Source organism: Rathayibacter sp. Leaf299 (assembly GCF_001423055.1).
GTDB classification, from domain to species: Bacteria; Actinomycetota; Actinomycetes; order Actinomycetales; family Microbacteriaceae; genus Rathayibacter; species Rathayibacter caricis.
Genome location: NZ_LMNT01000001.1, coordinates 1461850 through 1518120, shown reverse-complemented (window position 1 = coordinate 1518120; position 56271 = coordinate 1461850). Strand labels below are relative to the sequence as shown.

Genomic DNA, 56271 nt, shown 5'->3' with positions numbered 1-56271 from the left:
CCCCGCGAAGGCGACGACCAGCAGCACCACGAGCACGATCCCGACCGCGGGCGACTCGAACCACCACTGCCCCCACCAGGCGCCACCCTGGAACCAGGAGGTGAACGGGAGCAGCTCCTGATAGCCGATGTAGGACGAGCGCCAGGCCAGCTCGGTGTCGGTGTACGCGGTCACCGAGCCGGTGACGGCCCAGGCCGCGGCCGGCCAGAGGAAGCCGACGACGAGCCCCCACACGGTCAGCGCCACGGTCGGGAGCCACTCCGCGCGCTCGAAGGGCTCACGGGAGCGGCGGAGGAGGCGGACGAGGACGTAGAGGCCCATCGCCGCCGCGAACGCGAGACCGCTGGGCCGGGTGAGGCCGAGCAGCAGGACGACGGGGAACACGAGCGCGAAGCGGCGGCGGACGAGCAGGAGGAGCACGATCGCGGTCAGCATCATGGCCGCCGACTCGGCGTACGCCAGCTGCAGCAGGGGCGACGTCGGCGCCACGCAGAAGAGCAGCACGGCGATGAGCGACTGGCTCTCGCTCAGCGAGTGGCGCAGGAGGCGGTACAGGACCAGGCACGCGACCGCTCCGCAGATCACCGAGACGGTGACCGCGGCACTCCCCCAGCCCAGGCCCGTCACCAGCATGAGCAGTCGCACCACGGCCGGGTAGAGCGGCATGAACGCCCAGGCGTTCTCTCCGATCTCGCCCTCCGCGGTGACGGGGAGCACGGAGGGGTAGCCGGCCGTCGCGATGATCTCGTACCAGCGGCCGTCCCAGAGGCTGGCGAAGGCGGAGTAGGAGGGCGACGGGCCGGTCCAGGCGTTCGCGGCCTGGTTCGCGGCGAACTGCAGGAGGATCGTCGTGGTCACGACTCGGGTCAGCACGAAGACGCCCAGCACCCGCGCCCACCAGGGCACGAGTCGGAGGCGGGCCCGGCGGCGGGTGCTCAGCACCGGGGCGACGGCGCTCACGCGGGGGTGCTCAACCAGCGGCGGAGGCCCTCGGCGCACGCCGTGATCTCGTGCACGGCGACGCGCTCGTCGTCGGCGTGCGCCTTCAGCGGGTCGCCCGGTCCGTAGTTCACCGCGGGGACGCCGAGCGCCGAGAAGCGCGCGACGTCCGTCCAGCCGTACTTCGGCTTGGCCTCGGCGTCGACCGCGGCGAGGAAGGCCTGCGCGAGCGGAGCGTCGAGGCCGGGACGCGCCCCCTCCGCCAGGTCGACGACCTCGACCTCGAAGCCGTCGAAGAGCTCGCGGAGGTGCTGGACGGCCTCCGCCCCGGTGCGGCTCGGGGCGAACCGGTAGTTGACGTGCACCGTGCAGAGGTCGGGGATCACGTTGCCGGCGACGCCTCCGGAGATCCGGACCGCGTTGACGCCCTCGCGGTAGAGAAGGCCGTCGACCTCGACGACGCGCGGTTCGTAGGCGGCGAGGCGCTCGAGGATCGGCGCGGCGGCGTGGATCGCGTTCTCGCCGACCCAGCTGCGCGCCGAGTGCGCCCGCCGCCCTCGCGTGACGACGTCGACGCGGAGCGTGCCGTTGCAGCCTCCCTCGACCTCGCTGCTCGTGGGCTCGCCGAGGACGGCGAAGTCGGCGGTGAAGAGATCCGGGCGGTTCCGGGAGAGGCGGCCGAGCCCGTTGAGGTCGGACGCGACCTCCTCGTTGTCGTACCACATCCAGGTGATGTCGACAGCGGGCTCGGTCAGCTCGGCCGCGAGCACGAGCTGGACCGCGACTCCGGCCTTCATGTCGACGGTTCCGCGGCCGACGAGGTGGTCGACTCCGCCGATCGTCTCGTCGACGACGGGCAGGTTGTCGTTGATCGGGACGGTGTCGAGGTGGCCGGCGATGACGACCCGCTGAGCACGCCCGAGAAGGGTCCGTGCGACCACCGTGTCGCCGTCGCGCACGACCTCGAGGTGCGGGAAGCCGGACAGGGCGGACTCGATGGCGTCGGCCAGTGCCGACTCCGACCCGGAGACCGACGGGATGTCGCACAGCACCCGGGTCAGCGCGATCGGATCGGAGCGCAGATCCACGGGCGCGACGGGCGGAGCGGCGGGGGTCGGAGCGGCCATGGCACCCAGGGTAGCGGCCGGATGCCGCGCGCTACCCTGGGTGCCATGACCCCCGAGCACTCCTCAGACTCCTCCGCGCCCGCCTCCGCCTGGGGCTACGGGCTCGCCACCATCGCCTCGGACGGCACCGTCCTCGACACCTGGTTCCCGGAGCCGCGCCTGGGCACGATCCCCGCCGGACGGGACCCGTGGATCGTCCCCGCGGAGTTCGAGGCGCTCGCGGGCGAGGACGCGCGGCGCGAGGTCCGGATCGACGTGGTCACGCTGCAGATCGACCTGCAGGCGCCCCCGGCCTCGACGTCGGACGCCTACCTCCGCCTGCACCTGCTGTCGCACCTGCTGGTGCAGCCCAACACGATCAACCTCGACGGGATCTTCGCCCACCTGGCGAACGTCGTCTGGACGAACGCGGGCCCGGTCTCTCCGGACGCGTTCACCCGGCTCCGTCCCTCGCTCCGCCGCCACGGGATCCAGGCGGCCGGCATCGACAAGTTCCCGCGGCTGACCGACTACGTCACTCCGGCGAAGGTCCGGATCGCCGACACGTCCCGCGTGCGCCTGGGTGCGCACCTCGCTCCCGGGACGACGGTCATGCACGAGGGCTTCGTGAACTTCAACGCGGGAACACTCGGCAGCTCGATGGTCGAGGGGCGCATCTCGCAGGGCGTCGTCGTCGGCGACGGCTCGGACATCGGCGGCGGCGCCTCGATCATGGGCACGCTCTCGGGCGGAGGGACGCAGCGCGTGTCGATCGGGGCGCGCGCACTGCTCGGTGCGAACTCGGGAATCGGGATCTCGATCGGCGACGACTCGGTCGTCGAGGCGGGGCTCTACGTCACCGCGGGGACGAAGGTCGTCGTCGTGGGCGGGGCGCCGCGCGCCGACGGCCGCCCGCAGACGGTGAAGGCCGTCGAGCTGTCGGGGGTGCCGAATCTGCTGTTCCGCCGCAACTCGCTGACGGGAGCGGTGGAGGTGCTCGCCCGCACCGGTGCGGGGATCGAGCTGAACACGGCGCTGCACGCCTGAGAGCGGGCTGCGGGGGGTCTCGATACGCCCGCGAGCGGGCTACTCGACCAGCAGGCGGGAGACGGACGATGCCGCCTCCGCGAGGGGGAGACGGACGATGCCGCCTCCGCGGGTGCGGAGGCGGCATCGGGGCGGCGGGTCAGCTGCCGGTGGGCCAGTGGCGTTCGGGAGCGCCCATGTAGAGCTGCTGGGGGCGGCCGATCTTGGTCTGCTTGTCGATATTCATCTCGCGCCAGTGGGCGATCCAGCCGGGCAGGCGTCCGATCGCGAAGAGCACGGTGAACATCCGCGTCGGGAAGCCCATCGCCTTGTAGATGACGCCGGTGTAGAAGTCGACGTTCGGGTAGAGGCGGCGCTCCTTGAAGTAGTCGTCCTCGAGCGCGAGGGCCTCGAGCTCCATCGCGATGTCGAGCAGCGGATCCTTCACTCCGAGCGCCTGCAGCACCTCGGAGGCGCTCTCCTTGACGAGCTTGGCGCGCGGGTCGTAGTTCTTGTACACCCGGTGGCCGAAGCCCATCAGGCGCACGCCCTCCTCCTTGTTCTTCACCCGCTCGACGAAGGTCTGGACGCTCTCGCCCGATTCGCGGATGCGGCCGAGCATCGTCAGGACCGCCTCGTTCGCGCCGCCGTGCAGCGGGCCGAAGAGCGCGTTGATGCCGGCGGAGACGGAGGCGTAGAGGTTGGCCTCGGTCGAGCCGACCAGGCGCACCGTCGACGTGGAGGCGTTCTGCTCGTGGTCCTCGTGCAGGATCAGCAGGCGGTCGAGGGCCTTGGAGAGCACAGGGTCGACGTCGTACTTCTCGGCCATGGTGCCGAAGTTGAGGCGGAGGAAGTTGTCGACGAAGCTCAGCGAGTTGTCGGGGTAGAGGAAGGCCTGCCCGATGCTCTTCTTGTGCGCGTAGGCCGCCATGACGGGCAGCTTCGCGAGCAGACGGATCGTGGTGAGCTCGACCGCCTCCGGATCCTTCGGGTTCGAGCTGTCCTCGTAGTAGGTCGAGAGCGCCGAGACTCCGGCCGAGAGCACCGACATGGGGTGGGCGCTGTGCGGGAGCGCGTCGAAGAAGCGCTTGAGATCCTCGTGGAGCAGCGTGTGACGGCGGATGCGCTCGTCGAAGCCGGCGAGCTCGTCGGCGGTGGGCAGCTCGCCGTAGATGAGGAGCCACGCGACCTCGAGGTATGTCGCGTTCGTCGCGACCTCCTCGATCGGATACCCGCGGTAGCGCAGGACGCCCTTGTCGCCGTCGATGTAGGTGATCTGCGACTTGGTCGCCGCGGTGTTCACGAAGCCGTAGTCGAGCGACATGAAGCCGGTCTGCTTCGTCAGGGTCGAGAAGTCGATGCTCGAGGCGCCGTCGACGCTGCGGAGGATCGGGAACTCGGCGGTGCGATCGCCGAAGGTGAGCGTGACCTTCTGGGGCTCGGCCTCGGCCGCAGCCGGCGCGCTCTCCGTGGCGGGCTCCGGTGCCTCCACCGTCGCGGTTCCGTCGCTCTGCGTGCCGGATTCGGTCACAACGCCTCCCAGGTCGTCACGGTCGCTCCCGGCAGCGCGCTCGCACGGAGCGGGCGGCGCCGGGTGTGTGGGCGGTGCAGCCGGCGCCGTTGTGTGGCGACATCGACCGAACCTCCTACAGCCTAAGCGCACAGCAGGGGACCTGCTGCACCGGCCAGTGGTCCCCGGCGCGGGTTGTGGGACTGCGACAGAAGCGGCCGACGGCCGTCGCTAGGAGAGGCCTGCGGACAGCCGGGACGCGGCCGCGTCGATCCGCTCGTCGGTCGCCGTCAGCGACAGGCGCACGTGCTCGGTGAAGTGGTCGCCGTAGAAGACGCCGGGTCCGGCGAGCACGCCGATCCGCGCGAGCCGCTCGATCGACTCCCACGCGGGCCGCCCCTCGGTGGCCCAGAGGTAGAGGCCCGCCTCGCTGCGGTCGATGCGGAAGCCGGCGGACTCGAGGGCGGGACGCAGCCGGTCGCGGCGCGCTCGGTAGCGCTCCTTCTGCTCCGCCACGTGCGCGTCGTCGCCCAGGGCGGTGATCATCGCCTCCTGGAGCGGGCCCGGCACGATCATGCCGGCGTGCTTGCGGACGGTCACGAGGCGCGCGATGAGCGACGGGTCGCCCGCGACGAACGCGGCACGGTAGCCGGCGAGGTTCGACTGCTTGCTGAGCGAGTAGACGCCCAGGACTCCCTCGCGGCTCGCTCCGACCACCCGGGGGTCGAGGATGCTCGGGATCGGCTCGTCGGCCCAGCGGCCCTCCCAGCCGAGCTCGGCGTAGCACTCGTCTCCGGCGATGACGGCGCCCAGCTCGCGAGCCCGCTCCACCGCGCGCGTCAGTGCCGGCACGTCGAGCACCGCGCCGTCGGGGTTTCCCGGCGAGTTCAGCCAGACGAGGCGGGTGGAGTCGGGCCACTCGGCCGGATCGTCCGAGGCGAGCACGGAGGCGCCGGCGATCGCCGCGCCCATCGCGTAGGTCGGGTAGGCGGCGCGGGGGTGGACCACCACGTCGCCCTCGCCGAGGCCGAGCAGGAAGGGGAGCCAGGCGACGAGCTCCTTCGAGCCGATGGTGGGCAGGACCTCGTCGACGCCGATGCCCGGGACTCCGCGACGGCGGGCGAACCAGGCGGCGATCGCCTCGCGCAGGGCGGGCGTGCCGACCGTCGTCGGGTAGGAGTGCGCGTCCGTCGCCCGCGCGAGCGCCTCGCGGATGAGGGCGGGCGTGGGATCGACGGGCGAGCCGATCGAGAGATCGACGATGCCGTCGGGATGCGAGGACGCGAGCGCCGTCGCGGGACCCATCAGGTCCCAGGGGTAGTCGGGCAGGGCTCCGAGCGCCACCGGAGGGCCGCTCAGTGGCCCTGGGGCGGCAGCACCGCGATGACCGGGTGGTCCTTCGCGATCACGCCGATCTTGGCGGCTCCGCCCGGGGAGCCGATCTCGTCGAAGAACTCGACGTTCGCCTTGTAGTAGTCGGACCACTCCTCGGGGAGGTCGTCCTCGTAGTAGATCGCCTCGACGGGGCAGACCGGCTCGCAGGCACCGCAGTCGACGCACTCGTCGGGGTGGATGTAGAGCGAGCGCTCGCCTTCGTAGATGCAGTCGACCGGGCATTCGTCGATGCAGGCGCGGTCTTTGACATCGACGCACGGAAGTGCGATCACGTAGGTCACGGTCGTGGCGTCCCTTCGAACAGAGGCTTCTATCGTACGCGGAGCGACGGGGCGTCGAGTCCCGCAGGCTCCGTCGCGCGTGCGGGGACCGGCGGGGGCGTCGGGCGCAGGCGCGGCCAGGCGATCGCGACCAGCGCGATCAGGCCGGGGGCGAAGGTCCACACGACGCCGAGGCCGTTCGCGGGGACCAGCACCGACCCTCCCGCACTGCGCAGCGCCAGGAGGCCGATGACCCCGAGGAGCCCCATCGCCGCGCAGAACGCGACGAAGCGGTCGATCATCACGAGGCGGAGCCCCAGGAGGAGGAGGAGCACCGCGGCGAGCGACGCCACCAGCCCGAGCGGCAGGACCGCGTCGCCGACGACGACGGTGCTCTGGTGGGCGATGGTGGTGATCGCTCCGACGACGGCGCCGACGAGCACCGAGAGCACGCCCGAGACGACGCGGAAGCGGAGGTCGGGCCGTTCCTCCGGAACGGGCGCGTCCGGCGACGCGGCGAGAGCGGGCGCCGGACGGAAGCGCTCCACGCGGCCGACGGGGAAGGCCGGGCCGCTGGAGAGCCGGGCCGACTCGCCCTCCACCAGGATCTGTGTGGCGTGCGCCTGCAGTGCGGCGCGCTTGCGGGCGTAGTCCTCGTCGCCGAGCTCGATGACGACGTCGCCGTCCTCGGGAGGCGTCCCCTCGGGCAGGACCGCGAGGTAGCGGATCCCGAGCAGCTCGGCGGCTCGGCGCGCGACGCTCGCCGCACGCACGTGATCGGGGTGGCCGTAGCCGCCCCCCGCGTCGTAGGACAGCACGACGCCCGCGCGGGTCTGCTGGAGGACGGCGACGAGATCGGCGATCTCCTCCTCCTCCGGAGCGGCCGTGAAGGCTGCGGGATGCACGGGCTCGAGCGGGACCGGCACGCGGCCGGAGCCCCACTGCATGCCGGAGTCGCGGTAGACGCGCGGTGCGGCGCCGCGCGCGCGGGCGTTCTCGGCCCCGAGGAAGCGGTGATCCGCGACTCCGAGGGCCGTCAGCGCCACGACGAGCTCGGTCGTGCGGTGCGAGGCGAGCTCGTCGGAGCCCTCGAGCGCCGCGAGGTCCTCGGGGATCACCTCTCCGCACTCGCCGCGCGTGGCGGTGACGACGGTGACCGCCGCTCCCTGCGCGACGAGGCGGGCGAGGGTGCCGCCCATGGTGAGGGTCTCGTCGTCGGGGTGCGCGTGGACCGCGACGACCCTCTCGTGCACTCCAGCTGGGCTCGCGTCCACACTCCACCTTCCGTCCGGCACGCGGATGCGCACCCGGCGCGCTTCTGGACAGGCGCTCGGGCGGCGCACTACAGTCGACTCCGGTAAGGCAAGGCTTACCGAAGGATGAGGCCCGGGGCGGGGGTCGTCCCGCCCCTCCCGCGATCGACCGAGAGAACACGCGTGCTCGCAAATTACCTCATCGGCCTCCGCGAAGGCCTCGAAGCCGGCCTCGTGGTCGGCATCCTCGTCGCGTACCTGACGAAGCTCGGGCGCCGCGACGTGCTGCCACGCCTGTGGACCGGCATCGCCGCGGCCGTCGCGATCTCGCTCGTGACCGGGGCGATCCTCACCTGGGGTCCGTACGGGCTGTCGTTCCAGGCGCAGGAGCTGCTCGGCGGCGGGCTGTCGATCCTGGCCGTCGGCCTCGTCACCTGGATGATCTTCTGGATGGGGGCGAACGCCCGGAGCCTCAAGGGCGAGCTGGAGTCGCGGCTCGACGCCGCCGTCGGCGGATCCGCCCTCGGGATCGTCGTGCTCGGCTTCGTGAGCGTCGGCCGCGAGGGGATCGAGACCGCCCTGTTCGTCTGGGCCAGCGTCTCCTCGAGCAGCGCCTCCTCCGGGGCGGAGGCCTGGACCGGCACGATCGGCGCCCTCCTGGGCATACTCTCGGCGGTCGTCATCGCGTACCTGATCTTCCGCGGCTTCGTCCGGATCGATCTCGGCCGGTTCTTCACCTGGACGGGCGGCTTCCTGATCGTGGTCGCGGCGGGCGTGCTCTCGTACGGCGTCGGAGACCTGCAGGAGGCGTCGCTCCTGCCCGGCTGGGGCGCCCCGCTGTTCAGCCTCGGTGCGGTGCTGCCGGCACCGATCTCCGCGATCCTCGGTGGGCTCTTCAACTACACGCCGGAGCCGACCGCGCTGCAGTTCACCGCCTGGCTCGCGTACCTCGTCGTCGTCGGCGCCCTCTTCGTCCGCCAGGTCCGGCTCCGCCGGCCGCGTCGGGGCAGCGCGGCCCCGGTCGCGACTCCCGCTCACACCTCCGTCTGATCCCGGCACCGCCGGTTCCACCCCCTACTCCAGGAGAACCATGCCCTCGCGCGCAGTCCCCCGCCGTTCCCCGCTCCCCCGCCTCGTCTCCGGCCTCGCCGGTGCCGGCGTCCTCGCGTTCGCGCTCTCCGGCTGCGTGCCGAACTCGGCCGCCTCCTCCTCGGCGGCGCTCGACGTCGCCATCAGCGACGAGGCCTGCGACGTCTCGGCCGCGACCGCCTCGGCCGGAGCGGTGACCTTCTCGCTCGCGAACGAGGGCACGGACGTCAACGAGTTCGAGATCCTCGCGGACGACAAGCTGCGGATCGTCGGCGAGAAGGAGAACGTGACGCCCGGGCAGACCGTGTCCTACGTCGCCCAGCTCGAGCCCGGCACGTACTACACGGCCTGCAAGTTCCAGCAGGTCGGCGCTCCCATCGGCCTGTCCGAGTTCACCGTCACCGGTGAGGCCACCGAGCAGTCCGCGGACGAGAAGGCGGCGACGGAGGCGGCCGTGACCAACTACGTCGCCTACGTGAAGTCGCAGGCTGGCGAGCTCCTCCCCGCTGTGCAGGCTTTCAGCGACGCCTACGTGGCCGGCGACGACGAGACGGCGCGCGGCCTCTTCGCGTCGACACGCGTCTTCTACGAGCGCATCGAGCCCACCGCGGAGGCGTTCGGCGACCTCGACCCGAAGATCGACTACCGCGAGGTCGACGCCGTCGCCGAGGGCCTGGACTGGACCGGCTTCCACCGCATCGAGAAGGACCTCTGGGTCCCGGCGCAGGACGCGCTCAACTCCGACGGCACGAGCGCCTACCTCGACTGGGCGCCGTCGACCCCGGAGCAGCGCGCCGAGTTCGGCCAGGGGCTCGTGGACGACGTGCAGAGCCTCTACGACCTCGTGAACGCCGACGACTTCACCGTCTCGGTCGGTGACATCTCGAACGGCGCCATCGGCCTGCTCGACGAGGTCGCCGCGGGCAAGATCACCGGCGAGGAGGACTGGTGGTCGGGAACCGACCTGATGGACTTCGCCGCCAACGTCCAGGGTGCGGAGGTCGCCTTCGGCAACGTCGAGCCGATCGCGACAGCCTCGGGCGACGAGGGCGCCGCCCTGACCGCCGACATCACGGAGCAGTTCACCGCTCTGGACGCGCTGCTCGCGCAGTACGGCTCGATCGACGCGGGCTTCGCGCCCTACTCCTCGGTGACCGATGAGCAGAAGAAGGAGCTCTCGGACCAGGTGAACGCCCTCTCGGAGCCGCTGTCGCAGCTCACCCACACGGTGCTCGGCGTCGAGGAGCCCGCGGAGTAGATGGACGACGACCAGCAGGACACCGCGGCGGACGTCTCCCCCGACTCCGCCGCCCCCGTCGAGCAGCCCCGCCGCCTCTCGCGGCGCGGGCTGCTCGGCCTCGTCTCGGCCGGAACCGCGGGGATCGCCGCGGGCGTCGGCGGGACCGTCGCGGTCGCCTCCGCGACGACCGCGAACGCCTCCGGCGCCTCGAACACGGTGCCGTTCTTCGGCGCGAACCAGGCCGGGATCACGACCGCGGCGCAGGACCGGCTGCACTTCGCCTCCTTCGATCTCGCGTCGGGCACCACGCGCGAGGACCTGATCGAGCTGCTGCAGGACTGGACGCTCGCCGCGTCGCGACTGACGCGCGGACTCGACGTCAGCGAGGAGGGCGCGGTCGGCGGACCCGACACCGCGCCTCCGGACGACACGGGCGAGGCGCTCGGGCTCGACGCCGCGGCGCTGACGATCACCTTCGGCTTCGGCCCCGGCGTGTTCACCGACGCGGACGGTGCCGACCGCTTCGGGCTCGCGGCCCGTCGTCCGCCCGCACTCGAGACGCTCCCCCGCTTCCGCGGCGACGCCCTCGTGCCGGCGGCGAGCGGAGGCGACCTGTGCATCCAGGCCTGCGCGAACGACCCGCAGGTCGCGGTGCACGCGATCCGCAACCTCAGCCGCATCGCCTTCGGCCGGGCGTCGCTCCGCTGGTCCCAGCTCGGCTTCGGGCGGACGTCGTCGACGTCGACGGCGCAGGCCACTCCGCGCAACCTCTTCGGCTTCAAGGACGGCACGGCCAACGTGAAGTCGGAGGAGACGGACGCGGTCCAGGAGCACGTCTGGGTGCAGGAGTCGGACGGTCCCGACTGGCTCGTGGGCGGCAGCTACCTCGTGGCCCGCAAGGTCCGCATGATCATCGAGACCTGGGACCGGAGCCAGCTCGGCGAGCAGGAGCGGGTGATCGGGCGGAGCAAGGGCTCGGGCGCGCCGCTCTCGGGCGGGGACGAGTTCGCCGAGCCGGACTTCACGGCGACCGGAGCGACCGGGGCGCCGCTCGTCGACCGGGCGTCGCACGTGCGGCTCGCGCATCCGTCGGTCAACAACGGCGCGCGGCTGCTGCGCCGCGGATACAACTTCGTCGACGGGAACGACGAGCTCGGGCGCCTGAACGCGGGGCTGTTCTTCCTGTCGTTCCAGCGGTCGCCGGAGCAGTTCATCACGGTGCAGCGCTCGCTCGCGGACGATGCGCTGAACGAGTACATCAAGCACGTGGGGTCGGCGCTGTTCGCGGTGCCGCCCGGGGTGCGTGGCGAGGGCGACTTCGTGGGGTCGGGGCTGTTCGGCTGAGCTGAGGGGGCGCCCCTCCCTGCTGATCGAGTAGGCCGCGAAACGGCCGTATCGAGATCCGGGGCTCCTGGAGCACGTGGGTCTCGATACGCCGCGAAGCGGCTACTCGACCAGCAGGAGAGTCGCCTGCGTGTCGATCGAGTAGGGCGCGGAGCGGCCGCATCGAGATCCGCCGCGCTGGGCGAGGTGGGTCTCGATACGCCGCGAAGCGGCTACTCGACCAGCAGGAGGGAAAAGCAGAAGACCGGCCGGAGGCGACCTCCGACCGGTCTCGAGCCGAGCGGGCGCGCGGGGCGCCCGGCGGGATCAGCCCTGCTTCTTCAGACGGCTGGTCTGGCGGGCGCGCGCGTTCGCGTCGAGCTCGACCTTGCGGATGCGGACGATCTCGGGGGTGACCTCGACGCACTCGTCCTCGCGGGCGAACTCGAGGCACTCCTCGAGCGTCAGCTGGCGCGAGGGCGTCATCGACTCGAACGTGTCGGAGGTGGACTGACGCATGTTGGTCAGCTTCTTCTCCTTGGTGATGTTCACGTCCATGTCGTCGTTGCGCGAGTTCTCGCCGATGACCATGCCCTCGTAGACCTCCTCCGTGGGGTTCACGAAGAAGGTCATGCGCTCCTGGAGCGCGATGATCGCGAACGGAGTGACGACACCGGTGCGGTCGGCGACGATCGAGCCGTTGTTGCGGGTGACGATGGCGCCCGCCCACGGCTCGTAGCCGTGCAGGATGGCGTTCGCGATGCCGGTGCCGCGCGTGGTGGTGAGGAACTCGGTGCGGAAGCCGATCAGACCGCGCGAGGGGACGATGAACTCCATGCGGACCCAGCCGGTGCCGTGGTTCGCCATGTTCTCCATGCGGCCCTTGCGCGCGGCGAGGAGCTGCGTGATCGCGCCGAGGTACTCCTCCGGAGCGTCGATGGTCAGGTGCTCGAACGGCTCGTGCGTCTTGCCGTCGACCTGGCGGGTGACCACCTGGGGCTTGCCGACGGTGAGCTCGAAGCCCTCGCGGCGCATCTGCTCGACGAGGATCGCCAGCGCGAGCTCGCCTCGGCCCTGGACCTCCCACGAGTCGGGGCGGCCGATGTCGAGGACCTTGAGCGACACGTTTCCGATGAGCTCGCGGTCGAGGCGGTCCTTGACCATGCGCGCGGTGAGCTTGTGGCCCTTGACCTTGCCGACGAGCGGCGAGGTGTTGGTGCCGATGGTCATCGAGATCGCCGGGTCGTCGACCGTGATGGCCGGCAGCGGGCGGATGTCCTCCGGGTCGGCGATCGTCTCGCCGATGGTGATCTCGGGGAAGCCCGCGATTGCGACGATGTCGCCGGGGCCGGCGGACTCGGCCGGGTAGCGGTCGAGCGCCTTCGTGATCAGGAGCTCGGTGATGCGGGCGTTGGTGTGCGTGCCGTCGTGGTGCACCCAGGCGACGGTCTGGCCCTTCTTGATGTTGCCGTTGAAGACGCGCAGCAGCGCGAGGCGGCCGAGGAACGGCGAGGCGTCGAGGTTCGTGACGTGAGCCTGGAGGGGCGCCTCGTCGTCGAAGGTCGGCGCGGGGATGTGCTTGAGGATCGCCTCGAAGAGCGGCTCGAGATCCTCGGCGTCGGGCAGCGTGCCGTTCTCGGGCTTGTTGGAGGACGCGCGGCCCGCCTTGCCGGAGGCGTAGACGACGGGCACGTCGAGGATCGCGTCGAGGTCGAGGTCGGGGACGTCGTCCGCCATGTCGGAGGCGAGGCCGAGGAGGAGGTCCTGGCTCTCGGCGACGACCTCGTCGATGCGCGCATCCGGACGGTCGGTCTTGTTGACCAGGAGGATCACGGGCAGCTTGGCCTCGAGCGCCTTGCGGAGCACGAAGCGGGTCTGCGGGAGGGGGCCCTCGGACGCGTCGACGAGGAGGCACACGCCGTCCACCATCGAGAGGCCGCGCTCGACCTCGCCACCGAAGTCGGCGTGGCCCGGGGTGTCGATCACGTTGATCGTGATGGGGCCCTCGGTCGCGTGCTTGCCGCGGTACGAGACCGCGGTGTTCTTCGCGAGGATCGTGATGCCCTTCTCGCGCTCGAGCTCGTTCGAGTCCATCGCGCGCTCGTCCACGTGGGCGTGCGCATCGAAGGAGTTCGTCTGCTTGAGCATGGCGTCGACCAGAGTGGTCTTGCCATGGTCGACGTGGGCGACGATCGCGACGTTGCGCAGGTCGGAGCGGGTGGCACTTGCCATGTGAACGGACTCGTCTCGTGTTCTCGTGCAGTAAGGGGGACCCTCCATCGTACCGCAGGCGCGCTCCGGAACGACGGAGGGCCCCGATCCGGCCCGATCGCCCCGCGGGAAGCGGGATTCTCGGGCGTGGAACGGGGCCCTCGCGGCGGTGGATCAGACCGCGAACTCGATCCCGGCGCCGGGGATCGCCTCGAGCAGCTCGCGGGTGTACTGCTGCTTCGGCGAGTCGAACACCGTGTCGGTCGGCGCGTGCTCGACGATGCGGCCCTTCTGCATCACGCAGACGTCGTCCGCGATGACGCGGACCACGGCGAGGTCGTGCGTGATGAACAGGTAGGTCAGCCCGAGCTCGGCCTGCAGATCGGCGAGCAGGCGGAGGATCTGCGCCTGCACGAGCACGTCGAGCGCCGAGACGGCCTCGTCGAGCACGACGATCTCGGGCTTGAGCGCCAGCGCCCGCGCGATGGCGACGCGCTGGCGCTGCCCGCCGGAGAGCTCGTTCGGGTAGCGGCCAGCGATGACGCGCGGGAGCGACACCTGGTCGAGCAGCTCGAAGACGCGCTCGCGCTGCGAGGCGCGATCGCCGACCTTGTGCACCCGGAGGGGCTCCGAGATCGTGTTGCCGATGTTGTGCAGCGGGTCGAGCGAGCCGTACGGATCCTGGAACACCGGCTGCATCGAGCGGCGCAGCGCGAGCATCTCCTTGCCGCGGAGCTTCTCGGTGCGGCGACCGTCGATCGAGATGGCCCCCTTGGTGGCCGTCTCGAGGCCGAGCACGAGGCGCGCGATCGTCGACTTGCCCGAGCCCGACTCCCCGACGAGGGCGGTGGTGGTGCCCTTCGGGATCGAGAACGAGACGTCGTCGACGGCCGTGAAGTCCTCGGCCTTCAGCCCGCCGCGGCGGATCTTGAACACCTTGGTGAGGTTCTCGATCTCGATCATCGGCTTCGTCGTCGTGGGGGCTCCCGCGTGGGTGCCCGCCGCGCGGACGAGGTCGACCTCGGCGACGGCGGCGGACTCGCCGGGCACCGACTCCTTCGCGGCTCCGGCCGTCGACTGGATGCGGCGCGACGCGAGGCTCGGAGCCGCGGCGATCAGGCGCTGCGTGTAGGGGTGCTGCGGGTTCTGCAGCACCTCCACCGAGGCGCCGGACTCGACGATGCGGCCCTTGTACATCACGATGAGCTTCTCGGCGCGCTCGGCGGCGAGGCCCAGGTCGTGCGTGATGAAGAGCAGCGCGGTTCCGTCGGTCTTCGTCAGCGTCTCGAGGTGGTCGAGGATCCGGCGCTGCACCGTCACGTCGAGGGCCGAGGTCGGCTCGTCGGCGATGAGGAGCTGCGGGGCCGCGGCCAGGCCGATGCCGATCAGCACGCGCTGGCGCATGCCTCCGGAGAACTGGTGCGGGAACTGCTTCAGGCGCTTCTCGGCGTCGGCGAGGCCGGCGTTCTGCAGCACCTCGATCGCCTTGGCGCGCACCTCCTTGCGGCCGGTCGCGAGACCGTTCGCGCGGATGGTCTCCTCGACCTGGAAGCCGACCGACCAGACCGGGTTCAGGTTCGACATCGGATCCTGCGGGACGTAGCCGATGCGGCGGCCGCGGATGTCCTCGAGCTCGGGCCGGGTCGCCTTCGCGAGGTCCTTCCCGTCGAAGAGCACGGAGCCGCCGGTCACCTTGCCGGAGCCGGGGAGCAGGCCGATGATCGCCGCGGCGGTCGTCGACTTGCCCGAGCCCGACTCCCCCACGATGGCGACGGTCTGGCCGTGCTCGATCGTGAGGCTGACGCCGCGCAGGGCGGGCACCAGGCCGCTGCCGGTCTGGAAGCCGACCTCGAGGTCGGTGACCTGGAGCAGGGGCCCCTTCGGAGTGGTCGAGTCGGTCATCGGAGGGCCCTCGCCTTCGGGTCGAGCGCGTCGCGCAGGGCCTCGCCCATGAGGATGAAGCTCAGCACGGTGATGGTCAGCGCGGCGGACGGGTAGATCAGCGTCTGCGGGTTGGTCCGCAGGTCGCGCTGGGCCTGGCTGATGTCGTTGCCCCACGACATCACGGAGCCGGGGAGGCCGACGCCGAGGAACGACAGGGTCGCCTCCGCGGTGATGGCCGCACCGAGCGAGATCGTCGTGACGACGATGACGGGGGCGATGGAGTTGGGCATGACGTGACGGAACAGGATCGCCATGCGGGACAGGCCCGTGGCGGTCGCGGCCCCGACGAAGTCCGACTGCTTCACCCGCAGCACCTCGGAGCGGAGGACGCGAGCCGTGGTCGGCCACGCGAACGCGCCGATCGCCAGGGCGATGACGAACACGTTCCGGTGCGCCGAGAAGACCGACATGATCACGACGGCGGCGAGGATGTAGGGGATCGAGAAGAAGATGTCGCCCGCGCGCATGATGACGGTGTCGACCCAGCCGCCGAAGAAGCCGGCGAGGGCTCCTCCGATGACACCCGTGATCGTGGTGATCAGGATGACGATGAGGCCCACCGTGAGCGAGGTCGACGTGCCGTGGATGATCCGGGCGTAGACGTCGCAGCCCTGCTTCGTGAAGCCCAGGACGCTGCCGTCGCCGGGGCCCTGGTTGCTGAAGCCGAGGTCGCACGCCCGCGGGTCGACGGAGGTGAAGAGGGTGGGGAGCAGCGCGACCGCGACGATCAGCACGATCATCGCGCCCGAGATCCAGAACATCGGTCGGCGGCGCAGGTCCTGCCAGGCGTCGGTCCACAGGTTGCTGGGCTTCTCGTCGAGCGAGACGGCGTCGACCGAGGCGATCGGCGTCTCCTCGAGCGGTGCCACGAAGTGATCGATGCGACGGGGGGCGTCGCGGTTCATCTCATTTGGCATAGCGGATCCTCGGGTCGAGTACGGCGTAGAGCAGGTCGACGAGGATGTTCACCACGAGGTAGAACAGCACCATGACCGTGACGAAGGAGACGACGGTCGGCCGCTCCCCTCGGATGATCGCCTGGTAGAGCGTGTTCCCGACTCCGGGAACGTTGAAGATGCCCTCGGTGACCGTCGCGCCGACGATCAGCAGGCCGAAGTCGGCGCCGAACTGGGTCGTCACCGGGATCAGCGAGTTGCGCAGGATGTGCACGGGCACGACGCGCTTGCGCGAGAGGCCCTTGCTGTAGGCGGTGCGGACGAAGTCGGAGCCGGCGGTCTCGATGACCGAGCCGCGCGTGAGGCGGATCGCGGAGGCGACCACGAAGAGCGCGAGCACGATGGCGGGCAGCAGGAGCCGCTCGAACGTCGGCGACCCGCCGACCGTGGGCGAGAACCAGCCCAGCTGCACGGCGAAGAAGGACTGCGCGATGAAGCACAGGACGAAGATCGGCACCGACACGAGCAGGAGGCTGACGACGAGCGCGCTGGCGTCGAAGAACGAGCCCTTCCGCAGTCCGCTGATCAGGCCGATCGTGAGAGCGACGACGATCTCGATGATGATCGCCATCATGGCGAGGGTGAGCGTGACCGGGAACGTGCGGGCGAGGATGTCGTTCACCGACTGCCCGGAGAAGGAGATGCCGAAGTCGCCGCGGACGACGCCGCCGAGGTAGTAGAGGTACTGCACGATGAACGGCTCGTTCAGGTGGTACTGCTCCTCGAGGCGCGCGAGGAGCGCGGCGTTCGGGGTCTTGTCGCCGAAGAGGGCGAGGAGGGGGTTCCCCGGCATGGCGAAGACCATGAAGTAGATCAGGAAGGTCGTCCCGATCAGGACGGGGACGGCTTGCAGGATGCGTCGGACGATGTAGGCGAGCACGTCAGCCCTGCCTGTTCCGGTGTCGCATGGTGGACCTCATTCGATCGTGACCGAACAAGGCGCTCCGCCCGTGGGAACGGTCGTGCCGTCCCCACGGGCGAAGCGCCCGTCGTGTCTGATGTCAGCTCTTGGTGATCTGGTAGAACAGCGGAACCGAGTTCCACCCGAACTCTACGTCGGAGACGGTCTCGCTGTAGCCACCGGTCACGTTGGCGTACCAGAGCGGGATCGAGGGCAGGTCCTGGAGCAGGACCTCCTGAGCCTTCTGGTAGTCCTCGTTCGCGGTCGCGAGGTCGGTCTCGGCCGAGCCGTCGGCCAGGAGCTGGTCGAACTCGGGGTTCGAGTAGTCACCGTCGTTCGACGAGGCGTTGGTCGCGTACAGCGGGCCCAGGAAGTTGTACAGACCCGGGTAGTCGGCCTGCCATCCGGTGCGGAACGCGGTCTCGATCGAACGGTCGACGATCTTGGTGCGCGCCTCGGCGAAAGTCGGGTAGGCCTCGCCCACCGCGTCGATGCCGAGCGTGTTCTTGACCGCGTTCGACACGGCGTCGACCCAGCCCTGGTGGCCGCCGTCGGCGTTGTAGGCGATCGAGAAGGTGCCCGTCCACGGGGAGATCGCGTCGGCCTCGGCCCACAGCTTCTTCGCCTCGTCGGGGTTGTACTCGAGCACCTCGGCGCCCTCGAGGGAGTCGCTCCAGCCGTCGATCACCGGGGAGGTGAAGTCGGAGGCGGGGGTGCGGGTGCCCTCGAAGATGACGTCGGTGATCTGCTCGCGGTCGAAGGCCATCGAGATGGCCTGGCGGCGCAGCTTGCCCTCTTCACCGCTGAAGTGCTCGAGGCGCTCCGGGATCGTGAAGGACTGGAAGACGGCGGAGGCCTGGTTGACCGCGCGGTCGCCGAGGTCGCTCTCGAAGGTGCCGAACGCGGAGTCCGGGATCTGGTCGATCACGTCGACGTTGCCGGCGAGCAGGTCGGCGTACGACGCGTCCTGGGTCGCGTAGAACGTGATGGTGATGCCGCCGTTGACCGGGACGCGGGGTCCGTCGTAGTCGGGGTTCACGACCAGGTCGATCTGGACGTCGTGCTGCCACGCGCCCTCGCCGTCGAGCATGTACGGGCCGTTGCCGATCGGGTTCTCACCGAAGGCGTCCATGTCGTCGTAGGCGACGCTGGGCAGCGGGTAGTAGGCCGAGTAGCCCAGACGCTGCGGGAAGTCCGACTTGGGAGCCGTGAGCGCGACGGTGAACGTCGTGTCGTCGACGACCTTCAGGCCGGTCAGCTCGGTGTCCTCGTCGTAGCTGAAGCCCTCGATGTCCTCGAAGAAGTAGCTCTGGAGCTGCTCGTTGGAGTACTTCGCGCCGTAGTTCCAGGCGTCGACGAACGACTGGGCCGTGATCTCCTCACCGTTGGTGAAGGTGCGGCCCGACTCGATCGTGATGGTGTAGTTCTGCGCGTCGTCCGACTCGACCGACTCGGCCAGGTCGGGCTGCGCCGCGCCCTCGGCGTCGTAGTAGTAGAGACCGGCGAAGATCTCGTCGAGGATCTTGCCGCCGCCCACCTCGTTGGTGTTGGTCGGGACCAGCGGGTTCTGCGGCTCGGAGCCGTTGGTGAGGATGATCGCGGCGGAGTCTCCGGCCGCATCTCCCCCGCCGTCGTCGTTCGAGCTGCTGCAGCCGGCGAGGACCAGGGTGCTCGCGGCGACGAGCGCCAGAGCTCCGAGGCCGAAACGTCTGATTTTCACTATTCCTCCAGTGGTGTGAGGGCGCACGGGAAGTGATTTCCCGGATGCTGTGGTGGCCGCGCGCGTAGCGACGGCGTCGGCGCACGGGAGACTGTTGGCCCCCGCGCTAGTGCCATCGACGAGACTATGTATCGGCTCGCTATCTGCACAAAAGCATGTGGAAACCGTTACACAGCGGTAACCGGGAGGTGGAATCCTTGCGCCTTTCCGCACGAAACCTGCGTGATGGACCGTCCCCACGCAATGCATCGATTCAGAGGAGGCCCACGCAGTGTCCACCGCGCTGACAGGATCCATGCAGCCACGAGGGCGGATCGGGATCGAGATCCTGCTCGTCCTGGGGCTCTCGCTCGGCGCCTCCGCGATCTACTCCGTCGTGTCGATCACCAACCGTCTCACCCGAGACGTCGCGCTGTCGGAGCAGACGGCGACGCTGAACGGAGCGCTCAGCGACCGCCCCGCGTTCGATCTGGTCTACCAGCTGCTCGCGCTGTTCTTCGACCTGGTGCCGGTGGCGCTCTGCGCATTCCTGCTCTGGCAGAGCACCGGACGGCCGCTGGGGCGGCTGGGACTGGATCTGCGGCACCCTCTGCGCGATCTCGGCACCGGGACCGTGCTCGCGATCGCGATCGGCGCCCCGGGGATCGCGCTCTACGCCCTGGGTCGAGCTCTGGGCGTGACGGTGGCGGTCGTCGCCTCGCCGCTGGACGCGTACTGGTGGACCGTGCCCGTGCTGGTCCTCTCGGCGATCCGCGCGGGGATCCAGGAGGAGGTGATCGTGGTCGGCTACCTCTTCGCCCGGCTGGGCGACCTCGGCTGGGGGCGGTGGCGGATCCTGTTCGCCAGCGCGCTGCTCCGGGGCAGCTACCACCTGTACCAGGGCATCGGGCCGTTCATCGGCAACGTGATCATGGGCGTGGTCTTCGGGCTGTTCTACCAGCGGTTCGGGCGGACGCTGCCGCTCGTGATCGCGCACTCGATCATCGACATCGTGTCGTTCGTGGGGTATCCGCTGGCGGTGGCGCTCTGGCCGGAGCTGTTCGCGGCACCGGAGCCCGCTTCCTAGCTGGAGCCCGTATGCAACCGAGGTTCAGAGCGTCGGAGGCAGGGTCTGACCGGCTTCCGCCGCCGATCGACCTCGGTTACCGACGCTCTCCGTGCCGCCGACTGGTCCAGAGGTGCTCCTTGCGCTGGACGAGACCCCTGATGACGGTTTCGGTCCGCTCCCACGAGGCGATGATCTGACGGGTCGAGAGCCGGATGCAGAGGTACCCCTGAGCCGCCAGCTCGAGGCTCCGCCGGTAGTCCTCCTCGATCTGGTGGGAGCCGGAGTGGAATGCGCGGCCATCGGGCTCGAACACGAGCCGCTCCCCCAGAAGGACGTCGACCCGCCCCACCCGGGGGATCGGCACCTGCGACCTCACGCGGACGCCCAACCGGCGACCGCATCGGCGCACCCTCGTCTCCAGACCGGACTGGGACAAGGGGTCCACCTCGTCGAACACCCACTGCTTGCCGGTGGGCGCGAGACCGCGCAGTGCGAGGAGATCATCGAGCGCGATCGCGCCCGAGTTCACGGCGCTGTCGAACGTCATGAGGGCGTTCTCGCCGTCGACGCAGGCGAGCAGATGGAGCAGGGAGGAGCGGAGGCCGTCGAGCGACGACGTCTCAGGACCGCATCCCTCCCACGCGCGCCAATGCAGCACCGTGCCGTCGCCTGCTCGGCGCTCTGAGGAGTGGGGCGGGACGGCGACGTGCAGTCGGCCCGTCTCGAGCACCCAGAGGCCGCGAGCGTCCAGGCCCGAAGCGCAGCTGAGAACGCCGCCGGCTGCGACGGCGCGGCGCTGGTCGAGCGGAACGGCGGGAAGCGCGAACCATCCGCGTCTCAGCCGAAGGACGGCTCCGGAGTCGACCGCCGCTCGAAGATCGCGCGCCGTGACTCCGGCGCGAGCGAGCTGCGCCGTCGTCGCGACTCCGTCGAGTCCTGCCAGGACATGCATAAGGCGTTCCACGGCATCACGATCGCCGGATGCGCACTCACCTGAGCACGTTCAGCGACGATCCGTGGACTGCACGCCGCGGCGACCTCATGGGGAGGACCGTCCGTGTTCGCAATCGAGGGTGGACGAGGCGGAAGACGGGCAGAACGCCCCGCTCCCGCATTTCAGCCTCGGTTGCGGACACGCACCTGCCGGCCGATCAGGCGAAGGCCTCGATCGGCGGGCAAGCGCAGACCAGATTGCGGTCGCCGAAGGCCTGGTCGACGCGGCGGACCGGCGGCCAGTACTTGCCGCGCACGAGCGAGCGGACGGGGTAGACCGCCTCCTCGCGCGAGTACGGGTGCGTCCACTCGCCCGTGACGAGGCACTCCGCGGTGTGCGGGGCGTTGCGCAGCGGGTTGTCGTCCACCGGCCACTCCCCCGCGCCGACGCGGTCGGCCTCGGCCTTGATGCCGATCATCGCGTCGATGAAGCGGTCGATCTCGGCGAGGTCCTCGCTCTCGGTCGGCTCGACCATCAGCGTCCCCGCGACAGGGAAGCTCATGGTGGGGGCGTGGAAGCCGTAGTCGACGAGGCGCTTCGCGACGTCGTCCACGGTCACTCCGGTCGCCGCGGTGAGCGGGCGGATGTCGAGGATGCACTCGTGCGCGACCAGGCCGTTCTCGCCCGTGTAGAGCACCGGGAAGTGCTCGCGCAGGCGCGCGGCGACGTAGTTGGCCGAGAGCACGGCGGCGCCGGTCGCAGCGCGCAGGCCGTCCTCGCCCATCATCCGGGCGTAGGCCCACGAGATCGGGAGGATGCCCGGGCTGCCGTAGGGCGCGGCCGAGACCGGGACGCCGCCGTGCACGACGGTCTCGCCGTGCTGGCCGATCGCGTGCTCGAGGCGCTGCGCGAGCGGGTGCCCGGGCAGGAACGGAGCGAGGTGCGCCTTGGCCGCGACGGGTCCCACTCCGGGGCCGCCACCGCCGTGCGGGATGCAGAACGTCTTGTGCAGGTTGAGGTGCGAGACGTCTCCGCCGAAGTCGCCGAACCGCGCGAAGCCCAGCAGCGCGTTGAGGTTGGCCCCGTCGACGTAGACCTGCCCGCCGGCCTCGTGCACGAGTCGGCAGATCTCGGAGACCTCGTGCTCGTAGACGCCGTGCGTCGACGGGTACGTGATCATGAGCGCCGCGAGGTCCGCCGCGTGCGCGGCGATCTTCGCGCGCAGGTCGTCGAGGTCGACGTTGCCCAGCTCGTCGCACGCGACGACGACGACGCGCATGCCCGCGAGCACCGCGCTCGCCGCGTTGGTGCCGTGCGCGCTCGAGGGGATGAGGCACATGGTGCGCTCGAGGTCGCCCTGCGCGCGGTGGTAGCCGCGGATCGCGAGCAGACCCGCGAGCTCGCCCTGCGAGCCCGCGTTGGGCTGCAGCGAGACGGAGTCGTAGCCGGTGAGGTGCGCGAGCCAGCGCTCGAGCTGGTCGATCAGCGCGAGCGAGCCCTGCACGTCGGCCTCGGGGGCGAACGGGTGCAGGTTCGCGAACTCGGGCCAGCTGACCGCCTCCATCTCGGCGGCGGCGTTGAGCTTCATGGTGCACGAGCCGAGCGGGATCATGCCGCGGTCCAGCGCGTAGTCGGCGTCGGCGAGGCGCTTGAGGTAGCGCATCATCGACGTCTCGCTGCGGTGGGTGTTGAAGACCGGGTGCACGAGGAACGGGGTGGCGCGCTCGAGCGCGACGGGGATCGAGCGCGCGGATGCGGCGAGGAAGCCGTGCGCCGAGTCGAGATCGCCGATCGCGACCGCGAGTGCGACGACCTCGGCGGTCGTCACGGTCTCGTCGAGCGCGACGGCCACCGTGTCGGCGTCGACGAGGCGCAGGTCGAAGCCCGCCTCGCGTGCCCGGGCGACCGCCGCCTCCGCGCCCTGCGGGACGACGACCGAGACGGTGTCGAAGAAGTCGGCGTGGCGGAGGGAGTGTCCGCGGTCGAGCAGGAGCCGCGCGAGCAGAGCGGCCCGCGAGTGCACCTGCTCCGCGATCCGGGCGAGGCCGTCGGGGCCGTGGTAGACGGCGTACATCGCGGCCATGACGGCCAGGAGGACCTGCGCCGTGCAGATGTTCGAGGTCGCCTTCTCGCGGCGGATGTGCTGCTCGCGGGCCTGGAGGGACAGGCGGTAGGCGGGGTGCCCGTCCGCGTCCTGGCTGACTCCGACGAGACGGCCGGGCAGCTGGCGCTCGAGGCCCGTGCGGACGGCGAGGTAGCCGGCGTGCGGTCCGCCGAAGCCCATCGGGACGCCGAAGCGCTGCGAGGTGCCGACCGCGACGTCCGCCCCGAGCTCGCTCGGCGAGCGGACGAGTGTGAGGGCGAGCAGGTCGGCGGCGACGACTCCGAGGCCGCCGTGGGCCTTCACCGCGGCGAGCACCGCGGAAGGGTCCCAGAGGTGGCCGGAGGCGCCTGGGTACTGCACGAGGGCGCCGAAGCACTCGGGGACCTCGGCGGCGGACGTCCGCGAGAGCGGCAGCTCCACGACGCGGATCCCCACCGCCTCCGCCCGCCCGCGCAGCAGCGCCAGGGTCTGCGGCAGCGCGTCGGAGTCGACGACGAAGACGTCGGAGCGGGCCTTGGAGGCGCGACGCGTCAGCAGCATCGCCTCGACGACGGCGGTGCCCTCGTCGAGCATCGAGGCTCCGGCCGTGTCGAGACCCGTGAGGTCCGAGACCATGGTCTGGAAGTTGATCAGCGCCTCGAGCCGGCCCTGCGAGATCTCGGGCTGGTAGGGCGTGTAGGCCGTGTACCAGCTGGGGTTCTCGAGGACGTTCCGCTTGATGACGGCGGGCGTGAGCGTGCCGTGGTAGCCGAGGCCGATCAGCGGGCGGCGCACGGTGTTGCGGGCCGCGAGGGCGCGCAGCTCGGCGAGCGCCTCGGTCTCGGTCGCGGGCTCCGGCAGAACGGGGGCCAGGTCGCGGACGCGGATCGACTCGGGGACGGCGGCGGTGACCAGCGCGTCGACGGAGTCGTAGCCGAGGGCGGCCAGCATCGTGCGCTGGGCGTCGGCGTCGGTCCCGATGTGGCGGGACTCGAACTCGGAGGGGGTGCGGGGGGTCGACATCTACTCTCCGACCAGCTCGCCGTAGGCCGCGGCGTCGAGCAGGCCGTCGGGCAGCGCGTCGAAGCGCACCTTGATGAGCCAGCCCTCGCCGAACGGGTCGGAGTTGACCAGCTCGGGGCTGTCGACGACGCCGGAGTTGACCTCGAGCACCTCGCCGTCGACCGGCGCGAACAGCTCGCCGACGGACTTGGTCGACTCGATCTCGCCGACGACGCTGCCGCCCTCGACGCGGGAGCCCGCGTCGGGCAGCTCGACGAAGACGACGTCGCCCAGCTTGTCGGCGGCGTAGGCCGTGATGCCCACCGTCGCGACGTCACCGTCGACGGCGATCCACTCGTGATCGGAGGTGTACTGCAGGTCGGAGGGGACGGCCATGTCAGATCTTCTTTCTGGAGTAGAAGGGGAGGGCGGTGACGGTCATGGGAAGACGGCTGCCGCGGATGTCGACGGCGACGACGGTGCCGGGCTGCGCCTGCGCGGGGGCCACGTAGGCCATGGCCACGGGGACGCCGAGCGTGGGCGAGAGGACGCCGCTGGTGACGACTCCGATCTCGTCGCCGCTCTCGGAGAAGACGGGGTAGTCGGCGCGGGCGGCCCGGCGGCCCTCGCCGACGAGGCCGACGAGCACGGGAGCGTCGCCGGCGGGGCCCTCCTCGCTGGCGGCGCGGCCGACGAAGTCGATCGGCTTGCCGAAGGCGACGACGCGGCCGAGGCCGGCCTGCGCGGGGAAGATCTCACGGGAGAGCTCGTGGCCGTAGAGCGGCATGCCCGCCTCGAGGCGCAGCGTGTCGCGCGCGGCGAGTCCGGCCGGCACGAGGCCCGCTCCGGCGCCCGTCTCGGCGAGCGCCTCCCACAGGGCGGGGGCGGTGTCGGGGGCGACGTAGATCTCGAAGCCGTCCTCTCCCGTGTACCCGGTGCGGGCGATGAGGATCGGATGCGCCTCGAAGGTCGCGGGCACCGCGCGGTAGTAGCGCAGCTCCTCGAGCAGGCGAGCGGCGTCGTCGGTGTCGAGCACCGACTCCGCCCCCCGCTCGGTCTCGACGGCGAGTCCCTGCACGTTCTGCAGGATCTCGAGCGACTTCGGGCCCTGGATCGCGATCAGGGCGACGTCGTCGCTCTCGTCGAACAGCTCGCAGTCGAACATGGCCGTGCGGTCGCGCAGCTGCTCGGCGACCACGTGCCGGTTGGAGGCGTTCGCGACGACCATGAAGCGGTCCTCACCCGTGCGGTAGACGACGAGGTCGTCGATGACGCCGCCCGTGCGGTCCAGCAGGAGCGTGTACTTGGCGCGACCGACGGCGACGGCGCTCAGGTCGCTCGCGAGCGCGTAGTCCAGGGCGTCCACCGCCTCGGGGCCGACGACCAGGATCTCGCCCATGTGGGAGAGGTCGAAGAGGCCGGCGGCGGTGCGCACCGCGTGGTGCTCGGCGAGGTCGCCGGAGTAGCGCACCGGCATCCACCAGCCGGCGAAGTCGGTGAAGGAGGCGCCCGCCGCCACGTGCACGTCGTGCAGCGGGGAGCGGCGCGGCTCGGGGGTCTCGGCGGGGAGGGTCGTTCGGATCTCGGACATGAGTTCTCCAATTCGTCGCAGTGCTGCGCACGCGCCCGCACAGGTCGATGGTGCGAGGCACAGCAGTGCCGTGGGAACTCCCCCTCTGTCGGGATGCCTGAGAGGTTCACGTCGCTCGGAGCGGCGCTTTCACCGTGGGCTGCCTCGTCGGAGTGAGCGCACCGCGCAGGCGGCTCGTCGCTCCGCGACGCATTTCCAGAGTGGCCAGTTCGACGCGGTACAAGACCTGAGAGATTGGCGGGGAGGCTTGCTCCTTCGGTGCCGACGGAGTCGGCTCTCCCGCGTCGCGTATGCGGCCCGGTATTCGGTTGTCCGCTCACCCTAGCGGGGTGCCGCGTGCGCTGTCCTCTCCTCCGAGATGCCACTTCGGTACGGCTCCCTCGGCGTGTCCCGTTCCGGAGTGGCATCTCGCGGAGAGCACGAAGGGTTTGGTGTTCGGGTCGGAGTGACACTATGCTCGCGGCAGCACTTACAGTCAGTGCGACTCTTAGTAGGGATCCGCCATGGACGAAACACTGCCGCGGCTCGCCGTCTCGACCGTGATCTTCGCGTTGCGCCCGCACCCCGAGACCGGGGCGAGCACCGTCTGGATCCCCGTCGTCCGCCGCATCCGCGAGCCGTTCGAGGGCCTCTGGGCGCTCCCCGGCGGCCCCCTCCGTGCCGAGGAGGACCTCGCCGAGGCCGCCCGCCGCACTCTGCGGGAGACCACCGGACTCGGGCCCCGCTACCTGGAGCAGCTCTACGCCGTGGGCGGCCCCGACCGCTCCCCCGGCGAGCGCCGCGTGGTCTCGATCGTCTACTGGGCTCTCGTGCGCACCTCCGAGGCCGACGAGGCGATCGTGGGCGAGAACGTCACCTGGCTGTGCACCGACCTGCCGCTCGAGCTGGCCTTCGATCACGGGCTGATCGTCGACTACGCCCTGTGGCGTCTGCGCAACAAGATGGAGTACTCCCGCATCGCGCAGGCCTTCCTCGGCGAGACCTTCACCCTCGCGCAGCTGCGCGAGGTGCACGAGGCCGTCCTGCAGAAGCCCCTCGACCCGGCGAACTTCCGCCGCACCATCGAGGCGTCCAAGACCGTGGTACCCACCGAGCAGCGGCTGGCGGGCACCCGTCACCGCCCTCCGCGGCTGTACCGCTACGACGAGTCCGTGGCACTCGTCGACAACGGGCCGCTGCCGGTCTGAGCAACCCACCGGCTCCGCCCGTCCGTCCGCACCATCCGAGGAGAGACACGTGACATCCGTCGACAGCACCATCCAGCTCATCGAGCGCGGAGCCCCGGGCGAGACCTGCGCCCCCGAGCTCGCCGACGCGCCCTGGTCGTTCGACCTCGGCTTCCCCGCCTACGGCCCCGGAGCGTCGCAGGCCGATCCGATCCCCGCCGAGGCCCCCGTGCAAGGCCGGCTCCCCGAGGAGTACACCGCGGCGAGCGCCGACGAGCTGCACCGCCGCATCCTCGACGCGAAGCGGACGCTCGGCGACCGGGTCGTCGTGCTCGGCCACTTCTACCAGCGCGACGAGGTGGTGCAGTACGCCGACTTCGTGGGCGACTCCTTCCAGCTCGCGAAGGCGGCGAAGAGCCGTCCGGACGCCGAGGCGATCGTCTTCTGCGGAGTGCACTTCATGGCCGAGACGGCCGACATCCTCTCGCGCCCGGAGCAGGCCGTGATCCTGCCCAATCTCGCGGCCGGCTGCTCGATGGCCGACATGGCCGACATCGACTCGGTCGAGGACGCGTGGGCCGAGCTCACCGAGCTCTACGGCACCGAGCCGGACGCCGACGGCCGCGTGCCGCTGATCCCGGTCACCTACATGAACTCCTCCGCCGCGCTGAAGGCCTTCTGCGGTCGGAACGGCGGAGTGGTCTGCACCTCCTCGAACGCCGCCACCGTCCTCGAGGACGCGTTCGCGCGCGGGCAGCGGGTCCTGTTCTTCCCCGACCAGCACCTGGGGCGCAACACCGCCAAAGCCATGGGCGTGCCGCTGGAGCGCATGCCGATGTGGAACCCGCGGAAGGCGCAGGGCGGCTCCGACGTGCAGACGCTCCTGGACGCGCAGGTGATCCTCTGGCACGGCTTCTGCTCGGTTCACAAGCGGTTCACCGTCGGCCAGATCGAGAAGGCGCGCGCCGAGCACCCCGGTGTCCGCGTGATCGTGCACCCGGAGTGCCCGATGGCGGTCGTCGACGCCGCCGACGAGTACGGATCCACGGACTACATCGTGAAGGCGATCCAGGCCGCCCCGGCGGGAACGACCTTCGCGATCGGCACCGAGATCAACCTGGTGCAGCGCCTCGCCGTGCAGTACCCGCAGCACACGATCTTCTGCCTCGACGACGTCGTCTGCCCGTGCTCGACCATGTACCGGATCCACCCCGGCTACCTCGCCTGGGTGCTCGAAGGCCTGGTCTCCGGCGTCGTGCACAACCGCATCTCGGTGGACGACTCGGTGAAGGCCGAGGCGGAGATCGCGCTCGAGCGGATGCTCGCGGCCGTTCCGCCCACCGGCCCGACGGCTCCGACGGCGGCCTGACGTGTCACGGGTCGTCGTCGTCGGCAGCGGGATCGCGGGGCTCGTGACCGCGCTGCTCGCCTCGCGCCGCCACGAGGTGGTGCTGGTCACCAAGGGCGCGATCGCGGAGTCGAGCACGCGCTGGGCGCAGGGCGGGATCGCCGCGGTCACGTCCGCGGAGGACTCCGTCGCCCTGCACATCGAGGACACCCTGACCGCCGGAGCCGGGCTCTGCTCGCGCTCGGCCGTCGAGGTGCTCTGCTCCGAGGGGCCGGCCGCCGTGGAGGCGCTGCTGGCGTGGGGCGTCGGCTTCGACCGCGACGGCGGGGACCTCGCCCGCGGACTCGAGGCGGCGCACTCGCGCTCGCGCATCCTGCACGCGGGCGGCGACGCGACCGGCTCGGCGATCGAGGAGGCGCTCGTGCGGGCCGTGCGGGCCGCTCCCGTGACCGTGCTCGAGCGCACCGCCCTGGTCGATCTCGTGCGCCCGGGGCTCGCGGTGGTGGGCGTCGACGTCCTCCGGGACGGCTCGGTCGAGCGGATCGACGCCGACGCGGTCGTCCTCGCGACGGGCGGCGCGGGCCGGCTGTTCAGCCACACGACCAATCCCGAGGTCGCCACCGGCGACGGGCTCGCCGCCGCCCTGCGCGCCGGAGCCGAGGCGGCCGACCTGGAGTTCTACCAGTTCCACCCCACGGCGCTCGCGCTGCCGGGCGGCTTCCTCGTCTCGGAGGCGGTCCGCGGCGAGGGAGCGGTGCTCCGCGACGCCGCCGGCGAGCGCTTCATGACCGGCGTCCACCCCGACGCCGAGCTCGCGCCCCGCGACGTCGTCGCCCGGGCCATCGCCGAGCGGATGCTCCGCCAGGGCGGCCTGCCCGTGCACCTCGACGCCCGCCACCTCGACCCCGCGGTGCTCGCGAAGCGGTTCCCGAGCATCTCGGCCGCCTGCCGGGCGAACGGCCTCTCGCTCGCCGAGGACCTCGTGCCCGTGACTCCGGCCGCGCACTACTGGATGGGCGGCGTCGCCACCGATCTCGACGGGCGCACGAGCCTCCCCGGCCTGTTCGCCGTGGGCGAGGTCGCCTGCACCGGCGTCCACGGCGCGAACCGGCTCGCCTCGAACAGCCTGCTCGAGGGCGTCGTCTTCGCCCGTCGGACGGCGGAGGCCCTGGACGTGACCGCCCCGACGGCGGCGCCCGCCGCGGCGGCCCGCCCCGTCACTCCGCTCGCCCTCGACCGCTCGGCGCTGCAGGCGGCGATGTGGGCGGGAGCCGGGGTGTCGCGCGACGCCTCGGGGCTCGAGAGCGCCCGGACGGTGCTCCGCGGCGCCGAGGCCCCCCTCTCGCTCCGCACTCTCGAGGACGCGAACCTCGTGGAGTGCGGCCGGGCCCTGATCGAGGCGGCCCTCGCCCGATCGGAGTCGCGCGGCGCCCACCACCGCACCGACCACCCCCTCACCGAGGCGACCGCGTACCGCGTCGCCGGAAGAAGAAAGGTCGCCGTGCCGTGCTGACCCGTCAGAGCATCGAACGACTCGTCACCCTCGCGCTCGAGGAGGACGCCCCCTGGGGCGACATCACCACCGAGACGCTGATCCCGGCCGACGCGACGGCGTCCGCGCGGCTCGTCGCCCGCGAGGCGGGGGTCTTCAGCGGCGGAGCCGTCCTGGTCGGCACGATGCTGCAGGCCGACTCCCGCATCCGCACGAGCGTGCTGATCGAGGACGGCGCGTCGTTCGCCGCGGGCGCCGTGCTCGCCGAGATCGACGGTCCCGCCGGCGGCGTGCTGCGCGGCGAGCGCGTCGCGCTGAACCTCGTGCAGCGGATGAGCGGCATCGCCACGCTCACCGCGCACTACGTGAAGGCGGTGGAGGGGACGCGCGCGCGGATCGTCGACACGAGGAAGACGACCCCGGGGCTCCGCGCGTTCGAGCGCCACGCGGTGCGCAGCGGCGGCGGACGCAACCACCGCTCCTCGCTGTCGGACGCGATCCTCGCGAAGGACAACCACCTCGCGATCCTCGCCCAGCGCGGCATCGACCTGACGGCCGCTCTGCAGGCGGCGCGGGCCGCGGTGCCGCACACCACCCACATCGAGGTCGAGGTCGACCGCCTCGAGCAGATCGAGTCGGCGCTCGCCGGAGGGGCCGACACGATCATGCTCGACAACTTCACTCCGGAGCAGCTGCGCCAGGGCGTGACGCTGATCGGCGGCCGGGCGGTCGTCGAGGCCAGCGGCGGCGTGAACCTCGAGACGGTGCGGGCCATCGCCGAGGCGGGCGTCGACGTGATCTCGGTCGGCGCGCTCACGCACAGCGTCCGTTCGCTCGACCTCGGGCTCGACATCGACATCGAGGCGCCCGCTCCGTGATCTACCTCGACCACGCGGCGACCTCGCCCGTGCGCCGCGAGGCGCTCGAGGCGATGTGGCCGTTCCTGACGGGCGAGTTCGGCAACCCGTCGAGCAGTCACGCGCTGGGCGGAGCCGCGGCGCGTGCGCTGGAGGAGGCGCGGAGACGCGTCGCCCGGTTCCTGGGCGGGCGCGCCTCCGAGACGCTGTTCACCGCCGGCGGCACCGAGTCGATCAACACGGCGGTCAAGGGCCTCGCGCTCGGGGCGCCCCGGGAGCGGCGGATCGTGATCTCGGCGATCGAGCACGAGGCGACGGTGGAGTCGGCCGACTTCCTGCGCCGCGTGCACGGCTTCGAGGTCGTGGTGGCGCCGGTCGACTCCGTCGGTCGACTGGACCTCGAGGCGCTGGTCGCTCTGCTGACGCCGGGGACCGCGCTCGTCTCGATCCTGGCCGCCAGCAACGAGATCGGCACGGTGCAGGACGTGGCGGCCGTGGCCGCGCTCTGCCGCGAGCAGCGCATCCCGCTGCACGTCGACGCGGTGCAGGCGGCGGGCTGGATCGACCTGCCGTCGATGGGGGCCGACGCGGTCTCGATCTCGGGGCACAAGCTCGGCGCTCCGAAGGGGGTCGGCGCGCTGATGCTGCGCAGCCGGCTGCCGTTCGAGCCGCTCGTGCACGGGGGCGGTCAGGAGCGCGCCCGGCGCTCGGGCACCGAGAACGTGGCGTTCGCCGTCGCGCTCGGCACCGCGGTGTCGCTGGTCGACCCGTCACGCGCCGCTCGTGTCTCCGCGGTGAGGGACGCCTTCGCCGAGAGGGTCGCCGCGCTCGCGCCTCGAGCGGTCGCGACCGGATCGGCGGAGCACCGACTGCCGTCGATCGCCTCCTACGTCGTGCCCGGCCGCAGCGGCGAGTCGATCCTGCTGGCGCTGGAGGAGCGCGGAGTGGTGGTCTCGAGCGGCTCGGCCTGCGCGGCCGGTCGCGACGAGCCCTCCGACGTGCTGCTCGCGCTGGGGATCGACCCGCGCGTCGCCCAGACCGCGGTGCGGTTCAGCTTCGGAGCGGAGTCGACGGCGGAGGACGCCGAGCGCGCCGCGTCGGCCTTCGCGGAGGTCGTCGAGGGGGCCTGATCCCGTGGACTGCGACGGATGTCGCCGGATCGGGAATGTCGGAGGCACCTGGGAAGGTTCTGACACCTCGAGCCCTGCGCGACCGGCACCGACGGCGCCGCCGCGATGCGCAGCAGGTCGTCGTCGCCTCCGTGCGACCTCGCACCCGCCTCACCAGACACCTGCACGACCTCACGACCGGAGACCCTGTGACCGAGCGCACCCTTCCCGAGACGCGGGAGTCCGCCGCACCCCGAGACCGCACGCCGGCGCCGTCCGCCGTGCTCGAGCCGCGCAGCCGCCTCGTCATCAGCCTGCTGCTGGTGTCGGCGTTCGTCGTGATCCTCAACGAGACGATCATGAGCGTGGCGCTGCCCGACCTCATGCGCGACTTCGGCGTCGAGGCGCACGTGGGCCAGTGGCTGTCCACGGCGTTCATGCTGACGATGGCCGTCGTGATCCCGATCACCGGCTACCTGATCCAGCGCCTGCACACGCGCACGCTCTTCGCGGCCGCCATGACCCTGTTCAGCCTCGGCACGCTCAGCGCCGCGCTGGCCCCCACCTTCGAGGTGCTGCTGGCCGCGCGCGTCGTGCAGGCCGGCGGCACGGCCATCATGATGCCGCTGCTGATGACCACGGTGATGACCCTCGTCCCGCCGTCGATCCGCGGCCGGATGATGGGCAACATCTCGATCGTGATCTCGGTCGCCCCCGCCGTCGGCCCGACGATCTCGGGCGTCATCCTCAACTTCCTCAGCTGGCGCTGGATGTTCTGGATCGTGCTGCCGATCGCGGTCGGCGCACTGCTCCTGGGCCTCCGCAAGGTGGAGAACGTGACGGAGCCGCGCAAGATCCCGATCGACTCCCTCTCGGTCGTGCTTTCGGTCTTCGGCTTCGGCGGCCTGGTCTACGGCCTCAGCTCGCTCGGCGAGGGCGGCGAGGCGGTCGTCGCTCCGTGGGTGCCGTTCGTCGTCGCGGGCCTGGGCCTCGCCGGCTTCATCCTGCGCCAGCTCTCGCTGCAGCGGACCGACCGCGCCCTGCTCGATCTGCGCACCTTCACCTCCGGCGGGTTCACCGTGGCGATCGTGATGATGGCGGTCAGCATGTCGGCGCTCTTCGGCACGCTGATCCTGCTGCCGCTCTACACGCAGAACGTCCTCGGGCTGACGCCGCTCGAGACCGGTCTGCTGCTGCTCCCCGGCGGGCTGCTGATGGGCCTGCTGGCGCCGTTCGTCGGACGCGGATACGACCGCTTCGGACCGCGCGTGCTGCTCGTTCCCGGCTCGGTGGTCGTCGCCGCCGCGCTGTGGGGCTTCACCTTCCTCGACGAGGACTCGTCGTCGATGTTCATCCTGTCGCTGCACGTGGTGCTGAGCCTCGGGCTGGCGTTCGTCTTCACTCCGCTGTTCACCGCGGGCCTGGGCTCGGTGAAGCCGAAGTTCTACTCGCACGGCAGCGCCATCATCGGCACCGTGCAGCAGCTCGGAGGCGCGGCCGGCACGGCGCTGTTCGTCACCGTGCTCTCGATCCAGTCGGCCGCGCTCGCCCGCGAGGGCGCCGACCAGATCACGGCCTCGGCCGGCGGGATCCACTCGGCCTTCGTCTGGGGAGCGTCCATCGCCTCCCTCGCGATCGTCGCGGCCTTCTTCGTCCGGCGTCCCGCCGAATCCGACGTCCCGCTGCCCGTCGGGCACTGACCCGTCGACCCGCCGTGCCCGGCCGCCCTCCCGCTCGCCGGGTCGGCTGCCGGGCACGCCGTGTTCACCCGCCGGACACCCGGTGCTCCTAGCGTGACGCCCCGGTCGTGCCCTCCCCCGCGCGGCCGGAACGGAGACCGGACGTGGAGACGACCCTCGTGCAGGACCACCTCGACGCCGGCGCTCTCGCGGCGCCGCCCCGCACCCTCATCGACGTGCTGCGCGAGAGCGCCCGGCTCCACCCCGACGCCTCCGCCCTCGAGGACCCGGCGGGCGCCCTCAGCTATCGCGAGCTCCTCGCCCGCGTCGTCGGAGCGGCAGGCGAGCTGACGGCCGCCGGAGTCCGGCGCGGCGACCGCGTCGGCGTCCGCATGGCGAGCGGGTCGCGCGAGCTCTACCTCGCGATCCTCGCGATCCTCGCCGCCGGCGCCGCCTACGTCCCGGTCGACGCGGACGACCCCGAGGAGCGCGCGCAGCTCGTGTTCGGCGAGGCGCGCGTGCGCGGCGTCATCACCGGAGCAGGCCGCTTCGAGCGGACAGCGGAGGAGCCGCCCGCCCTCCTCTTCACCGGGACCGCGCCGCACCCCAGCACCGCGTCGATCCCGCTGCTCCAGCCGCCCGCGCTCGAGGACGACGCGTGGATCATCTTCACCTCCGGCTCCACCGGCACCCCGAAGGGCGTCGCCGTCAGCCACCGCTCCGCCGCGGCCTTCGTCGATGCGGAGGCGCGGCTATTCCTGCAGCAGGAGCCGCTCGGCCCGGGTGACCGCGTGCTGGCCGGCCTCTCGGTCGCGTTCGACGCCTCCTGCGAGGAGATGTGGCTGGCCTGGCGCCACGGCGCGTGCCTGGTGCCCGCACCGCGCTCCCTCGTTCGGAGCGGCATGGACCTCGGCCCCTGGCTGACGACCCACGGCATCACCGTCGTCTCCACCGTGCCCACCCTCGCCGCACTGTGGCCCGCCGAGTCGCTCGAGAACGTCCGGCTGCTGATCTTCGGCGGCGAGGCCTGCCCGCCCGAGCTCGCGGAGCGCCTCGCCGTCGAGGGCCGCGAGGTCTGGAACACCTACGGCCCGACCGAGGCGACCGTCGTCGCCTGCGCGGCACCGCTGGGCGGGCCGGGGCCCGTGCGCATCGGCCTCCCGCTCGACGGCTGGCGGCTCGCGGTCGTCGACGCCGAGGGGAACCGGGTCCCCGAGGGCGGGGTCGGCGAGCTCGTCATCGGCGGAGTCGGACTGGCGCGCTACCTCGACGCCGCGAAGGACGCCGAGAAGTACGCCCCCGCTCCCCTGCTCGGCTGGGAGCGCGCGTACCGGTCCGGCGATCTCGTGCGCTACGAGGCCGAGGGCCTCGTCTTCCAGGGCCGCGCCGACGACCAGGTCAAGCTGGGCGGCCGCCGCATCGAGCTCGGCGAAGTCGAGTCCGCCCTGCAAGCGCTGCCGGGGGTGTCCGGAGCCGCGGCCGCGGTCCGCACCACGGCCGCCGGCAACCAGGTCCTCGTCGGCTACCTCGCTCTCGCCGCGGGCCGCGAGCTCGACCGCGATGCCGCCCTCACGCGGCTGCGCGCGGAGCTCCCGGCCGCGCTGGTCCCTCTGCTGGCCGTCGTCGACGAGATGCCGACCCGCACCTCCGGCAAGGTCGACCGGGCGGCTCTGCCCTGGCCGCTCGCCGAGGCGGCGCCGTCGGACGACGCGCTGGATCCCGAGACCGCCTGGCTCGCCGCCCGCTGGCGCGAGGTCCTGGGCGTCCCCGTCGACGAGCGGGCCGACTTCTTCGATCTGGGCGGCGGCTCGCTCGCCGCCGCTCAGCTCGTCGCCCGGATCCGCGAGCGCGATCCGGAGTTCACCGTCGCCGACGTCTACGCGCACCCGCGCCTCGCCGCGATGGCGGCCGAGATCGCGAGCCGCGCGACCGGCCTCGGCCCCGTCTCCGATCACCGCATCGCGCCCGTCCCCCGGCGGATGCAGGTGCTGCAGACCGTGCTGGGCGCGCCGCTCCTGATCCTGGGAGGCGCGCGCTGGCTCGTCGCCCTGCTGACGGTCTGCTCGCTCCTGGATCTGCTGCCGGGCTTCGGATTCCTGCCCACCGTGTGGCCGGCGGTGCTCGTGCCCGCCTTCGTCCTGCTCTGCACGCCGTTCGGGCGCATGGGCCTCACCGTGATCGCCGCCCGCCTCCTGCTGCGCGGCGTGCGGGCGGGCGATCATCCGCGCGGCGGAGGAGTGCACCTGCGGCTCTGGCTCGCCGAGCAGGTCGCCCACCAGCTCGGCGCCGTGAGCCTGGCCGGTGCCCCCTGGGTCTCGTACTACGCCCGCGCGCTCGGCGCCCGGATCGCCGAGGACGTCGACCTGCACTCCCTCCCTCCGCTGACCGGCATGCTGACGCTCGGCCGGGGCGCCGCGATCGAGCCCGAGGTCGACCTGTCGGGCTACTGGATCGACGGCGACGTCGTGCGGGTCGGAGCCGTCCGCGTCGGCGCGGGCAGCACGGTCGGTGCGCGCAGCACCCTCCTCCCCGGCGCCCGCATCGGCAAGCACGCGCAGATCGAGCCCGGATCGGCCGTCTTCGGACGGGTGCCGGCCGGGCAGCGCTGGGGCGGCTCGCCCGCGCAGCGCCTGGGCAAGGCGAACGCCGGGTTCCCGGACGAGCGGCCGCCCAGGGCGACCGGATGGGTCTGGGCCTACGCGCTCGCGGCGGTGGGCCTCGCCGCCGTGCCGATCCTCTCGTTCGGCGCGGGCGTGGGAGTGGTCGCCGTCGCGGTCCAGGGCTCCGGCACCCTCGCCGAGGCGGTCCCGCGCGCGCTCGCCGCCCTCGTGCCCGCCGTCGCCGTCACGGGAGCCGCGCTCGCGGGTCTCGTGGTCCTCCTCGTCCGCCTGCTGGGCCTCGGCGTCGAGCCCGGCACCCATCCCGTCCGCGGCCGGATCGGCTGGCAGGTCTGGTCGACCGAGCGGCTGCTGGATCAGGCGCGCACGCTGCTCTTCCCGCTCTACTCCGGCCTCTTCACCCCCGTCTGGCTGCGCCTGCTCGGCGCGCGCGTCGGGCACGACGTCGAGGCGTCGACCGTGCTCCTGCTGCCCGCCATGACGACCATCCGCGACGGCGCCTTCCTCGCCGACGACACCCTGGTCGCCTCCTACGCCCTCGGCGGCGGCTGGATGCGCCTCGCCCGAGCCGAGATCGGCGAGCGCGCGTTCCTCGGCAACTCCGGCATGGCCGCTCCGGGGCACACCGTCCCGGCCGGCGGACTCGTCGCGGTCCTGTCCTCGGCCCCGCGGAAGTCCAAGGCCGGCTCCTCCTGGCTCGGCTCTCCTCCGGTGCGCCTGCGCCGGACCGTCGTCGAGGCGGAGGCGGAGCGCACCTTCCGTCCGCCGGCGCGGCTGCGCGTCGCCCGCATCGTCTGGGAGCTGTTCCGCTTCGTCCCCGTCGTCGTCTCGGTGGCGATCGGCTCGGGCGTCGTGGTCGCCCTGCTCGCGCTCGTCGAGTCGTTCGGCGCGATCGTCGCGATGCTGCTGAGCGGAGTCGTGCTGCTGGCCGCCGGAGCGGTGGCCGCCGCCGTCTCCACCGCGGCGAAGTGGCTGCTGATCGGGCGCGTCCGCGCGGGCGAGCATCCGCTCTGGTCCTCGTTCATCTGGCGCAGCGAGCTCGCCGACACCTTCACCGAGATGGTCGCCGCCCCGTGGTTCGCCCACGCGGCCGCCGGCACCCCGGCCCTCGTGTGGTGGCTGCGCAGCCTCGGCGCGCGCATCGGGCGGGGAGTCTGGTGCGAGAGCTACTGGCTCCCCGAAGCGGATCTCGTCGTCCTGGGCGACGGAGCGGCCGTCAATCGCGGGTGCGTCGTGCAGACCCACCTGTTCCATGATCGAATCATGAGCATGGATGCCGTGAGCCTGGACACCGGAGCGACCCTCGGACCGCACAGCGTGATCCTCCCCGCGGCGCGGATCGCCGAGCACGGCACCGTCGGCCCCTCGTCGCTCGTGATGCGCGGCGAGCTCGTGCCGGCGGGAAGCCGCTGGAGCGGCAACCCGATCGGACCGTGGCGCGACGTGCGCGTCGCCGACTACCACGCGCCCGTCGCGTGAGCCCCGCGCAGCTCGGACTCGAGACCGCCGGCGACACCTACGTCCCCGGCATCGGCAACACCGGCTACCGCGTCGAGTCGTACGAGCTCGAGCTCGACTACCGCGTCTCGAGCAACCGGCTCGCCGCCCGCGCTCTGATCCACGCTGTCGCCCTGCAGCCGCTGCGGCGGTTCAGCCTCGACCTCAGCCGTCTGCGCGTGGGCCGGGTGCGCGTCGACGGGCGCCGCGCCCAGCACGCGCAGACGCCGCACAAGCTGCGGGTGACTCCCGAGACGCTGCTGCGCACGGGCGAGCCGTTCGTCGTCGAGGTCGAGTACGGCGGTCATCCGGCTCCGCGCGCGAGCCACTGGGGCGAGCTGGGCTGGGAGGAGCTGACCGACGGCGTCCTCGTGGCCTCGCAGCCGACCGGAGCCTCCACCTGGTTCCCCTGCAACGACGACCCCGCCGACAAGGCCGCCTACCGCTTCCGCATCACCGCCGAGGAGGGCTACGCGGTGGTCGCGAACGGCGTGCTGGTCGACTCGAGCGCGCGATCCGGCCGCAGGACCTGGCTCTACGAGCAACCGGAGCCGACGGCGACCTACCTCGCCTCGGTGCAGATCGGGCGCTACGCCCTGGAGGAGCGCGTGCTCGCGGGCGTCCCCGTCACGATCGCGCGTCCTGCGGCGCTCGCCTCGCGCTCGTCGCGCGACTTCGCTCCGCTCGGCGCGATGCTCAAGCTCTTCCAGAGGCTCTTCGGCCCGTACCCGTTCGCGCGGTACTCCGTCGTCGTGACCGCTGACGATCTCGAGATCCCGCTCGAGGCTCAGGGCATGGCCGTCTTCGGCGCGAACCACGTCGACGGGCGCAGCGGATCGGAGCGGCTGATCGCCCACGAGCTCGCCCACCAGTGGTTCGGAAACAGCGTCGGCGTCGCGCGGTGGCGGCACATCTGGCTCAACGAGGGCTTCGCCTGCTACGCGGAGTGGCTCTGGTCGGAGCAGGCGGGCGGGCCCTCCGCCGACTCCCTCGCCCGCCGTCACCACGCCCTCCTGCGGGCTCAGCCCGAGGATCTCGTGCTCGCGGACCCGGGCCCCGTCTCGCTCTTCGACGATCGCGTCTACAAGCGCGGGGCGCTCACCCTGCACGCCCTGCGGCTGCACGTCGGCGACGAGCCGTTCTTCGCTCTCGTGCAGGAGTGGACGCGCCGGCACGCCCACGGCGCGGTCACCGACGAGGACTTCCGGGAGCTCTGCACCGAGCTGCTGCCGGCCGGGATGGACGAGCTGCTCGACACCTGGCTCCTCGACGAGGAGCTGCCCGCGCTACCGGCCCGCTGACACCAGCGAGTCGGCGAGCGCGTCGGAGTGCTCGCGCCGCCAGCCAATGATCGGACCGGTGCCGCGCCCCTCGACCGGGCCCAGCGCGACGCTGACGCGGAACGCCGGGTCGAGCCGCGGCTCGGCCAGCCGGAACCGCACGCCGTCGATCCGGGCCTCCGCCGCGATCCGCGACTCGTGGATGAGGACACGGTGCGGATCGACCTCGAGGCCGCGCCCGTCGGCCTTCAGAACCGCCTCGATCCGCGTCCAGTGCAGGATCGGATCGGCCGGCCGGGCCGCCCCGACCCAGAACGGCGCTCCCGCGACGCGGGTGATCTGCGCACCGCGCTCGGCGGACCCGGCCGCCGGTTCGATGTCGACCCCGACGACGCCCGCGCTGCTCGCAGCGACGACCACCGCTCCGGCGCAGTGCGCGACGCTGACCGACAGGGTGGCGAGGAGCGGATCCGCACCCTCGAGCCGCGGGCGTCCGTGCGGTCCCGAGCAGCCCGCGCAGCACGCGACGACGTCGATCCCGGAGGCGCTCCCGCCGGTGAGCTCCGCGGCGAGCATCCGGAGCAGCACGCGCCCGAAGACGAAGCGCTCGGCGACGGAGGCGGCCGCCGTCGCCTCGTAGCGCTCCCGCTCCGCCGCGGTCAGCAGCGGCAGCAGGCGCTCGGCGTCGAGCGTCTGCTCGTCCAGCGCGAGCCAGCGCAGGTGCACCCCCGGCAGGTCGTGACCGTCGTCCCGGCCGACCGCCGGTCGCGGCGCTCCCGCCGTGTCCGTCCCCCTCATGCGTCCCCCTCAGAACCGTCGCGCGGGGGCGATGTGCTCGCCCCGCTCGTAGACCTCGCTCGCCGGTCCCACGATCAGGGGATCCGGTCCGTGCGCTCCGACGACCTCGTCGTCGCGTCCGTCGTACTCGTACAGGCTCAGCACGTGCCGCATGGCCTCGAGCCTCGCCCGCTTCTTGTCGTTGCTCTTCACGACCGTCCACGGAGCGTCGTCCGTGTCGGTCGCGGCGAGCATCGCCTCCTTCGCCGCCGTGTAGTCGTCCCACTTGTCGAGCGAGGCGAGATCCATCGGCGAGAGCTTCCACTGCCGCACCGGGTCGATCATCCGGATCGTGAACCGCGTACGCTGCTCCTCCGCCGACACCGAGAACCACAGCTTGACGAGGTCGATGCCGTCGCCGGCGAGCATGCTCTCGAAGAGCGGCGTCTGCCGGATGAACTCGTCGTACTGCTCCGGGGTGCAGAACCCCATCACGCGCTCGACTCCGGCGCGGTTGTACCAGGAGCGGTCGAACAGCACGATCTCGCCCGCGGCGGGCAGGTGCGAGACGTAGCGCTGGAAGTACCACTGCGTCGCCTCCCGCTCGGTCGGCTTCTCGAGAGCCACGACCCGGGCCCCGCGCGGGTTCAGGTGCTCGGTGAACCGCTTGATCGTGCCGCCCTTGCCGGCGGCGTCGCGCCCCTCGAAGACCACGACGAGCCGGCGTCCGTGCTTCTTGATCCAGTTCTGCAGCTTGAGCAGCTCGATCTGCAGCAGCCGCTTGCCCGCCTCGTACTCCTCGCGCGACATCCGCTCGTCGTAGGGGTAGCCCTCGCGCCAGGTGTCGATGCGCGTGCCGTCGCGGTGCAGCAGCACGGGATCGTCGTCGTCCTCGTCGAGCACGACGAGGTCTCGGGCGTCGTCGGGGGTCAGGGCGCGGAGGAGCTCGGGGTCGACGCGAGCGGTCTCGGAGGCGGCGGTCACGCGCCGACGGTAGACGCCTCCGGCGACGCGGGAGTGAACGGCCGGTGTCCTGGTGCGCCGTCCGGGCCGGACGTACCCTCGTCGCATGTGCCGGAACATCCACACGCTCCACAACTTCGAGCCCGCCGCGACCGACGACGAAGTGCACGCCGCCGCCCTCCAGTACGTGCGCAAGATCAGCGGCACGACGAAGCCGTCGAAGGCGAACCAGGAGGCGTTCGACCGCGCCGTCGCCGACATCGCGCACATCACGGGGCACCTCCTCGAGGACCTCGTGACGGCCGTGCCGCCGAAGGACCGCGAGGTCGAGGCGGCGAAGGCGCGCGAGCGCTCGGCGAAGCGGTTCGCGTCCGCCTGAGCCTCAGGCCGTGAAGGCGGCGGGCGGCAGGTCCGTCTCGCCGGCTTCGACCGCGTCCACGATGCGGGTCGCGACGGCGTCCGGAGCGAGACCAGCCCCGAACCGCGGTGCCTCGCCCGCGAGAGGATGCTGCGACAGCTCGGTCTCGGTGTGACCCGGCCGCGCGTCGATCAGCAGCACTCCCGCCTTCTTGTACTCGCGTGCCGACGCCGTCACGAACGAGTGCAGTGCCGCCTTGGAGGCGGAGTATGCGGCGAGGCCGGCCGTGGGCGCCTCGGCGACGACTCCGCTGATCGTGACCGCGAACGGCTCGCGGCCCTCGGAGGCCGAGGCCGCCAGAGGAGCGAAAGCGGCGGTCAGCACACGGATCGGCGCCAGAACGTTCACCTCCATGAGCTCCTCGAGGACGGTCTCGTCCAGCTCGGCCGAGGGCCCGAAGGCGACGACGCCCGCCGCGATCACGACGCCGTCGAGCCGCCCGTGGCGCTCGAGCGCCTCGGCGATCAGCCGAGCGGGTGCGTCCTCCCCGCGGAGATCGGCGACCAGCGGCTGCTCCCCGAGGGCCGCGTCGTCCCGTCCGCTGCGGAGGACGCGGGCGCCGCGGGCCTCCAGCTCGTCGGCGAGCAGCCGGCCGAGCCCTCCCGAGGCACCGAGGACCAGGATGACCGCGTCGTCGAATCTGCTCATGCCCGGAGCCTAGCCAGCGGATCTGGCGCAGATCGGCACTTCCGCGACCGTCTCCCGCGCCCCTAGCCTTGTCGCCATGCCTCGACCCGAGACCAGTACTGTGCTGCGCACCCTCGTCGAGATCCTCGAGGACCCGGCGCCGATCAACCCCGGCCACGCCCAGCACGTCTCGGAGCTGATCCACGAGGTCCTGGCCGAGGACGCGCCGACCGGAGGCAGCCCCCTGCCCCTCGCCGCCCTCGCCCTCGAGGACCCGTCGGTGGAGGATCCCGCGCTGTGAGCGCGACGGCGGCTTCTCCTCGACGGCATCTCAGCCGATCAGATAGGCGAAGCCGCGCCCGGTCGCGGCGACCTGCCTGACGAAGACGACCGCCCGGTGCAGGAAGTCGAGCACGTACTCGTCCTCCTTCCCGGCGCCTGATTCCGAGGTCAGCTCGTCCTGAAGCGCCACTAGGTCCGCCGCGATGAGGGGGACCTCGTCAGGTGTGATCGCTCGCGACCACGAGATCCAGCCGAGGTCGACCGGCGTGACTCGACCTTCGAACATGCGATGACTCGGACGAGCAATGGAGTGTGCGCTCGCCGGTGCTGTCAGGGCCTGCAGGGCGGACCAGGCCTTGTCCAGGTAGAGCATCTCGGACTTCGGCACCGATTGGACGGGGTCGGTGACAGCGGACATCGCGCCCGGCGGGAGACCCCACGCATCGGCGAGGGGATCGGCGGAGATGACGCTCCGAGGATCGGCGAGGGCCGACTCGGTCGCGTCCGCGTCGAAGGTGTAGGCGTAATAGCGGATTCCCATGCGACGAGCGTGCAGTGCTCGGTCGGCGGACTGTGAACGACGAGACGGTTCTGTGGAGGATCCGGTCATCGGGTCCCCCCGGGAGGACGTGAGTTCCCGCCCGTGTCCGACCTCATCGGTAGACTTTCCGGGCTGAGACGAAGGGGGCTCCGGTGCAGCAGGACTCGACGGCCGCGGCCGGCTGGTACGCCGACGGCGACGGCACGCTGCGCTGGTGGGACGGCGAGCGCTGGACCGATGCACGGAAGTCCGCCACCGACGGAGCCTCGCCTCGCGTCCTCGACGGCGCTCCGGCTCACTACCGGCTCCCGAACGCCGACGGCGCCGCCACCGTCGACGTCGTCGGCGAGTCCGACCGCCTCGAGGAGATCGCCGCCGTGCTCGGACGGACCCTGAAGAAGGACGAGCGCCACGAGCAGCGGATCGACGTCCAGCTCGTTCCCGAGTCGGACCGCCCCGGCGACCCGACCGCCGTCTCCGTGCGGGCCGCGGGCCGGGTCATCGGCTACCTGCCCGACTCCGCCGCCTACCAGCCCCGGCTGGCGCGCATCACCGCCAGCGGAGTGGTGCCGACCACGGCTGGGCAGCTGACCGCGACGCGGACGAGCCGCGGACTGCGCGCCTCCGTCCGCCTCGCCCTCGTCGACGCCGAGCTGATCGCCCCCGCGAACACGCCGCCGCCGACGCCCTACTCGCTCATCCCCTGGGGCCGCGGCCTCCAGGTTCTCCGCGAGGACGAGCACTTCGCGCAGCTCGTCGACGTCCTGCCCGGCGGCGGACGCGGCCTCGTGATCGTGACTCTCCATCCGCTCGACGACCGCATCGAGATCCGACTCGACGGCTCCCGCGTCGGCGAGCTCTCCCCCGCCGTCTCGCAGCAGTTCGCGCCGACCGTCCGGCACCTGCAGAGCCTCGGCCTGACCGCCGCCGCCCACGCCGCCCTCCGCAGCTCCCCGCTCCAGGCGGAGCTGACCCTGCAGGCCGCGCGCGCCTCCGAGCTGCCGGAGCACTGGGTCGACGGCCCGCCGGTCGTGCTGCCCCCGCTGGTGCCGGTGGCCGCGTTGTACGACCTGCCCGCCGCGTATGTGAAACCGCTGCGACCCACGCCGCTGACCTCGGAGGAGGCCGCCCGCGCGACGCGTCGGCTGGTCGCCTGGATCGTCGTCGGCACGTCCGTCCTGGTCGGTCTCTCGAGCTGGTTCATCGGGGACGTCCTGAACTGAGGGCGGCTCGTCGCTGTTCGCGAGGCTCCTCGGAAGCGGACCGCGCGCGTTGCGCCGCGACTCGGGGGTCGACCGACCGGCTGGCTACGCTGGTCTCATGCGCTCCGGGGAGGGGGTGCCGGACGAGGGGGCTCTTGGGTGGACGGATCAGAGGCGACCGACTGGATCTCGGCTCTCGCGACGATCGGAGCCCTCGGCGCAGCCGTCTGGGCGGTCGTCGTCTCCCGCCGACTCCATCGCGTCGAGACGGACCGCGATGCGGTCTCGGCGGAGCGGGCGAAGCGCGAGCAGGCATCCGGGATCGCCGCCTGGTGCGTCGGCAGGTCCGCGGAGGACGAGCGACAGCGCCGCGGACTGCTCCTGCACAACAGCTCGGACGCCCCGGTGTTCGAGGTCGAGGTGAACAGCACCTACGCACCGCGCAAGTCGCACGAGCCTCAGCGGTTGGCTCCGCTCCGACTCGCGATCCTGCCTCCCGGCGACTACGTCGTCTTCGGCGACACCACATACCCCTGGACCCTGCCCGTCGAGCGGACCGCCCGATCGGAGGAGGCCGTCCCCATCATGAACAACCCGGGCTGGACCGTCACCGAGATGTCCTTCCGCGACGCCCACGGCCTCCGTTGGCGCCGGACGGGCGGCTCGCTGCACGAGGTCACGACCACGTCGTGAGGGCAACGATGCCCGGCCGCAGGTTCGGTCGGGCCGACGGCCTCGATGCCGAGACGAGCGAGCCGGTTCAGCCCCGACTCTGTCCCCCGGTCTCCTCGAGCATGCCGAGCGCCACGGCATCGTCGTGCTGATGTCGGCGGAGGACGCCCGCGCGACCCGCCGACTGGTCGCCTCGATCGTCGTCGGCACGCACCTCCTGGTCGCCCAGTCGAGCTTCATCCTCGCCGACGTTCTGCACCGAGTGAGATCACGTTGCACCGAGTGAGCTCACGCGTCCGGATCCGGCGATCAGCCGAGCGCATGCGTCCAGCTGCCGAGCTTCCCGGCGCTCTCCTCCGCGGGCACCGCTCCAGTGGCGACGCCGATCACGAGGTCGTACGCCTCATCGTCCGGCGCGTCGAGATCGAGCCCGTTCAGCCCGAGGAAGACCACGGCCGAGAGCCAGCCGAGCCGCTTGTTCCCGTCGACCAGCGGATGGTTGCGGACGATCGACTCGAGGAGTACCGCTGCCTTCAGATGGATGCCCGGGTAGGCCTCGCGGCCGTAGAGCGAGGACTGCGGTCGGTGAGCGGCGGAGTCGAGGAGTCCGAGATCGCGCACCGACGCTACTCCGAGGTCCTCGGCGATCGCGAGCAGATCCTCGAGTCCGAGGTAGCGCACTACTGGGCGAGCCGGTCGAGCAGCGCCGCGTACCGCTCGCGCCCGCGGGACGAGAGCTCGGCGACATCTGCCCGCTGCACTCGGCGATCCGCCGCCTCGAGGATCGCGCGCACCGTCGCCTCCTGCTTGCTGATGCCCTGCGAGTCGGCGAGAGCCGCGAGGGCGCGCTCCTGCTCGTCGGTCAGCCTCAGTGTCATCGCCATGCGTCGATGATACCAGCGTGATACCACGCCGCACTCAGCAGCCCGCTGCGGATGCCGTCGCCGCGCCCACACTCCGGCTCGTGGATACAGCTCCGGCTCGCAAGAATCCTCGGATTCTGCGAGCCGAAAGCGGTTCGACGAGCCGGAGCCCGACTACACGTTGAAGCGGAACTCCACTTCGGTACGTCGTCATGCAACACTTGGCCCATGACCCGCGCCGCCCTGTACCTCCGCATCAGCCTCGACCAGACCGGTGAGGGTCTCGGTGTGCAGCGCCAGCGCGAGGATGGCGAGAGGATCGCAGCAGCACGAAAGTGGACCATCGTCGAGACCTACATCGACAACAGCATCTCGGCATCGAAGCGCACTGTCCGGCGCCCCGAGTACGACCGCATGGTGCAGGACTTCGAAGCAGGGCGCTTCGACGCGTTGATCGTCTGGGACCTCGACCGCCTCACCCGACAGCCGAGGCAGCTCGAAGACTGGATCGACGCAGCCGAGGAGCGCGGGCTCCTCATCGTCACGAGCAACGGCGAAGCCGACCTCTCTACCGACGGAGGGCGCATGTACGCCCGAGTCAAGGCGGCAGTGGCCCGAGGCGAGATCGAGCGCACCAGCGCCCGCCAGACTCGCGCGAGCCTCCAGCGATCCGAGCAGGGGAAGCTGCCCCGCGGTGTTCGGCTGACCGGCTACAGCACCCGCGGTGAGGTCATCGAGGAGGAGGCCACCGTCGTGCGCAGGATCTTCTCCTCCTTCAACTCGGGCGACTCCATCAAGGGAATCGCGGACGCGCTCACCGCCGAGGGCGTCTCTCCTCGGCACAGCAGCTCGACCTGGCACAGCAGCTCGGTGCGGACCATCCTGACGAATGCCGCCTATGCGGGCCACGTCGTCTACCGGGGCGCCCGTACGGGGCAGAAGGGGACCTGGACTCCCCTCGTCTCGGAGGCAGCCTTCGACGCGGCACAGCGCCGCCTGGAGGACCCCCGCCGCAAGCTCAACCGCGAGGGCACCGCACGTAAGCACCTCGGCTCAGGACTGTTCATCTGTGGTGAGTGCAAGCGGCCTCTTCAGAGCAACGGGCCGAGGTACTGGTGCCGTCTCGGCGGGCACATCACTCGCTCCATGGCCCCCATCGACCAGCACGTCCGAAACATCATCTCCGAGCGTCTCAGCCAGCCAGACGCAGCCTCTCTCTTCGTCACCACCGATGACCATGCAGCACGTGGCCTGGATGCTGAGGTCGAGGCCCTCCGAGGACGTCTCGCAACCATCGAGGACGACTACGACTCGGGCACCATCGACGGGCGCAGGTACGGCGTTGCCAGCGCCAAGGTCACGGCTAAGCTCGAAGACGCCGAGAGGCGTCGAGCAGCTCTTCTGGAGGATGACACCCTCCGCAGCATCCTCGGCACGCAGAGCCCAGCCGAAGCCTTCCTGACGGCACCACTAGATGTGCAGCGTGCCATCATCGCCGCACTCGTCTTCGTGAGGATCCTGCCCGCACCGCAGGGGCGGCGGGGCTTCGACCCGAGCACAGTCATGGTCCTCTGGCGTCGCACTCGCTTCGACCAGGACCCCGAGCACGGCACGCCCGTCATCACCGAGGAGGCACAGCGGGTGCTGGAGTCGCTCTCCTCGTGAAGGGTGTATGTGCTAGTGACACCCTTCCCTCTCGGTACAGAGCTTGATACAATGGACCCGAGTCCGTGAGAAGACCACAAGGCCCCCGGAAGCTGTTCTCCTTCAGCACCGGGGGCCTTCTTCATGCCTCAGAACAAGATTCGAGGGCGAAAAGAAGAATCTTGGACATAAGCGGTTGACATATGACAACTCCTCTCTGGGAAAGAGCCCTGAGAAGCACTCCTCATCAGCACTCATGCCTTGTATGGGTCTTGACCAGGTGGATATGATCCTTCTAGTAGTTCTAGCGAGCCCCAGGGCTCTCTGTTCTAGAAGTTCTAGTACGACCGCCTCAGGGCGGGAGAGCTTCTAGAAAGTTCTAGTGGGCCACCTCTGTGCCCGTCTTCTCACACTCACGAAAGTCTTCTCACCATGCCTCGTCTTGCCTCACCCGCTCAGGTGCAGCTCGTGTCCGATCTCGTCGTGCAGCTCGGGTTCATCCCGAACACGGACGAGGCCATCAGTGCCTTCAAGGAGCACGCCAACACTCAGGAGCGCAAGGCTCCCGGCAGTGTGGCGAAGTCCATCGACAAGCACATGGCTACTCGCAAGGCTCGTCGCCTCGTCGCCACTCCCGCGCAGATGACTACGCTCCGTGCTCAGGAGAAGAAGCTGAAGGTGTCCACTCCCCTCAGCGGTGCCGACCTGGACATCGAGAAGGCGAACCAGGCCATCAAGAAGTACCAGGCCAGGCTGGACGCACAGCCCGCAGGTGCCCCTGTAACGGGCGGGAAGACCAACGAGCAGCACAAGTCTGAGTTCGATGCCCTGCGCCAGCAGAAGGCCACTCAGTCCAGTGCCAAGAGCATCCCTGAGCTGTACGCGGCGCTGAACATTCCGACTCCCGAGGAAAAGATCGAAGCCGAGAAGATGAAGCGCGGCTACCTGCCCGACGACAACGTGTCGGACTTCGACGAAGAGGACATGTCCGAGTTCCTCTACGGCTCTCTCGACTAGACTGAGACCATGACCGCGCCGTACTCCTTCCGCCTGATCTTCAGGCTGGATGAGGTGCACCGTCGCTACATGATGTACCTGGATCAGGTGACCAAGGACGAGGATGCTGCACTCCGTCGTGAGCTTCAGCTCTTCGAATGCTTGTCCAAGATGGAGATGCTGCACAAGCAGCTTGGCGAGCAGCTAGCACGAGAGCGTAGTCAGGTCACTCTCTCGGCATAAAAGTAGAAATGCAGGGCCCTTGTACTAGGAATGGTATAAGGGTCCTTCTCCTGTTAAGCTTCAGGCATGTCTTCTCCTCGTCTCTCACAGCTCGCCGCTACTGCCGCGAATGCCCGCGCCAACCGCCTTCTCTTCACTGCACTCAACATCCACGATGAGGCAGAGAAGAATCAGAAGATCGAAGATGCTGCCATCGATCTCATCCTCGAACACGGGGCCAAGCTCATCCACCTGAAGATGAGTCCCAAGCAGATCGAGGCCTCTCTCGCCCACGGTGCCAAGCTCGCGCAGCCGGACGAGGAAGCGACCTCTCTCCTCGCAGCCGCAGTCAGTGGAGTCAAGCGCGGACTGGGCAAGTAGTACCCACTCATGTCCAGGCACCACACCCAGCAGCAGTGGTCGAAGCACAGCCCCAAGCTGAGGGCCATGATCGCTCCCTCACTCCCGAGGCTGTGCATCAACGGGTGTGGCAAGCCAGTCCTTCGCTCGGACAAGTGGCACGTCGGCCACATCGTTGGAGCTGAGCACGGTGGTAAGCCCGTGCTCTCGAACGTGGGACCAGCGCACGCCAAGTGCAACACCAGTGACGGTGGCAAGAGAGGCGCAGCCATCACGAACGCAGCTCGACGCAAGAGCCACATCCGACACGGGAATTGGTAGACGATGCCGCTCGAACTCGCATCAACTCGAACTTCTTTTGACACATCGTCCGTACCCTCGCCCGCCGTCAGCACAACTTCTATCTACTGGCCCGGATCGAGCTGGGAAGAGTGGCGAGACAGCGGGATTGCGCCCCTTCATCAGTCGGCTCTGTCGGATTCAGCCGAGGGTCGAGCGCAGTTCGAAGAGGGAGCACGCCTGACCGGTGTGGGCACCATCCGCGGGATGGATGTGCTCTATCCGCAGCAGCTCAGATTGGCGGATGTCTGCAACAACGTGGACAGCAACTTCATCGGCATCCTCCAGCCGAGGCGCTCCGCCAAGACCTCCAGCCTCCTCGCACTCGCGATGGGGCGGTGCTCGATGATCGACGACTACAGGGTCGCCTACGTCATGCTCACGACCGGCAAGAAGGCTCGGGACCGGTTCAACGATGGACTCGTGAAGCCGCTAGAGCGCGTGTACCCGGATCCCAAGTCATCGCCCGTGAAAATCTATCGAGGGTCCGGCATGGAGAAGCTCGACTTCACCAACGGCTCCATCCTCCAGATCCTCTCTCCGAACGGTGCGGCATTCCGTTCCGAGAGCTACGACCTCATCATTCTTGATGAGGGTGGAGAGGCCGACGAGGAGATGGGTGACGACGTGCTCGCTGGAGCGCTGAGCACGATGGACACCCGCCCGGATGCACAGATCATCGTGGCAGGCACCGCGGGCACTTTCCGGAAGGGACAGATCCTCTACGAGGCTCTCCTCTCAGGACGGGCTGGGAAGGCACGTGCGGGCATCCTGGAGTACGCAGCGCCAGAGACGACTACGGATGCGGATCTCCAGGATGAGGACGGAGAGAAGTGCTGGCAGAAGGCACGTCCTCTCGTGGAGAGGTCTCACCCCGGTGTCGGCTTCCTCACCCGCATCGAGGTCGTGGAAGAGCGCTTCGAGAAGCTGAAGCTCTCGCAGTTCAAGGAGGAATATCTCAGCATCTTCGGAGACATCGGCACGGCATCCGGCGCCCTCGACTTCGACACCTGGACCACCCTCGGCACCGATGAGGAAGCAGACATCCCCAAGCGCTTCACCATGGCCGCAGCGGTGCATCCGGACCAGACCTTCACGGCTATCGCCATCGCGTGGCGGGTCAATGGAGTGGCGCACATCGCAGTGCGTGAGCACCGCCCCGGCGTGGCCTGGCTTGGACAGTCGGTCAAGGCGAACTACCTGGCGACGAAGATGGCCACCGCCGTCGATAGTCAGGGCCCTATCACTGTCGAGACGGAGGCCATGCTCCGCATGCGCCCCAAGCCCAAGCTCATCGTGCAGACCATGCACAACATCACCACCGCCGCAGCTCTCCTGGCCAAGGAGGTCGAGACCAAGAATCTCGTCCACTACAAAGATGACGTGCTCGATTCCGCCGTCCGAGTCGCTGGCAAGCGGAACATCGGTGACCGAGGCAAGTGGGCCTTCTCCCGCGGTGATTCTCCCGAGAACGACATCACGGCTCTCGAAGCAGCGGCAATGGCTCTTCGCCAGTACGACACCATGCCGACTGGCCCCGCTCGAAAGATGATTGTTGTAGGTGGATGACCATGGCCCGACTTGACCGCAGTTCCGAGACCATCGTCGTCTACTGCCCCTACTGCCCTCAGTACACGAGGCTCTTCATGAAGATCGATGAGTTCGCCGCTCACCGTGAGGCTTGTGCTCATGAGAACGCCCACCACCCGGAATCGAAGTCGGCAAAGAATGCACGTCGCTTCTTCGAGAAGAAGGCCGCTTGATTCATACCTAAGTCTCCACACTTGTACATGTGGGACTTCTTTCGGCATTCAAGCGTGACAGCATCAGCTCTGTCGTCGCTTCACCGAAGCCTCTTCTGTCTCCGTGGGCTGACGCTTCGCATCTCGAACAGGTCGCCTTCTCCGAGCTGATCGGTCCCGTCAACGGTGAGCTTCCCGTTACCCGGGCTCTTGCCATGAGCATCCCGGCTGTGGCCGCAGCTCGTCGGCTCCTCATCTCGAAGATCGCGGGACGTCCGCTCCGTGCTCTGAATGCCGATGGCTCTCTCGTCGCGAATCAGCCGACGTGGCTCTATCGGTCGAATTCAACTTCTGGCATCTCTCCGTGGCACCGCATGGCGGCGACCATCGACGACATCCTGTTCTACGGCTGGAGCCTCTGGGCGACCGAGCGCGGAGCGGATGGCCTTCTTCTCGACGCCGTACGAGTCCCGATGGACGAATGGACCACCGACCAGGACGGCCACATCCTCGTGCACGGGGAGATCGTCAAGGACGACAAGAGCGTCATCCTCATCCCGGGTGACGGCTCGTCTCTCCTGGCCGACAATGCCGACGCTCTCCGCTCCGCTAGAAACATGGAGCAGACGTGGAGCAGCCGCGTGCGCTCTCCCATCCCGCTCCTCGAAGTGCACGACCTCAGCGAAGAGGGCATGAGTCAGCCCGAGGCCGAGGAGTACGTCAAGAACGTCGCCAAGGCTCGACAGAACCCCGACGGTCAGGCGGTCATCTACACGCCGTCCACCATTCAGCTCATCACCCATGGCGAGAAGGCCACCGACCTCTTCGTCTCCGGACGCAATGAGAGCCGCCTGGACATCGCCGGGATCCTTGGTCTCCCGGCCTCCCAGATTGACGCCTCGCAGGCTCAGGCCTCCCTGACCTATGCGACTCAGCAGAGCGAGCAGGACGCGCTCACAGACCGCCTCAGCGCCTGGACCGAGCCCATCGAGGCCCGCCTGAGTCTCGACGACGTAGTGCCCCGTGGCACGCACGTGGCCTTCGAGTTCAGCGCCTCCACGCTCTCCACCGGCACTCCCCGAGAGGACTAGCCATGACCATCGCCAAGATCGAAGCAGGCACGCTGAAGGCCAACGCAGAGGCCCGTGTCGTCTCGGGTCTCCTCTTGCCCTTCGGTGAGGTCGGCACGACCAACCTCGGCAAGTTCAGCATCGCCAAGGGGGCCATCACGATCCCCGAGGACGTAGAGGTCCTGAACGCCAACGTGCAGCACGACTCCGAGTCTCCGGTCGGTCGGTTCCTGTCCGCCGTCGAGACCGACTCCGGCATCGTCGCCAGCTTCTCCGTGGGCAAGAACCCGGAGGGCGACACGCTCCTCGCAGAGATCGCGGACGGCTCCCGCTCGAAGCTCTCCGCCGAGGTCAAGAACATCGTCCTTCGCGCCGGTGTGGCCGTCTCTGGAGTCCTCTTCGGCGCCGCCTTCGTCACCGAGGGTGCGTTCCCGAGCGCAGCGCTCATGGCGGCAGACGTAGGCGGGGAGCCCGTGACGACCGAGGAGAAGTTCTCGGACGAGTACACGGACGCCGACGGCAAGACCTTCCTCCGTCAGGGCACCCGCAAGACCGTCATCGACGGCGACAAGACCACCATCACCGAGGTCATCGAACTGACCGAACCCAAGCCGGACGACGCTCCGGAGAACGAGGAGACCGACGTGTCTGCCACTGTCCCGAGCACCCTCCAGGCTGGCGCCCCCAAGCCCGCCGAGAAGATCGACGCCAACTCCCTCTTCGCCGCCGTCATCGCGGCCAAGGACTCGACCGACCCGTCGCTCCTCGCGGCGCTCGCGGATATCAAGTACGACAGCGCCGGTGCTCCCGGACTCACGGTCGCTCAGCCCGCGTTCGTCGGTGAGCTGTGGGCTGGTCGTGGCTTCCAGCGCAAGGTGATTCCCCTGCTGTCTAGCGGGACCCTGACGGGCCTGAAGTTCACCGGCTGGCGTTGGAACGTCAAGCCCGAGGTCGGCGTCTGGACGGGTAACAAGAGCGAGCTTCCGACCAACACCCCGACGGTCACCCCGTACACCGGCACCGCTCAGCGCTTCGCCGGAGCGTGGGACATCGCCCGCGAGTACACCGACTTCAACACCCCGGAGAACGCGGAGTTCATCGCCTCGCTGACCCGGGCCATGGTCGACAGCTACGCCATCAAGTCCGATGCCTACGCGCTCGCGCAGATCCTCTCCAGCGCGACCACCGCGGTCCTCGGCACGGGCGTCCCGGCCACGGTCAACCCCGGCATCGCCAAGCTCGTGCGCGGTTCGCTCCGTGTCATCGCCGCCGACGCCACGCCGTCCTTCGCCCTCGTCGCGCCCGACGTGTACGAGCAGATCCTCTGGACCCCGGAGCAGGCGGGGCTGAAGTTCCTCAGCCAGGCCATGGGTCTGGAGGAGGGACAGATCGAGTCCTTCAAGGTCGTCCCGCACACCGGCCTTGCGGCGGGTCAGGCGCTCGTGGGTGCCAAGGAGGCGGCGACCGCGCTGGAGCTGGGCACGACCCCGATCCGCGTCTCGGCTGTCGACCTCGCCAAGGGTGGCTACGACGAGGCCGTGCACGGCTACATCGGCGTCAAGATCGACCTCCCCGGCGCGCTCCAGCTCGTCACCAACAACGCCTAGCCGGCCCCGCACCACCGACCCAGAAAGGAGCGAGCGCGATGCACTACACAGTCAATGACATCCCGGCCGAGGTGCTCGTGCTCGCTCCTGAGCGGGACGGTGAGCCGCTGGACCTGGAGCCCTTCGATGGGGCTGAGGTCACCCTCCTGGACCCGGCTTACACGCCCGTCCAGACGTCGGGCTTCGTCGCCTCCGTCGACCAGGACAGCATCACGCTCGAATGGCCCGAGGAGGCCGTGCTGACCTCTCCCGGGGTCTGGCGCATCGTCCCTGTGCTCGTGTCCCAGAACGGCCCCAGGCTCTCCCTGAGCCCGGTTCCCGTCGTGGTGGAGCAGCTCTCCGGCTGGCACTCCCTGGCCTCGGCAAGGGCCTCTGAGTGGGCCGACGCGCCCCTCGATGACGTGCAGCTCTGGACCGTTCTCGAGGCCGCTCGTGAGCAGTGCGAGGAGTTCGCTCCCGCCTACTCCGGACCGGTCCCCATCCGCTACCGGCAGGCGCAGCTTGTCCAGGCACGGGCGCTCTGGCAGTCGGTCAAGTCGAACGGTCAGAGCCAGATCGGTGGAGAGGGCTTCGCGGTCACCGTCTTCCCGATGGATTGGTCCGTCAAGAAGCTCCTCCGCCCGCTCCGAGGAAGGCCGGTCGTCACATGAGCACCGTGCGTGCGCAGCTCTCCGACCTTCTGAAGCCGCTCCTGCCCAAGGGCTGGGTCATCATCCCCGAGCAGCGGGACCCGGGCGTCATCACCAAGACGACCGTGCTCCTGAAGCAGGACAAGATCTCGAAGCTCCCGGCGTCGCCCATCGGCTCGCTCCAGACGAGCTTCATCCTCACCATCGTCACCCCGCACATCGACACCACTCGGGCCGAGGACGACCTCGACGACTCGGTGCTCGAACTCACCACGGCTCTCGACTCCCTCAACGGGGTCGATTGGACCGAGGCGCAGAAGGTCGGCGCAGGCGAGTACCTGGGCTACGACATCTCCCTTTCGATCATCACCAAGAAGGACTGATCCCCATGGCCAACATCGCAGCCACCCCGTTCGTGCTCCGGAACCTCGTGCTCCGCGTCGCCGCCGACAACTTCGAGAAGAGCGTCTCGGGCGTCACCTTCACCCCGGCGACCTCCAGCGTCACCTGGCAGGGCGGCACCCCCGACGCCTCCTACACGATGCCCGGTACGACCACCTGGAGCGTCACGATCGATTACGCGCAGGACTGGGCAGCGGCCACCAGCCTCAGCCGCCTGCTGTTCGACAACGACGGTGTGGTCAAGAACATCCAGTTCATCCCCATCAACGGCGGACCGGGCTTCAAGGCCGACGTCATCCTCGTCCCCGGTCCCATCGGTGGCGCGGTCGGTGCAGCCGCAGCGGCCAGCGTCACGCTCGGTGTGCAGGGCAAGCCCACCGCCATCACCGCCGTCACGCCGTAGTCGTGTTCCGGATCGACGTCTTCGGATCCCGGGAGTTGCAGGCCGCGCTCCTGGGTGTCCGAGGCGCCGAGAAGGCAGTGCAGGCGAACATCCGCAAGGCGACCAAGGCCATTGGCATGCCCGAGTGGAAGAAGGCCGTGGCCGAGCAGGCGGAGACCCGGCTCGAACACCGAGTCCTCGTCGACACGGCACGGCTCTCCGTCTCCAACCAGAACGTGCGCCTCAGCTCAGCGAGCGTTGGCCGTGCTCTCTCCGGTGGGCTGAAGCCGAGCGAGTCCTACGCCGCGGTCGAGTTCGGTGCTAACCGTCAGGCCAAGAACACCTACACGGCGACCTCCTCGAAGGGGAAGACCTACTCGGTCACCCGGCGCACAAGAGCGCAGCTCCGGCCTCAGCGTCGGAAGGGCTACGCCGTGTACCCGGCAGCTCAGCGGATGATTCCGCGCTTCGCCGCCTTGTGGGTCCAGGTCGTAGTGAAGACATTCCACGACGCAATCGAAGGGAAGTGATCTCGTGGCCAAGGGCATCAGCATCGACATCCTCGCCAACACGCGAGACTTCCAGCGTGGCGTGAAGGACGTAGCCCGAGGGCTCGACGACACCGCCGACAGCCTCAACGACCTCACCCGCGACGCGGACCGCTCAGGCCGTGGCATCGGGGACGGGCTCTCCGACGGTGTGCAGGACGGCACCCGGGATGCCGAGCGCTCGGTCGACCGGCTGACCGACGCCATCGACGACAGCGCCAGGGACGCGGACCGCACCGGTCGCAAGATCGGGGACGGACTCTCCGACGGCGTGAAGGACGGGACCAAGGACAGCGAGCGCGCGGTCGAGAAGCTCGAAACGACGTTCCGCGACATGGCCGATAAGGTCAAGCGCGAGTCCAAGTCAGCGGGCTCCAGCCTCGGAGATGAAGTCAAGCGCGGTGCGAACGATGCGTCCGACGGTCTGAAGGAGGTTGGCGACGAGGCAGCCTCGACGGCCAAGGAAGCCGCCGCCAGCTTCGACGGATCCGCACAGTCAATCGGAGACGCCTTCCAGGAGGTCGCCGCCAACGCCTTCGCTGGCTTCGGTCCTGCCGGTCTTGCCGCTGGTGTCGCCGCCGCAGCAGGTATCGGCTTCGTCATCGCGAAGCTGGAGGAGGGTGGAGAGGACTCCGAGGCCTTCCGTCAGAAGATCGCAGACCTGACCTCCGAGCTGATCGAGGTGGGCAACGAGGGAGGCCCGAGCCTCGACTACCTCGTGTCGAAGTTGCAGGAGATGGCAGCCGCCACCGACGAGGGTGGAGAGTCGCTCTCCGAGCTGTACAAGCTCTCCGACTCCGCCGCCTCCGGCTTCGACAAGATCGCTCAGGCCTACGCGGGGAACACCGAGGGCCTCGATGAGCTGATCGAGAAGGAGAAGGACCACAAGCGCGCGCTGGAGGACGAAGCCGCCGCCATCGACACGACCAAGGAGACGAGCTACGGCGCCGCCCTGAGCCGTGCTGAGGACTCGCAGCTCATCGTTGACGGCCTGAAGAAGGCACGCACCGCCGCTCAGGAGGCGCAGCTCGCAGAGGACGCCTACATCGCCGCAGGCGGTCCCGAGCTGGAGGCCAAGGCCGAGCGCACGGCGACCTACGCCGACTCGATCCAGGAAGAGCTGGCCGATGTCGGGGAGTCCTGGGAGAAGTACCGCGACGCCGAGACAGGTGCCATCGACCTCGCCGCGTACACGACCGCTCTCGAAGAGCGCGTGACGGCCATGGCCAACTACCGCTCCAACATGAGCACGCTGCACGGTGAGATCTCGGACGACGCCTACAACTACCTCGTCTCCATGGGTGCCGACGCTGCACCCCTCATTGAGGCCTACGTGAAGGCGCCGCTGGCGCAGAAGCAGAAGACCGCGGAGGTGTGGGGAACGCTCGGTCGCACGGGCGGACAGAAC

53 protein-coding genes, 1 pseudogene and 1 riboswitch (2 of these 55 cut by a window edge) are annotated in these 56271 nt (G+C 70.2%); of the genes and pseudogenes, 32 read left to right on the top strand and 22 right to left on the bottom strand.

The window, feature by feature from the left end; all coding sequences use genetic code 11:
• Both ASF48_RS07230 and dapE read right to left on the bottom strand, forming a co-directional pair.
• On the bottom strand, nucleotides 1-960 hold the 5' portion of the coding sequence (locus ASF48_RS07230) for a hypothetical protein (protein ID WP_235577190.1). The gene continues 264 nt to the left of window position 1, outside the view; the window shows 960 of its 1224 coding nt (coding positions 1-960); the start codon lies at nucleotides 958-960; the stop codon falls past the left edge of the window.
• On the bottom strand, nucleotides 957-2066 hold the full coding sequence (gene dapE, locus ASF48_RS07225) for a succinyl-diaminopimelate desuccinylase (RefSeq protein WP_055788527.1): 1110 nt from the start codon (nucleotides 2064-2066) through the stop codon (nucleotides 957-959). The genes ASF48_RS07230 and dapE overlap by 4 nt, the downstream gene beginning before the upstream one ends.
• A 45-nt stretch (nucleotides 2067-2111) precedes the next feature.
• Between dapE and dapD the strand changes: the two genes are divergently transcribed.
• Complete coding sequence (gene dapD / locus ASF48_RS07220; RefSeq protein ID WP_055788525.1) at nucleotides 2112-3092, top strand: 2,3,4,5-tetrahydropyridine-2,6-dicarboxylate N-succinyltransferase; 981 nt, start codon at nucleotides 2112-2114, stop codon at nucleotides 3090-3092.
• Between the two features lie 139 nt (nucleotides 3093-3231).
• Here dapD and ASF48_RS07215 read toward each other — a convergent pair whose 3' ends face one another.
• The 4 genes from ASF48_RS07215 to ASF48_RS07200 all read right to left on the bottom strand — a co-directional run bounded on the left by ASF48_RS07215 (nucleotide 3232) and on the right by ASF48_RS07200 (nucleotide 7489).
• Nucleotides 3232-4563: a citrate synthase gene (locus tag ASF48_RS07215; RefSeq protein ID WP_082481113.1), complete on the bottom strand. Its 1332-nt coding sequence runs from the start codon at nucleotides 4561-4563 to the stop codon at nucleotides 3232-3234.
• A 249-nt stretch (nucleotides 4564-4812) separates the two neighbouring features.
• Complete coding sequence (gene dapC / locus ASF48_RS07210) at nucleotides 4813-5925, bottom strand: succinyldiaminopimelate transaminase (RefSeq protein WP_055788522.1); 1113 nt, start codon at nucleotides 5923-5925, stop codon at nucleotides 4813-4815.
• Nucleotides 5926-5936: 11 nt separating this feature from the next.
• Nucleotides 5937-6257, bottom strand: a complete 321-nt coding sequence (fdxA, locus tag ASF48_RS07205; RefSeq protein ID WP_055788519.1) for a ferredoxin — start codon at nucleotides 6255-6257, stop codon at nucleotides 5937-5939.
• Between the two features lie 29 nt (nucleotides 6258-6286).
• On the bottom strand, nucleotides 6287-7489 hold the full coding sequence (locus ASF48_RS07200) for a PIG-L family deacetylase (protein ID WP_055788517.1): 1203 nt from the start codon (nucleotides 7487-7489) through the stop codon (nucleotides 6287-6289).
• 183 nt (nucleotides 7490-7672) lie between these two features.
• On the opposite strand from ASF48_RS07200, the gene efeU reads away from it, so the two are divergent.
• The 3 genes from efeU to efeB are packed head-to-tail and all read left to right on the top strand — an operon-like array spanning nucleotide 7673 to nucleotide 11162.
• A complete protein-coding gene (gene efeU / locus ASF48_RS07195; RefSeq protein WP_055788513.1) occupies nucleotides 7673-8539 on the top strand; it encodes an iron uptake transporter permease EfeU in 867 nt (288 codons plus the stop codon).
• 40 nt (nucleotides 8540-8579) lie between these two features.
• The gene (gene efeO, locus ASF48_RS07190) at nucleotides 8580-9836 is read left to right on the top strand and encodes an iron uptake system protein EfeO (RefSeq protein ID WP_055788510.1); all 1257 of its coding nucleotides are present in this window, start codon (nucleotides 8580-8582) and stop codon (nucleotides 9834-9836) included.
• Entirely contained in the window at nucleotides 9837-11162 is a 1326-nt protein-coding gene (gene efeB / locus ASF48_RS07185) for an iron uptake transporter deferrochelatase/peroxidase subunit (RefSeq protein WP_055788507.1), read from the top strand.
• A gap of 306 nt (nucleotides 11163-11468) precedes the next feature.
• Here the strand turns inward: efeB and typA are convergent, their stop codons facing one another.
• The 5 genes from typA to ASF48_RS07160 all read right to left on the bottom strand — a co-directional run bounded on the left by typA (nucleotide 11469) and on the right by ASF48_RS07160 (nucleotide 18873).
• A complete protein-coding gene (typA, locus tag ASF48_RS07180; protein ID WP_055788504.1) occupies nucleotides 11469-13373 on the bottom strand; it encodes a translational GTPase TypA in 1905 nt (634 codons plus the stop codon).
• A gap of 153 nt (nucleotides 13374-13526) precedes the next feature.
• Nucleotides 13527-15254, bottom strand: coding sequence for a dipeptide ABC transporter ATP-binding protein (locus ASF48_RS07175; protein WP_055788501.1), 1728 nt, complete (start codon nucleotides 15252-15254; stop codon nucleotides 13527-13529).
• A complete protein-coding gene (locus ASF48_RS07170) occupies nucleotides 15251-16213 on the bottom strand; it encodes an ABC transporter permease (RefSeq protein WP_055788497.1) in 963 nt (320 codons plus the stop codon). The genes ASF48_RS07175 and ASF48_RS07170 overlap by 4 nt, the downstream gene beginning before the upstream one ends.
• Complete coding sequence (locus ASF48_RS07165) at nucleotides 16203-17132, bottom strand: ABC transporter permease (protein WP_055788494.1); 930 nt, start codon at nucleotides 17130-17132, stop codon at nucleotides 16203-16205. Before ASF48_RS07165 ends, ASF48_RS07170 begins: the two co-directional genes overlap by 11 nt.
• 121 nt (nucleotides 17133-17253) lie before the next feature.
• Nucleotides 17254-18873 (bottom strand): peptide ABC transporter substrate-binding protein, encoded by a 1620-nt coding sequence (locus ASF48_RS07160; RefSeq protein WP_055788491.1) that lies wholly within the window; start codon nucleotides 18871-18873, stop codon nucleotides 17254-17256.
• A 295-nt stretch (nucleotides 18874-19168) separates the two neighbouring features.
• Here ASF48_RS07160 and ASF48_RS07155 point away from each other — a divergent pair, with 295 nt between their 5' ends.
• Nucleotides 19169-19939 carry a CPBP family intramembrane glutamic endopeptidase gene (locus ASF48_RS07155; protein WP_077221949.1) on the top strand — a complete coding sequence of 257 codons (771 nt, stop codon included), beginning with the start codon at nucleotides 19169-19171 and terminating at the stop codon, nucleotides 19937-19939.
• 76 nt (nucleotides 19940-20015) lie between these two features.
• Here ASF48_RS07155 and ASF48_RS07150 read toward each other — a convergent pair whose 3' ends face one another.
• The 5 genes and pseudogenes from ASF48_RS07150 to gcvT form a co-directional block, all read right to left on the bottom strand.
• Complete coding sequence (locus tag ASF48_RS07150; RefSeq protein WP_055788485.1) at nucleotides 20016-20579, bottom strand: endonuclease domain-containing protein; 564 nt, start codon at nucleotides 20577-20579, stop codon at nucleotides 20016-20018.
• A 216-nt stretch (nucleotides 20580-20795) separates the two neighbouring features.
• Nucleotides 20796-20873 (bottom strand): annotated as a pseudogene (locus ASF48_RS20100) (hypothetical protein); the annotation flags it as partial.
• Between the two features lie 199 nt (nucleotides 20874-21072).
• The gene (gene gcvP / locus ASF48_RS07140; protein WP_055788479.1) at nucleotides 21073-23961 is read right to left on the bottom strand and encodes an aminomethyl-transferring glycine dehydrogenase; all 2889 of its coding nucleotides are present in this window, start codon (nucleotides 23959-23961) and stop codon (nucleotides 21073-21075) included.
• The gene (gene gcvH, locus ASF48_RS07135; protein WP_055788475.1) at nucleotides 23962-24336 is read right to left on the bottom strand and encodes a glycine cleavage system protein GcvH; all 375 of its coding nucleotides are present in this window, start codon (nucleotides 24334-24336) and stop codon (nucleotides 23962-23964) included.
• A gap of 1 nt (nucleotide 24337) precedes the next feature.
• A complete protein-coding gene (gene gcvT, locus ASF48_RS07130; protein ID WP_055788472.1) occupies nucleotides 24338-25531 on the bottom strand; it encodes a glycine cleavage system aminomethyltransferase GcvT in 1194 nt (397 codons plus the stop codon).
• A 205-nt stretch (nucleotides 25532-25736) separates the two neighbouring features.
• A riboswitch (glycine riboswitch) is annotated at nucleotides 25737-25823 on the bottom strand.
• A gap of 211 nt (nucleotides 25824-26034) precedes the next feature.
• Between gcvT and ASF48_RS07125 the strand changes: the two genes are divergently transcribed.
• The 8 genes from ASF48_RS07125 (at nucleotide 26035) to ASF48_RS07090 (ending at nucleotide 38598) form a co-directional block, all read left to right on the top strand.
• Entirely contained in the window at nucleotides 26035-26718 is a 684-nt protein-coding gene (locus ASF48_RS07125; RefSeq protein ID WP_055788469.1) for an NUDIX hydrolase, read from the top strand.
• Nucleotides 26719-26767: 49 nt separating this feature from the next.
• Nucleotides 26768-28066 (top strand): quinolinate synthase NadA, encoded by a 1299-nt coding sequence (nadA, locus tag ASF48_RS07120; protein ID WP_055788466.1) that lies wholly within the window; start codon nucleotides 26768-26770, stop codon nucleotides 28064-28066.
• A 1-nt stretch (nucleotide 28067) separates the two neighbouring features.
• Complete coding sequence (gene nadB / locus ASF48_RS07115) at nucleotides 28068-29558, top strand: L-aspartate oxidase (RefSeq protein WP_055788463.1); 1491 nt, start codon at nucleotides 28068-28070, stop codon at nucleotides 29556-29558.
• Nucleotides 29552-30415, top strand: a complete 864-nt coding sequence (gene nadC / locus ASF48_RS07110; protein ID WP_055788460.1) for a carboxylating nicotinate-nucleotide diphosphorylase — start codon at nucleotides 29552-29554, stop codon at nucleotides 30413-30415. Before nadB ends, nadC begins: the two co-directional genes overlap by 7 nt.
• Nucleotides 30412-31524 (top strand): cysteine desulfurase family protein, encoded by a 1113-nt coding sequence (locus ASF48_RS07105; RefSeq protein WP_055788457.1) that lies wholly within the window; start codon nucleotides 30412-30414, stop codon nucleotides 31522-31524. Before nadC ends, ASF48_RS07105 begins: the two co-directional genes overlap by 4 nt.
• A gap of 188 nt (nucleotides 31525-31712) precedes the next feature.
• Nucleotides 31713-33203, top strand: a complete 1491-nt coding sequence (locus tag ASF48_RS07100; protein WP_055788453.1) for a DHA2 family efflux MFS transporter permease subunit — start codon at nucleotides 31713-31715, stop codon at nucleotides 33201-33203.
• Nucleotides 33204-33346: 143 nt separating this feature from the next.
• Nucleotides 33347-37279, top strand: a complete 3933-nt coding sequence (locus ASF48_RS07095; RefSeq protein ID WP_200930974.1) for a Pls/PosA family non-ribosomal peptide synthetase — start codon at nucleotides 33347-33349, stop codon at nucleotides 37277-37279.
• Nucleotides 37276-38598: a M1 family metallopeptidase gene (locus ASF48_RS07090; protein ID WP_055788450.1), complete on the top strand. Its 1323-nt coding sequence runs from the start codon at nucleotides 37276-37278 to the stop codon at nucleotides 38596-38598. Before ASF48_RS07095 ends, ASF48_RS07090 begins: the two co-directional genes overlap by 4 nt.
• On the opposite strand, the gene ASF48_RS07085 is transcribed toward ASF48_RS07090, so the two are convergent.
• Both ASF48_RS07085 and ppk2 read right to left on the bottom strand, forming a co-directional pair.
• A complete protein-coding gene (locus tag ASF48_RS07085; RefSeq protein ID WP_055788447.1) occupies nucleotides 38584-39375 on the bottom strand; it encodes a 4'-phosphopantetheinyl transferase family protein in 792 nt (263 codons plus the stop codon). The genes ASF48_RS07090 and ASF48_RS07085 overlap by 15 nt on opposite strands.
• 9 nt (nucleotides 39376-39384) lie before the next feature.
• Nucleotides 39385-40287 (bottom strand): polyphosphate kinase 2, encoded by a 903-nt coding sequence (gene ppk2 / locus ASF48_RS07080; RefSeq protein ID WP_055789111.1) that lies wholly within the window; start codon nucleotides 40285-40287, stop codon nucleotides 39385-39387.
• A 136-nt stretch (nucleotides 40288-40423) separates the two neighbouring features.
• Here ppk2 and ASF48_RS07075 point away from each other — a divergent pair, with 136 nt between their 5' ends.
• A complete protein-coding gene (locus tag ASF48_RS07075; RefSeq protein ID WP_055788443.1) occupies nucleotides 40424-40696 on the top strand; it encodes a DUF2277 domain-containing protein in 273 nt (90 codons plus the stop codon).
• 3 nt (nucleotides 40697-40699) lie between these two features.
• On the opposite strand, the gene ASF48_RS07070 is transcribed toward ASF48_RS07075, so the two are convergent.
• Nucleotides 40700-41383 (bottom strand): SDR family NAD(P)-dependent oxidoreductase, encoded by a 684-nt coding sequence (locus ASF48_RS07070; protein ID WP_200930973.1) that lies wholly within the window; start codon nucleotides 41381-41383, stop codon nucleotides 40700-40702.
• 76 nt (nucleotides 41384-41459) lie between these two features.
• On the opposite strand from ASF48_RS07070, the gene ASF48_RS07065 reads away from it, so the two are divergent.
• The gene (locus ASF48_RS07065) at nucleotides 41460-41663 is read left to right on the top strand and encodes a hypothetical protein (RefSeq protein WP_157603077.1); all 204 of its coding nucleotides are present in this window, start codon (nucleotides 41460-41462) and stop codon (nucleotides 41661-41663) included.
• 30 nt (nucleotides 41664-41693) lie between these two features.
• On the opposite strand, the gene ASF48_RS07060 is transcribed toward ASF48_RS07065, so the two are convergent.
• Nucleotides 41694-42185, bottom strand: a complete 492-nt coding sequence (locus ASF48_RS07060; protein WP_055788437.1) for a hypothetical protein — start codon at nucleotides 42183-42185, stop codon at nucleotides 41694-41696.
• Between the two features lie 152 nt (nucleotides 42186-42337).
• On the opposite strand from ASF48_RS07060, the gene ASF48_RS07055 reads away from it, so the two are divergent.
• From ASF48_RS07055 to ASF48_RS20020, 3 genes are all read left to right on the top strand, one after another.
• Complete coding sequence (locus ASF48_RS07055; RefSeq protein WP_055788435.1) at nucleotides 42338-43408, top strand: DUF2510 domain-containing protein; 1071 nt, start codon at nucleotides 42338-42340, stop codon at nucleotides 43406-43408.
• Nucleotides 43409-43546: 138 nt separating this feature from the next.
• Nucleotides 43547-44080: a hypothetical protein gene (locus ASF48_RS07050; RefSeq protein ID WP_055788432.1), complete on the top strand. Its 534-nt coding sequence runs from the start codon at nucleotides 43547-43549 to the stop codon at nucleotides 44078-44080.
• A gap of 130 nt (nucleotides 44081-44210) precedes the next feature.
• Nucleotides 44211-44345: a hypothetical protein gene (locus tag ASF48_RS20020; RefSeq protein ID WP_268788501.1), complete on the top strand. Its 135-nt coding sequence runs from the start codon at nucleotides 44211-44213 to the stop codon at nucleotides 44343-44345.
• A gap of 23 nt (nucleotides 44346-44368) precedes the next feature.
• Here the strand turns inward: ASF48_RS20020 and ASF48_RS07045 are convergent, their stop codons facing one another.
• Nucleotides 44369-44740, bottom strand: a complete 372-nt coding sequence (locus tag ASF48_RS07045) for a type II toxin-antitoxin system death-on-curing family toxin (RefSeq protein ID WP_055788429.1) — start codon at nucleotides 44738-44740, stop codon at nucleotides 44369-44371.
• Nucleotides 44740-44943, bottom strand: a complete 204-nt coding sequence (locus ASF48_RS07040) for a hypothetical protein (protein ID WP_055788426.1) — start codon at nucleotides 44941-44943, stop codon at nucleotides 44740-44742. Before ASF48_RS07040 ends, ASF48_RS07045 begins: the two co-directional genes overlap by 1 nt.
• 207 nt (nucleotides 44944-45150) lie before the next feature.
• Between ASF48_RS07040 and ASF48_RS07035 the strand changes: the two genes are divergently transcribed.
• From ASF48_RS07035 to ASF48_RS06975, 14 genes are all read left to right on the top strand, one after another.
• Nucleotides 45151-46587 carry a recombinase family protein gene (locus tag ASF48_RS07035; RefSeq protein WP_082481047.1) on the top strand — a complete coding sequence of 479 codons (1437 nt, stop codon included), beginning with the start codon at nucleotides 45151-45153 and terminating at the stop codon, nucleotides 46585-46587.
• A 447-nt stretch (nucleotides 46588-47034) separates the two neighbouring features.
• A complete protein-coding gene (locus ASF48_RS07030; protein ID WP_157603076.1) occupies nucleotides 47035-47583 on the top strand; it encodes a hypothetical protein in 549 nt (182 codons plus the stop codon).
• A gap of 9 nt (nucleotides 47584-47592) precedes the next feature.
• The gene (locus tag ASF48_RS07025; RefSeq protein ID WP_055788421.1) at nucleotides 47593-47805 is read left to right on the top strand and encodes a hypothetical protein; all 213 of its coding nucleotides are present in this window, start codon (nucleotides 47593-47595) and stop codon (nucleotides 47803-47805) included.
• A gap of 66 nt (nucleotides 47806-47871) precedes the next feature.
• Nucleotides 47872-48165: a hypothetical protein gene (locus ASF48_RS19335; RefSeq protein WP_157603075.1), complete on the top strand. Its 294-nt coding sequence runs from the start codon at nucleotides 47872-47874 to the stop codon at nucleotides 48163-48165.
• A gap of 9 nt (nucleotides 48166-48174) precedes the next feature.
• A complete protein-coding gene (locus ASF48_RS20095; RefSeq protein WP_082481045.1) occupies nucleotides 48175-48465 on the top strand; it encodes an HNH endonuclease in 291 nt (96 codons plus the stop codon).
• A gap of 207 nt (nucleotides 48466-48672) precedes the next feature.
• Nucleotides 48673-50052 (top strand): hypothetical protein, encoded by a 1380-nt coding sequence (locus ASF48_RS07015; protein WP_055788416.1) that lies wholly within the window; start codon nucleotides 48673-48675, stop codon nucleotides 50050-50052.
• 2 nt (nucleotides 50053-50054) lie between these two features.
• Complete coding sequence (locus ASF48_RS07010) at nucleotides 50055-50246, top strand: hypothetical protein (RefSeq protein ID WP_055788414.1); 192 nt, start codon at nucleotides 50055-50057, stop codon at nucleotides 50244-50246.
• A gap of 29 nt (nucleotides 50247-50275) precedes the next feature.
• Nucleotides 50276-51316, top strand: coding sequence for a phage portal protein (locus tag ASF48_RS07005; protein WP_157603074.1), 1041 nt, complete (start codon nucleotides 50276-50278; stop codon nucleotides 51314-51316).
• 2 nt (nucleotides 51317-51318) lie between these two features.
• Complete coding sequence (locus ASF48_RS07000) at nucleotides 51319-52902, top strand: hypothetical protein (RefSeq protein WP_055788408.1); 1584 nt, start codon at nucleotides 51319-51321, stop codon at nucleotides 52900-52902.
• A 38-nt stretch (nucleotides 52903-52940) separates the two neighbouring features.
• Complete coding sequence (locus tag ASF48_RS06995; RefSeq protein WP_055788405.1) at nucleotides 52941-53552, top strand: hypothetical protein; 612 nt, start codon at nucleotides 52941-52943, stop codon at nucleotides 53550-53552.
• A complete protein-coding gene (locus ASF48_RS06990; RefSeq protein ID WP_055788402.1) occupies nucleotides 53549-53914 on the top strand; it encodes a hypothetical protein in 366 nt (121 codons plus the stop codon). The genes ASF48_RS06995 and ASF48_RS06990 overlap by 4 nt, the downstream gene beginning before the upstream one ends.
• A 5-nt stretch (nucleotides 53915-53919) precedes the next feature.
• On the top strand, nucleotides 53920-54336 hold the full coding sequence (locus tag ASF48_RS06985; protein ID WP_055788399.1) for a hypothetical protein: 417 nt from the start codon (nucleotides 53920-53922) through the stop codon (nucleotides 54334-54336).
• A gap of 2 nt (nucleotides 54337-54338) precedes the next feature.
• On the top strand, nucleotides 54339-54845 hold the full coding sequence (locus tag ASF48_RS06980; protein ID WP_055788396.1) for a hypothetical protein: 507 nt from the start codon (nucleotides 54339-54341) through the stop codon (nucleotides 54843-54845).
• Between the two features lie 4 nt (nucleotides 54846-54849).
• On the top strand, nucleotides 54850-56271 hold the 5' portion of the coding sequence (locus ASF48_RS06975; protein WP_055788394.1) for a hypothetical protein. 159 nt of this gene lie beyond the right edge of the window; only the first 1422 of its 1581 coding nucleotides appear in the window; the start codon lies at nucleotides 54850-54852; its stop codon lies off the right edge, out of view.

Bases quoted from the DNA above. Each gene is read 5' to 3' on its own strand.
- dapE (WP_055788527.1), bottom strand. From the start codon at position 2,066: ATGGCCGCTCCGACCCCCGCCGCTCCGCCCGTCGCGCCCGTGGATCTG.
- dapD (WP_055788525.1), top strand. From the start codon at position 2,112: ATGACCCCCGAGCACTCCTCAGACTCCTCCGCGCCCGCCTCCGCCTGG.
- efeO (WP_055788510.1), top strand. From the start codon at position 8,580: ATGCCCTCGCGCGCAGTCCCCCGCCGTTCCCCGCTCCCCCGCCTCGTC.
- efeB (WP_055788507.1), top strand. From the start codon at position 9,837: ATGGACGACGACCAGCAGGACACCGCGGCGGACGTCTCCCCCGACTCC.
- typA (WP_055788504.1), bottom strand. From the start codon at position 13,373: ATGGCAAGTGCCACCCGCTCCGACCTGCGCAACGTCGCGATCGTCGCC.
- ASF48_RS07175 (WP_055788501.1), bottom strand. From the start codon at position 15,254: ATGACCGACTCGACCACTCCGAAGGGGCCCCTGCTCCAGGTCACCGAC.
- ASF48_RS07170 (WP_055788497.1), bottom strand. From the start codon at position 16,213: ATGCCAAATGAGATGAACCGCGACGCCCCCCGTCGCATCGATCACTTC.
- ASF48_RS07155 (WP_077221949.1), top strand. From the start codon at position 19,169: ATGCAGCCACGAGGGCGGATCGGGATCGAGATCCTGCTCGTCCTGGGG.
- gcvP (WP_055788479.1), bottom strand. From the start codon at position 23,961: ATGTCGACCCCCCGCACCCCCTCCGAGTTCGAGTCCCGCCACATCGGG.
- gcvH (WP_055788475.1), bottom strand. From the start codon at position 24,336: ATGGCCGTCCCCTCCGACCTGCAGTACACCTCCGATCACGAGTGGATC.
- gcvT (WP_055788472.1), bottom strand. From the start codon at position 25,531: ATGTCCGAGATCCGAACGACCCTCCCCGCCGAGACCCCCGAGCCGCGC.
- ASF48_RS07125 (WP_055788469.1), top strand. From the start codon at position 26,035: ATGGACGAAACACTGCCGCGGCTCGCCGTCTCGACCGTGATCTTCGCG.
- ASF48_RS07085 (WP_055788447.1), bottom strand. From the start codon at position 39,375: ATGAGGGGGACGGACACGGCGGGAGCGCCGCGACCGGCGGTCGGCCGG.
- ASF48_RS07075 (WP_055788443.1), top strand. From the start codon at position 40,424: ATGTGCCGGAACATCCACACGCTCCACAACTTCGAGCCCGCCGCGACC.
- ASF48_RS07070 (WP_200930973.1), bottom strand. From the start codon at position 41,383: ATGAGCAGATTCGACGACGCGGTCATCCTGGTCCTCGGTGCCTCGGGA.
- ASF48_RS07065 (WP_157603077.1), top strand. From the start codon at position 41,460: ATGCCTCGACCCGAGACCAGTACTGTGCTGCGCACCCTCGTCGAGATC.
- ASF48_RS07060 (WP_055788437.1), bottom strand. From the start codon at position 42,185: ATGGGAATCCGCTATTACGCCTACACCTTCGACGCGGACGCGACCGAG.
- ASF48_RS20020 (WP_268788501.1), top strand. From the start codon at position 44,211: ATGTCGGCGGAGGACGCCCGCGCGACCCGCCGACTGGTCGCCTCGATC.
- ASF48_RS07040 (WP_055788426.1), bottom strand. From the start codon at position 44,943: ATGGCGATGACACTGAGGCTGACCGACGAGCAGGAGCGCGCCCTCGCG.
- ASF48_RS07035 (WP_082481047.1), top strand. From the start codon at position 45,151: ATGACCCGCGCCGCCCTGTACCTCCGCATCAGCCTCGACCAGACCGGT.
- ASF48_RS07025 (WP_055788421.1), top strand. From the start codon at position 47,593: ATGACCGCGCCGTACTCCTTCCGCCTGATCTTCAGGCTGGATGAGGTG.
- ASF48_RS19335 (WP_157603075.1), top strand. From the start codon at position 47,872: ATGTCTTCTCCTCGTCTCTCACAGCTCGCCGCTACTGCCGCGAATGCC.
- ASF48_RS20095 (WP_082481045.1), top strand. From the start codon at position 48,175: ATGTCCAGGCACCACACCCAGCAGCAGTGGTCGAAGCACAGCCCCAAG.
- ASF48_RS07010 (WP_055788414.1), top strand. From the start codon at position 50,055: ATGGCCCGACTTGACCGCAGTTCCGAGACCATCGTCGTCTACTGCCCC.
- ASF48_RS07000 (WP_055788408.1), top strand. From the start codon at position 51,319: ATGACCATCGCCAAGATCGAAGCAGGCACGCTGAAGGCCAACGCAGAG.
- ASF48_RS06995 (WP_055788405.1), top strand. From the start codon at position 52,941: ATGCACTACACAGTCAATGACATCCCGGCCGAGGTGCTCGTGCTCGCT.
- ASF48_RS06990 (WP_055788402.1), top strand. From the start codon at position 53,549: ATGAGCACCGTGCGTGCGCAGCTCTCCGACCTTCTGAAGCCGCTCCTG.
- ASF48_RS06985 (WP_055788399.1), top strand. From the start codon at position 53,920: ATGGCCAACATCGCAGCCACCCCGTTCGTGCTCCGGAACCTCGTGCTC.